33 protein-coding genes and 1 pseudogene (1 of these 34 only partly in view) are annotated in these 40607 nt (G+C 70.3%); 20 read left to right on the top strand and 14 right to left on the bottom strand.

Features of this window, described 5'->3' with window-relative positions:
- Positions 1 to 383: IS1595 family transposase (locus GHC57_RS01220; RefSeq protein ID WP_153340258.1), on the top strand; the 383-nt coding region annotated here is incomplete at its 5' end.
- A 476-nt stretch (positions 384 to 859) separates the two neighbouring features.
- On the opposite strand, the gene hutG is transcribed toward GHC57_RS01220, so the two are convergent.
- From hutG to hutI, 3 genes and pseudogenes are all read right to left on the bottom strand, one after another.
- On the bottom strand, positions 860 to 1678 hold the full coding sequence (gene hutG / locus GHC57_RS01215) for an N-formylglutamate deformylase (protein WP_153340256.1): 819 nt from the start codon (positions 1676 to 1678) through the stop codon (positions 860 to 862).
- Positions 1675 to 3234: a histidine ammonia-lyase gene (hutH, locus tag GHC57_RS01210; RefSeq protein WP_153340254.1), complete on the bottom strand. Its 1560-nt coding sequence runs from the start codon at positions 3232 to 3234 to the stop codon at positions 1675 to 1677. Before hutH ends, hutG begins: the two co-directional genes overlap by 4 nt.
- Positions 3221 to 4457 (bottom strand): annotated as a pseudogene (gene hutI, locus GHC57_RS01205) (imidazolonepropionase); the annotation flags it as partial. The pseudogene hutI and the gene hutH, both read right to left, overlap by 14 nt.
- Before the next feature lie 160 nt (positions 4458 to 4617).
- Here hutI and GHC57_RS01200 point away from each other — a divergent pair.
- Together GHC57_RS01200 and GHC57_RS01195 are read left to right on the top strand one after the other, a co-directional pair.
- Positions 4618 to 5994: a formimidoylglutamate deiminase gene (locus GHC57_RS01200; protein ID WP_153340250.1), complete on the top strand. Its 1377-nt coding sequence runs from the start codon at positions 4618 to 4620 to the stop codon at positions 5992 to 5994.
- 13 nt (positions 5995 to 6007) lie between these two features.
- Positions 6008 to 6730 (top strand): histidine utilization transcriptional repressor HutC, encoded by a 723-nt coding sequence (locus GHC57_RS01195; RefSeq protein WP_246152060.1) that lies wholly within the window; start codon positions 6008 to 6010, stop codon positions 6728 to 6730.
- A 22-nt stretch (positions 6731 to 6752) separates the two neighbouring features.
- Here GHC57_RS01195 and doeB read toward each other — a convergent pair whose 3' ends face one another.
- The 5 genes from doeB to GHC57_RS01170 form a co-directional block, all read right to left on the bottom strand.
- Positions 6753 to 7808 carry a N(2)-acetyl-L-2,4-diaminobutanoate deacetylase DoeB gene (gene doeB / locus GHC57_RS01190; protein ID WP_153340242.1) on the bottom strand — a complete coding sequence of 352 codons (1056 nt, stop codon included), beginning with the start codon at positions 7806 to 7808 and terminating at the stop codon, positions 6753 to 6755.
- 49 nt (positions 7809 to 7857) lie between these two features.
- Positions 7858 to 9042 carry an ectoine hydrolase DoeA gene (gene doeA / locus GHC57_RS01185; protein WP_153340241.1) on the bottom strand — a complete coding sequence of 395 codons (1185 nt, stop codon included), beginning with the start codon at positions 9040 to 9042 and terminating at the stop codon, positions 7858 to 7860.
- Positions 9043 to 9052: 10 nt separating this feature from the next.
- Complete coding sequence (gene eutC, locus GHC57_RS01180; RefSeq protein ID WP_170294601.1) at positions 9053 to 10048, bottom strand: ectoine utilization protein EutC; 996 nt, start codon at positions 10046 to 10048, stop codon at positions 9053 to 9055.
- A 113-nt stretch (positions 10049 to 10161) separates the two neighbouring features.
- Complete coding sequence (gene eutB / locus GHC57_RS01175) at positions 10162 to 11148, bottom strand: hydroxyectoine utilization dehydratase EutB (protein WP_153340237.1); 987 nt, start codon at positions 11146 to 11148, stop codon at positions 10162 to 10164.
- Complete coding sequence (locus GHC57_RS01170; protein WP_153340235.1) at positions 11148 to 11948, bottom strand: aspartate racemase/maleate isomerase family protein; 801 nt, start codon at positions 11946 to 11948, stop codon at positions 11148 to 11150. Before GHC57_RS01170 ends, eutB begins: the two co-directional genes overlap by 1 nt.
- 612 nt (positions 11949 to 12560) lie before the next feature.
- Between GHC57_RS01170 and dctP the strand changes: the two genes are divergently transcribed.
- The 4 genes from dctP (at position 12561) to GHC57_RS01150 (ending at position 16168) form a co-directional block, all read left to right on the top strand.
- Entirely contained in the window at positions 12561 to 13592 is a 1032-nt protein-coding gene (gene dctP, locus GHC57_RS01165) for a TRAP transporter substrate-binding protein DctP (RefSeq protein ID WP_153340233.1), read from the top strand.
- Between the two features lie 140 nt (positions 13593 to 13732).
- A complete protein-coding gene (locus tag GHC57_RS01160; protein ID WP_153340231.1) occupies positions 13733 to 14341 on the top strand; it encodes a TRAP transporter small permease in 609 nt (202 codons plus the stop codon).
- A gap of 12 nt (positions 14342 to 14353) precedes the next feature.
- Positions 14354 to 15634: a TRAP transporter large permease gene (locus tag GHC57_RS01155; RefSeq protein ID WP_153340229.1), complete on the top strand. Its 1281-nt coding sequence runs from the start codon at positions 14354 to 14356 to the stop codon at positions 15632 to 15634.
- A 90-nt stretch (positions 15635 to 15724) separates the two neighbouring features.
- Positions 15725 to 16168, top strand: coding sequence for a universal stress protein (locus GHC57_RS01150; protein ID WP_153340227.1), 444 nt, complete (start codon positions 15725 to 15727; stop codon positions 16166 to 16168).
- 295 nt (positions 16169 to 16463) lie between these two features.
- Here GHC57_RS01150 and GHC57_RS01145 read toward each other — a convergent pair whose 3' ends face one another.
- Together GHC57_RS01145 and GHC57_RS01140 are read right to left on the bottom strand one after the other, a co-directional pair.
- Complete coding sequence (locus tag GHC57_RS01145; RefSeq protein WP_153340226.1) at positions 16464 to 17840, bottom strand: aspartate aminotransferase family protein; 1377 nt, start codon at positions 17838 to 17840, stop codon at positions 16464 to 16466.
- 80 nt (positions 17841 to 17920) lie between these two features.
- On the bottom strand, positions 17921 to 19405 hold the full coding sequence (locus GHC57_RS01140; protein WP_153340224.1) for an NAD-dependent succinate-semialdehyde dehydrogenase: 1485 nt from the start codon (positions 19403 to 19405) through the stop codon (positions 17921 to 17923).
- Positions 19406 to 19839: 434 nt separating this feature from the next.
- Here GHC57_RS01140 and GHC57_RS01135 point away from each other — a divergent pair, with 434 nt between their 5' ends.
- Complete coding sequence (locus tag GHC57_RS01135) at positions 19840 to 20367, top strand: REP-associated tyrosine transposase (protein WP_153340222.1); 528 nt, start codon at positions 19840 to 19842, stop codon at positions 20365 to 20367.
- Positions 20368 to 20432: 65 nt separating this feature from the next.
- Here the strand turns inward: GHC57_RS01135 and GHC57_RS01130 are convergent, their stop codons facing one another.
- The gene (locus tag GHC57_RS01130) at positions 20433 to 20924 is read right to left on the bottom strand and encodes an Lrp/AsnC family transcriptional regulator (protein ID WP_153340220.1); all 492 of its coding nucleotides are present in this window, start codon (positions 20922 to 20924) and stop codon (positions 20433 to 20435) included.
- 245 nt (positions 20925 to 21169) lie between these two features.
- Between GHC57_RS01130 and GHC57_RS20370 the strand changes: the two genes are divergently transcribed.
- From GHC57_RS20370 to GHC57_RS01085, 9 genes are all read left to right on the top strand, one after another.
- Entirely contained in the window at positions 21170 to 22240 is a 1071-nt protein-coding gene (locus GHC57_RS20370) for a YSC84-related protein (RefSeq protein WP_153340218.1), read from the top strand.
- A 49-nt stretch (positions 22241 to 22289) separates the two neighbouring features.
- Positions 22290 to 23735 (top strand): cobyric acid synthase, encoded by a 1446-nt coding sequence (locus tag GHC57_RS01120; protein ID WP_153340324.1) that lies wholly within the window; start codon positions 22290 to 22292, stop codon positions 23733 to 23735.
- Between the two features lie 75 nt (positions 23736 to 23810).
- On the top strand, positions 23811 to 24821 hold the full coding sequence (locus tag GHC57_RS01115; RefSeq protein WP_153340216.1) for a hypothetical protein: 1011 nt from the start codon (positions 23811 to 23813) through the stop codon (positions 24819 to 24821).
- Between the two features lie 537 nt (positions 24822 to 25358).
- On the top strand, positions 25359 to 28463 hold the full coding sequence (locus tag GHC57_RS01110; protein WP_170294600.1) for an EAL domain-containing protein: 3105 nt from the start codon (positions 25359 to 25361) through the stop codon (positions 28461 to 28463).
- A gap of 56 nt (positions 28464 to 28519) precedes the next feature.
- Entirely contained in the window at positions 28520 to 29785 is a 1266-nt protein-coding gene (locus GHC57_RS01105) for a motility associated factor glycosyltransferase family protein (RefSeq protein ID WP_153340212.1), read from the top strand.
- A 93-nt stretch (positions 29786 to 29878) separates the two neighbouring features.
- On the top strand, positions 29879 to 30532 hold the full coding sequence (locus GHC57_RS01100; protein WP_153340210.1) for a glutathione S-transferase family protein: 654 nt from the start codon (positions 29879 to 29881) through the stop codon (positions 30530 to 30532).
- Positions 30533 to 30724: 192 nt separating this feature from the next.
- A complete protein-coding gene (locus GHC57_RS01095) occupies positions 30725 to 33100 on the top strand; it encodes a methyl-accepting chemotaxis protein (protein ID WP_170294599.1) in 2376 nt (791 codons plus the stop codon).
- 128 nt (positions 33101 to 33228) lie between these two features.
- Entirely contained in the window at positions 33229 to 35031 is a 1803-nt protein-coding gene (gene lepA / locus GHC57_RS01090) for a translation elongation factor 4 (protein WP_153340206.1), read from the top strand.
- A gap of 298 nt (positions 35032 to 35329) precedes the next feature.
- Entirely contained in the window at positions 35330 to 35644 is a 315-nt protein-coding gene (locus GHC57_RS01085) for a nucleotidyltransferase family protein (RefSeq protein ID WP_153340205.1), read from the top strand.
- A 78-nt stretch (positions 35645 to 35722) separates the two neighbouring features.
- On the opposite strand, the gene GHC57_RS01080 is transcribed toward GHC57_RS01085, so the two are convergent.
- A complete protein-coding gene (locus GHC57_RS01080) occupies positions 35723 to 36070 on the bottom strand; it encodes a phasin family protein (protein WP_153340203.1) in 348 nt (115 codons plus the stop codon).
- A 294-nt stretch (positions 36071 to 36364) separates the two neighbouring features.
- Here GHC57_RS01080 and GHC57_RS01075 point away from each other — a divergent pair, with 294 nt between their 5' ends.
- Positions 36365 to 36904, top strand: coding sequence for a hypothetical protein (locus GHC57_RS01075; RefSeq protein ID WP_246152038.1), 540 nt, complete (start codon positions 36365 to 36367; stop codon positions 36902 to 36904).
- Positions 36905 to 36938: 34 nt separating this feature from the next.
- Here GHC57_RS01075 and GHC57_RS01070 read toward each other — a convergent pair whose 3' ends face one another.
- Positions 36939 to 37406: a DUF488 domain-containing protein gene (locus tag GHC57_RS01070; RefSeq protein WP_153340200.1), complete on the bottom strand. Its 468-nt coding sequence runs from the start codon at positions 37404 to 37406 to the stop codon at positions 36939 to 36941.
- Positions 37403 to 39310: an adenylate/guanylate cyclase domain-containing protein gene (locus tag GHC57_RS01065; RefSeq protein WP_153340198.1), complete on the bottom strand. Its 1908-nt coding sequence runs from the start codon at positions 39308 to 39310 to the stop codon at positions 37403 to 37405. The genes GHC57_RS01070 and GHC57_RS01065 overlap by 4 nt, the downstream gene beginning before the upstream one ends.
- Positions 39311 to 39601: 291 nt before the next feature.
- Here GHC57_RS01065 and GHC57_RS01060 point away from each other — a divergent pair, with 291 nt between their 5' ends.
- On the top strand, positions 39602 to 40375 hold the full coding sequence (locus GHC57_RS01060) for an MBL fold metallo-hydrolase (RefSeq protein WP_153340196.1): 774 nt from the start codon (positions 39602 to 39604) through the stop codon (positions 40373 to 40375).
- A protein-coding gene (locus GHC57_RS01055) for a class I SAM-dependent methyltransferase (RefSeq protein ID WP_153340194.1) crosses the window boundary here: on the top strand, positions 40375 to 40607 show its 5' end (the start). The gene runs 388 nt beyond the window's last position; the window shows 233 of its 621 coding nt (coding positions 1–233); the start codon lies at positions 40375 to 40377; its stop codon lies beyond the right edge, outside the window. The genes GHC57_RS01060 and GHC57_RS01055 overlap by 1 nt, the downstream gene beginning before the upstream one ends.

Below are 40607 nucleotides of genomic sequence, written 5' to 3'. Positions count from 1 at the left end.
GCGCCATCCCCGACTTCTCCGGCAAGACGCTGGCGGCTGTCGTGAAAGACACCCTCGGACCCGGTTCCACCATGAAGACCGACGGATGGACCGGCTACGCTGCGTCCGCCGATATCGCTCACGATCCCCACGTGATCGGCTCCATGGCTGCCCATATCGTGCTTCCCTGGATTCACCGCGTCTTCTCCAACCTGAAGGCTTGGGCGCTTGGCGTCTACCACGGCCTGCGGCGCAAACATCTGCAAGCCTACCTCGATGAGTTCGTCTTCCGCTTCAACCGCCGCCAAACCCGGCACGCAGCCTTTCGATCCCTCCTGGGCATCGCCACCACCAAAGGCCCAATCTCCTACGATATGTTGATCGCGCCGGAAGCAAAGGGATAAGCCTTTCCCGTAAAACTTACACAGAGTCACTCAAATACACCCGAAGAATATTCTGACTCAAATTATTCTGACTCAATACGTGTGACGTCATTGCGAGGAGCGGAGCGACGAAGCAATCCAGGGCGAATACAGCATTCCGGAGCCCTGGATTGCTTCGCCCCGCCCATTTCGCGACGCGAAAAAGGCGGGGCTCGCAATGACGGTGTTGACATCCACCCGCCGGGCGGGAGTTGGACTCCCGCCCGGAGCGTTTTCATGCGCCCGCAGGACAGAACCAGTCCGGACGGGGGTACAACCCCCGTCCGGCGGGGGGCGCCCCGCCGATCGCCGCCCGGACTCCCTCCCCACGCCGGGCGGGAGTTGCACTCCCGCCCGGACCGTTTTCATGCGCCCGCAGCACAGAACCATTCCGGACGGGGGTACAACCCCCGTCCGGCGGGAGTCTTCGTTCGAGAGCGCTCCCTGCCTGGTCCGCATCATGTCCCCCGCGCCAGCACCCGCGCCGTATCGCGCGCCGCCAGCAACACCCGCCTGAGGTGCCGGCGCAGGCGGTCGGCCCGCTCCGGGCGGTAGGTCCAGGGCGGCGCCTCGTCCATGTAGGCCGCCTGGGCCAGCTCCATCTGCACGGCATGCACGCCCTCGTCCGGGCGGCCGTAGTGCCGCGTGGTCCAGCCGCCCTTGAAGCGCCCGTCCCGCACCATGGTGAACCCGTCCGGGATGGCCGCCCGGACGGCGGTTTCCACCGCCTCGGCCACCCGGCGGGCGCAGCTCGTCCCGCCGTTGGTGCCGATGTTGAAGTCCGGCAGCAGACCCGCGAACAGAAACGGCAGCCGACACCGGATGGAATGGGCGTCGTACAGCACCGCCACGCCGTGGCGCGCCCGCGCGCGCGCCAGCGCGTCCGCCAGGGCCTCGTGATAGGGCCGGTGCCACGCCTCCAGACGCCGAGCCTGCTCCGCCCCGTCGGGGGCGGCGCCGTCGCGGTGGATCGGCCGGCCCTCGAAGTCCGTGGTCGGGCACAGCCCGGTCGTGTTCTGCCCGGGATAGAGGCTTTCCCCGTCCGGCGGCCGGTTGCAGTCGATGACGTAGCGGTGGGCGACGGCCTCCACCACGGTCACATCGGGCAGCAGGTCGGCATAGAGCCGGGGCACATGCCAGTCCGTGTCGGCCAGCGCGCGGCCGTGCTCATTGAGGCCGTCCAGGAGGTCCGGCGGCACATAGGTGCCGGCGTGCGGCACCCCCAGCACCAGGGGACCGTCCCCGGGGGTGACGCGGACGGGCTCGGGCGGGGTCATGGCGCGGGCTCCTCGGAAGACAGGGCGGGGAAGGCAACGCCGGCGGCATCCAGCACCGCACCCGCGCGCACCATCCGTTCGGCGCAACCCAGATCGGGCGCCATGGCGCGGTCGGCGTCCAGGGCCGCCACCTCCTGGCGCACCCGGCGGGCGACCGCCGCCAGCGGCGCCGATGTGGCGAGGGGCGCGCGCAGTTCGATCCCCTGCACGGCGCACAGAACCTCGATCGCCAGGATCCGGCCCAGGTTGTCCGTCATGCGCGCCAGCCGCCGCGCGGCGTGGGCGGCCATGGAGACATGATCCTCCTGGTTGGCGCTGGTCGGCGTGGAATCGATGGAGGCCGGCGCGGCCAACTGCTTGTTCTCGCTCATCAGGGCGGCCGTGGTGACCTCGGCGATCATGAACCCCGAATTCAGACCCGGGCGCGGCGTCAGGAACGCCGGCAGCCCGTTGTTCAGCGCCGGGTCCACCATCAGGGCGACGCGCCGCTGGGCCAGGGCGCCGATCTCGGCCAGGGCCAGCGCCATGGTATCCGCCGCGAAGGCCACCGGCTCGGCGTGAAAGTTGCCGCCGGACAGCACGCGGCCCGACTCCGTCAGCACCAGCGGATTGTCGGTGGCCGCGTTGGCCTCGATCTCCAACGTGCGCGCGGCGTTCCGCAACAGGTCGATGGCGGCCCCCATCACGGGCGGCTGGCAGCGGATGCAATAGGGATCCTGAACCCGGGTGTCGTCCTCGCGGTGACTCTCGCGGATGGTCGAGCCGCCGATCAGCGCCCGCAGGCAGCGGGCGGCCTCGATCTGGCCGGCATGGCCGCGCAGGGCGTGAATGCCCGGGTCCAGCGGATCGTCCGAGCCCATCACCGCGTCGGTGGACAGCGCCCCGGCCAACAGCGCCGTGGCCATCAGCCGCCAGCCGTCGAACAGGGCCGCCAGCGCCCAGGCGGTCGAGAACTGGGTGCCGTTGATGAGCGCCAGGCCCTCCTTGGGACCCAGGGTGATGGGCGACAGCCCGGCCCTCTCCAGCGCCACCCGGCCCGGCAGGGTCTCGCCGCCGATGCGGGCCGCGCCCTCGCCGATCATGACGGCGGCCATGTGCGACAGCGGCGCCAGATCGCCGGAGGCGCCCACCGAGCCCTGTTCCGGCACCACGGGCACCACACCGGCGGCCAACATGCCATCGATCAGGGCGGGCACCTCGGGTCGGGTGCCGGAGGCCCCTCGCCCCAGCCCCAGCAGCTTCAGGGCCATCATCAACCGCACGATGGCGTCCGGCGTGTCCGCCCCCATGCCGCAGCAGTGCGACAGGATCAGGTTGCGTTGCAGGGTCTCGGTGTCCTCCGCCGGAATGACGACGGAGGCCAGCTTGCCGAACCCGGTGTTGACCCCGTAGACCGGCCGCCCATCGGCCACGGCGCGCGCCACGACGGCGGCCGATGCTTCGATCCCCGCCCGGCTGGCGGGGTCCAGGGTCGCCGGCCGCGCGGGGTCGCGGTACAGCGCCTCCAGCGTGTCCAGGCCGGTGGTGCCCGGGGTGAGGATCAGGGGCGCGGTCATGCCTCGGCCCCCGCGAAGAACCGGCGGCGCAGCGGGTTGGCCCCGATGCGGTAACTGAGCGCGGCCGGATCGGTCACGTCCCACAGCGCGAGGTCCGCCCGCCGCCCCGGCGCGATCACGCCCGCGTCGTCCAGGCCCAGCGCGGCGGCGGCATGACGGGTCGTGCCGGACAGGGCCTCCGCCGGGGTCAGGCGGAACAGCGTGCAGGCCATGTTCATGGCCAGCAGCAGCGAGTCCAGCGGCGACGTGCCCGGGTTGCAGTCCGTGGCCACCGCCATGGGCACACCCGCCGCCCGCAGCGCCTCAACCGGCGGCAGGCGGGTCTCGCGCAGGGTGTAGAAGGCGCCGGGCAGCATCACCGCGACCGTGCCCGCCTTGGCCATGGCGGCGATGCCCGCGTCGTCCAGCCACTCCAGATGATCGGCGGACAGCCCGCCGGACCGGGCCACCAGCGCCGCCCCGCCCTGGTCGGAGAGCTGTTCGGCATGCAGCTTCACCGGCAAACCCAGGTCCCGGGCCAGATCGAACAGGCGCGCCACCTGATCCGGGGAAAAGGCGATGGTCTCGCAGAAGGCATCGACGGCATCCACCAGCCCTTCGGCGTCGGCCTGCCGCAGCCCCTCCAGGCAGACATCCTCCAGATAGGCGTCGGCCCGGCCCTCGTATTCCGGCGGCAGGGCGTGGGCGGCAAGCCACGTCGTCCGCACCCGCACCGGCCGCACCTGAGCCAGACGCCGCGCCGCGCGCAGCATGGTCAGTTCGGAGTCGATGGTCAGGCCGTAGCCCGACTTGATCTCCAGCGTGGCGACCCCTTCGGAAAGCAGGCGGTCCACGCGGGGCAGCGCCTCGGCGACCAGCGCCGCTTCGTCCAGGGCGCGGGTCGCGCGCACGGTGGAGAGAATGCCGCCGCCCGCGCGCGCGATGTCCTCGTAGCGCGCGCCCTCCAGGCGCATCGCGAACTCGCGCGCCCGATCGCCGCCGTGCACGATGTGGGTATGGCAGTCGATGAGGGCGGGGGTGAGCAGGGCGCGCTTGGCGTCTTCGGCCGGCAGGTCGCGATGAACAGGGGACAGGTCGTCCCGGAGGCCCACCCAGGCAATGCGGCCATCCACCACCGCGACCGTATCGGCGTCGGTCGCGATGCCCGCCGCGTCCGCCGGCCGGGCCGGGTCCTGCGCGGCGATGCGGGCGGAGTCGATGCGATAGGACCGATCGTTGGCCATGACGCGGGGGCCCTCCCTCTGCCGGCCGCCACCCGCGCCGCAACGAGACAAGGCGGGATGGGTGGGGCTGGACAATATGCTTATACATATTACGCTGCTGTCAAGAGAGGCGCGGGGCGCGGACTCCAGCCACCCCCTCACCCCATGCGGAGGTGCCGCCATGAACTCCACCCTGTCGGCCCCGCTCGCCCGGCTGCCCGGCGGCTGGGCCACAGACGTGCGCGTGACCCTGGGCGCGGACGGCCGGATCGAGACCGTCGAGACCGGCGCGCCGCCCCGATCGGGCGACACGCCCCTGACGGGGCAGGCCCTGCTGCCCGCGCCGTCGAACCTGCACAGCCACGCCTTCCAACGCGCCATGGCCGGACGGGCAGAGCGGCGCGGCCCCGGGGCCGACAGCTTCTGGACGTGGCGGGAGCAGATGTACCGCTTCCTGGCCGTGCTCGACCCGGACGCCGTGGAGGCCATCGCCGCGCTGGCCCAGATGGAGATGCTGGAGGCCGGCTACGGCGCGGTGGCCGAGTTCCACTATCTGCACCATCAGCCCGGCGGACACCCCTACGCCGATCCGGCGGAACTGGCGCGCCGGGTGATGGCGGCGGCGGAGACGACCGGGATCGGCCTCACTCTGCTGCCCGTGCTGTACAGCCGCGCGGGGCTCGACGGGCGACCGCTGGAGGACGGCCAGCGCCGCTTCGGGCATGATCTCGACGGGTTCCTGGACCTGCTGGCGTCGCTTGATACGGCGATGGCGGCGGCCCCGGCGGACTGGCGTCTGGGGGCAGCGCCGCACAGCCTGCGCGCGGTGGCCGTGGACGATCTGGTCCGGCTCACCGAGGCGCGGCCGGACGGCCCCCTGCACATCCATGTCGCCGAGCAGGTGCGCGAGGTCGAGGACGTCACCGAAGCGCTGGGCGCGCCGCCGGTCACGATCCTTCTGGAGCGCGTCGGACTCGGCCCGCGCTGGTGCGCCGTCCACGCCACCCACATGACACCCGTGGAGACGGCGGCGCTGGCCGCCACCGGCGCCGTCGCCGGCCTGTGCCCCATCACCGAAGCCAACCTGGGCGATGGCCTGTTCCCGGCCGATGCGTTCCTGAAGGCGGGCGGCCGCATCGGGGTGGGGACCGACTCCAACATCCGCATCGCCCTGTGGGAGGAACTGCGGACCCTGGAATACGGCCAGCGCCTGCGCGACCGGGCGCGCACCGTGCTGGCCGAGCGCGGCGGATCCACCGGGGCGCGCCTGTTCGGGGCCGTGCTGGCGGGTGGCGCCCAGGCCCTGGACCGCATGAGCGGGGCCGTGGCGCCCGGGCACTGGGCGGACTTGTTGGCCGTGGACCTGGACCATCCGGCGCTGATCGGCCTGGAGCCGGAGACGCTGCTGGACGGGCTGCTGGTGGCCGGCGATGCCGCCCAGGTGCGCGCGGTCTGGTCGGCGGGCCGCGCCGTGGTCCGCGACGGCCGCCACATCGCCCGCGACGCCATCGTGGAGCGCTACCGCGCCACGATGGCGCGCCTGCGGGAAGCGGTGTGAGCGCGTGCCCATCATGATCAAGCACCGCGCCATTCGCGACGCCCTGCTGGGCCGCATCGTCTCGGGCGAGTGGGCGCCGGGCCGGGTGATCCCCGGCGAGGTGGACCTGGCCCGCGAGTTCGGGTGCACCCGGGCCACCGTGGCGCGGGCGCTGCGCGAACTGGTGGCGGCCGGGCTGGTGGAGCGACGCCGACGCGGCGGCACCCGGGTGCTGGGCCGCTCGGGCCGGGACGCCGTGGTGACCATCCCGATTGTCCGCGAGGAGATCGAGGCCGCCGGCCATGCCTACGGGTATGAACGCCTGACGGTCCGGGAGGCGGACCCGCCCGAGCCGATCCGTCAGGCGTTCGGCCTGCGCCCGGGCGCGGCGGCGGTCCATGTCGCCTGCCTGCACCGCGCCGACGGCCGCCCGGCCCAGGTCGAGGATCGCTGGATCAACGCCGCCGCCGTGCCGGCGGTGCGGACCCAGGACTTCCGCACCGTCAGTCCCAACGAATGGCTGGTGCGGGCCGTGCCCTACACCCGGGCGCGCCATGAGTTCCGCGCCGAACGCCCCACCGACCGGCTGCGCGGGCTGCTCGATCTGGCCCCCGACGAGTGGGTGTTCGTGGTCGAGCGCCGCACGTGGCGCGAGGATGCCGGCATCACGGTCGCCCACCTGTACAACCCGGCCGACCGCTTCCGGATCACCACCCGGGACCCGGTGGCGTTCGGTGTGGACCCGGGCGCCGGATAGTCAGGGCGCCCGCCGGGCGCCGCTACTGCCCGGCGCCGGTGCCCTCCGGGCGGAAGTGGCCGGGCGGGTTGCCCTCGCCGATCGCGCCCAGCACGGCCAGACAGTCGCCGGTCTTGGCCACCCCCGGGAAGTGCCGCCCGATCAGCATGCCGTCCAGCCGCGCGCGGTAGTCGCGGGGCGCAACGCCCGTGCGGTCCATGGGCCACAGCCGCGCCAGCAGGTCGCCCTCGCGCACCGTCTCGCCCAGGTCCACGCACATTTCCAGCATGCCGTCCACATCGGCGAAGGTGAAGCAGTCCATGGACGGCATGTCCAGGCTGAGCGACGGCTGCATGACCGGCGTGCCGTCCAGCACCCCGGCATGGATCAGCACGTTGCGCACCCCCTTGCGGGCGATGCGGGTGCTGTAGGCCGTCGAGGTGCCGCCGCCCCGCAACTCGGTGCTGACGAAGGTCTTGCCGGCCTCCTCCGCCGCCGTGTCGAACAGGCCGGCGTTGTCGATCTCCAGCATCTTGGCGGTATAGGGCGCGTTGAAGGCCTCGGCGGCGGCCTGACAGCGCGCCTCCTGCGTCTTGTCCGGCAACACGTGCGAGGCCGCGAACGGCACGAAGTCCAGGGTCGAGCCGCCGGCGTGGATATCCAGGATCAGATCGCTCATGGGCAGCAGATAGCGCTGGATGTAGTCCGCGATCTTCTGCGTCACCGTGCCGTCCGGCGCGCCCGGGAACATGCGGTTCAGGTTGCCGTCGTCGATGGGCGACGTCCGACGCCCGGCGCGGAACGCCGGGTAGTTCATGAACGGCACCAGAATGATGCGCCCGCTGACCTGCGACAGGTCGATGTGCAGGGCCAGATCCAGCAGGGCCAGCGGCCCCTCGTACTCGTCGCCGTGGTTGGACCCCGTCAGCAGCACCGACGGGCCGACCCCGTTCTTGATGCTGCACACGGGGATCATGATGTTGCCCCAGGCGCTGTCGTCGCGACTGTAGGGCAGGCGAAGGAACCCGTGCTGGATCCCATCGGCGTCGAAATCGACGGTCGGGTCGATGGAGGTCGGTTTCTCGTACATCAGCGACATCGCAAGGCACTCCCGGGCCGGACAGACAAGACCCTTACCGGCCCGGATATCACGGCTTCACCACGAGTTCACGCGGCGTGTTGCACAGGATCTCCGGAGCGCCGTCGCGGATCACCAGGCTTTCGGTGATCTCCAGGCCCCAGGTGTCCATCCACAACCCGGTCATGAAGTGGAAGGTCATGTTGGGTTCCAGCTCCGTGCGGTCGCCGGGACGCAGGCTCATGGTGCGCTCGCCCCAGTCCGGCGGGTAGCTGACTCCGATGGGATAGCCGGTGCGGCTGTCCTTGACAATGCCGTGCGTGCGCAGCACGGCGAAGAAGGCGTTGGCCACGTCCTCGCAGGTGTTGCCGGCGCGCGCGGCCTCCAGGCCGGCGGCCATGCCCTCCTGAAGGGCCTTCTCGGCATCCAGGAAATGCTGCGGCGGCTTGCCCAGGTAGACCGTGCGGCACAGCGGCACGTGATAGCGCTGATAGCACCCGGCGATCTCGTAGAACGTGCCCTCGTCGGCGCGCATGGGCTTGTCGGTCCAGGTCAGGTGGGCGGCCGAGGCCTCCACGCCCGAGGCGACCATGGGCACGATGGCGGCATAGTCGCCGCCGAAGTCGGGCGTGCCGGCGATGGCGGTGCGCTGGATCTCGGCCACCAGATCGTTCTTGCGCATACCGGGCTCGACGATCTCGCGAATACGGGCATGCATGGCATCGACGATGGCGGCGGCCCGGCGCATGCACGTCAACTCGGCCTCGGACTTCACCGCGCGCTGCCAGTTCACCAGCGCGGTGGCGTCGTGGAGGCGGGCGTCGGGCAGGTCGGCCGCCAGCACCGCATGCGCCTTGGCGGTGTAGTAGTAGTTCTCCATCTCCACGCCGATGCGCCGACTGCCCCAGCCCTGCTCGCGCACGATGCGGGCCAGATCCTGCATGGCGTGACGCTCGGTGGACATCACGTAGTGGTCCACATAGGGGATGATCCGGTCGTCCGGCAGCCAGGTGGTCAGACGGGCCCCGTTGGCGTCCATGCCCCGGCCCCACCAGATCGGATCGTCGTCGATGGGCACCAGCAGCCCCTGGTGGACATAGAAGGACCAACCGTCATAGCCCGTCAGCCAGTTCATGTTGGACGGATCGACGATCACCAGCAGGTCCAGACCGGCGGCCTGCATGGCCGTCTTGGTCTTGGCCAACCGCCGGGCGTAGTCCTCGCGCGTGAAACGGAGTTCGGTCTCATGAGTCATTCTGGGGTTCCTAGGACTCGAAGGCGCTGCCGGCGCCGGCCTCGACCGCGCGGGCCAGGGCCAGGGTGGCGATCGCCGTGTCCTGGACGCCGGTTCCCGTCAGGTCCGCAATGGTGATCCGGTCCGGATCGGAGCGGCCGGGCGCATCGCCCCGCACCACCTGCCCCAACTCCGGAAACCGCGCATCCTCGGCCACCAGCCCGGCCGCAATGGCGTGGTGCAACTCGCCCAGGCGGCGGGTCTGCGCCAGGCTGTCGGCGACGTACATGACGTCGGGTCGGGCGATGGCCGCCGGATCCAGTTCGGTCTTGTGCTCGGCGTCGGAGCCCATGGCCGTGACATGCTGGCCGGGCCGCAGCCAGTCGGCCTTGAGCAGGGGTTCGGTGCTGGGCGTGGTCAGCAGGATCACGTCCGCGCCATCGACCGCGCTTTCGGCACCGGGCGCCGTCGTGACCGGAAAGCCGAGCCGCACCGACAGTTCGGCCGCACACAGGGCGGCCTTGTCGGCGTCGCGCGCCCAGAGGGTGGCGCTCTCCAGCGGGCGCACCAGGGCCAGGGCCTCCAGTTGCAGGCGGGCCTGCACGCCGGCGCCGATGACCGCCGCCCGGGTCGCGTCGGCCCGCGCCAGCCGGCGGGCCGCGACCGCGCCGGCGGCGGCCGTGCGGACATCGGTCAGATAGCCGTTGTCCAGCAGCACGGCCTCCAGCAGGCCGGTCTTCGCGCTGAACAGGGTCATCAGGCCGTTGACGCTGGGCAGGCCCAGGGACGGATTGTTGAAGAACCCCGGGCTGATCTTGATGGCGAAGCTGTCGATGCCGGGCACATAGGCGGTCTTGACATCCACCTCGCCGTTGGCGTCGTGGATGTCGAGCCGCAGGATCGGCGGCATGACGACCCCGCCCCCGGCCAGGGCCGCGAACGCCTGCTCGACGCAGGCCACGGCGTCCAGGTCCAGCGGTACGGCGGTGCGCAGATCGGCTTCGGTCACGATGCGGACGGTGGGCACGGCGGAGTCCTCGTTTCTAACGGTCTGTGGGACCGGGTCCGTTTTCTGGACCGGGTTCCGAATCATGAAAGACCAGTCCGGGCGGCGGGTTGCGCCTCTGGCGCGAACCCGCCCTACGAATCGCCATACGCATGCGCGCGCCCGCCCGAAACAATCCGATGATGAAGCGTCATGTCGATGTTGCGCCCGCTGAGCAGCACGACGGTCGGCCCGGTCGGCCGCACCGTGTCCGCCAGCAGGGCGCCCAGGCCGACGGCGCCCGAACCCTCGACGATCTCGATCTCCCGCCAGTAGGCGTGGCGGATGCCCGCCGCGATCTCGTCTTCGGTCAGGGTCACGGTCTGGTCCACCAGATCGCGCACCATGGCGAAGGTATGGGCGTTGCGAAGCCCGATGCCGCCCCCCAGCGAGTCCGCCAGCGTCGCCAGCTCCTGCACGAACACCGGCTTTCCGGCGCGCAGGCTTTCCACCATGGCCGCGCCGCGTTCCATGCTCACACCGACCACCCGCGCCGACGGCCGCGCGGTCTTCACGGCCAGCGCGATCCCGGCGATCAGCCCGCCGCCCGACAGCGGCACCAGCACGGTGTCCAGGTCCGGCAGGTCGGCGAGCATCTCCAGCCCCAGGGTCCCCTGGCCGGCGATGATGTCCGGATGGTCGAAGGGCGGCAGCATGGTCAGGCCCTCGTCCGCAACCAGCCGGTCCACCTCGTCCTGCGCCTCGTCCTGGCTGGCGCCGACGATGCGGACCTCGGCGCCCAGGGCCTCGATGCCCTCCACCTTGTTGGCGGGCACCAGCGAGGACATGCAGATGATGCACCGCACCCCGGCCTCTTTCGCCGCGTGCGCCAGCCCGCGCCCGTGATTGCCGGTGGAGACGCCGACGATGCCCTTGGCCTTCTGGTCGTCCGACAGCGCCAGCACGGCGTTGGTGGCCCCGCGCACCTTGAAGCTGCCCGTCACCTGATGGTGCTCCAGCTTCAGGTGGACCGGCACCCCGCAGCGCGCGGACAGCGACAGCGAGGGCGCGAGCGGCGTGTGGCGCAGGCGCCCCGCCAGACGCTCGCGCGCGGCCACGATGTCCGCGTGGGTGATGGGCATCAGGCCGCCCCTCGGGCGTCGTCGCTTGGCAGCGGGCAGGTGGACAGGCGCCCGGACTGCGGCACCGGGGCGTCCACCCCGCACAGCCGGAGCGTCATCCACCCGGCGGCCTGGTTGCTGGTCACCACGGGGCGACCGATGGCGGCCTCGATGGCGGGTACGGCCTCGGCCGACGGCACGGCGGTGCAGGAGATGAACAGCGCCTCGGCATCGGGATGGGTGGCGGCCACGGCCTCGCGCAACAGCACGTCGCGGCGCACCCGCGCCATGTCGCGGTCGTCGGCGATGGCCCAGCAGGTCATGCCCTGGAGGGCGTAGCCCAGGCTTTCAAAACGCTCCGCCACCGGCTGGGTGATCTCCGGCACATAAGGCGTGAGGATGGACAGGCGGCGGATTCCCAGCGCGGTCAGCGCCGCATGCGCGGCGACCAGCGGATTGATGACCCGCGCCGTCGGCTTGACCGCGCGCACGGCCGCCTCGACCCCGGCGTCGCCGATCACCGCCGACGCCGACGTGCAGCCGAAATGCACCACGTCCAGGGGCGTGTCCGGAATCAGCCGGGCGGCCACATCCGTCAGGCGGGATTCCAGCGCGGCCAGGCCGCCCCGGGTGATCGGGTTGTCGAAGGCGATGCGGTTCGCGAACACGCCCAGTCCGGTGCCGTGGGTCATGCGGGCGAAGTCGCGTTCCATGGTCAGGTCCGTTTCCAGGACCACCAGGCCGACTCGCCGCCCCTCGCCGGCCGGATGAAACGCGGCGGAGGCCCCCGGCGGGCCCAGATCCGACACTCGAACGTCCATGCTGCGCCTGCCTCCCCGCTGAACCGAAGAGTCCCGACGCAGGCGCCGGGACTCCCTGACAATCCGCATCTTGAGGCTCGGACTCGAGTCCGTTCAACTGCCGACACACGGCAATCCTGCTGAAGATGGCTTCGGCAAGAGAAAGGTTTCCCGTAAAACCCCTCCATTATAGGCATATTTCCTGCTAAATTTAATGGGGTCGGCCCCGGTTCTCCAACGCTTCTCCTGCCCATCAGGCCCGGACGACGCACCCGGAGCACCGGGCCGGCCGCGCGCCCGCCGGCAAAACGTCCTGGTCTGACAGTCGGTTAAGCGCGCCTGAGGGCGGACCCGGCGGCCGTCAGCCCGCGCCGGGCCGCGCCGCCACCGCCGACCGGGGCCGCAATCTCGGCCCGCCCCCGGCGCACCCGTTGCGCCACCCCCTCGCCGTCCGAGCCGGTGTTGACGGGTGCGCCTATCTGCGTTGCGATACTGTCATGCCATCCACACCGAGGTCCGACCCCATTCCGTCGCGCATCGTCCGCCGCCCATCGTTCCTCGCGGAACGGGGCGGCCCGGGCGCGCCGACCATGGGGTCCGCGGCCTGAGTCTCGCACAGGGAGAAGACCAACCATGACCCATCGTTTCCGCACGCTGTTCGGCGCCGCCGCCGCGTCCGCCATCGCGCTGACCGCCGCCACCGCCGCCCAGGCCGAGACCTGGAAGTATTCGCTGGAAGAGGCCATCGACGAGGTCCAGGGCGTCTACGCGACCAAGTTCAAGGAGCACATCGAGGCCAACTCGGACCACGAGATCCAGATCTTCCCGTTCGGCACGCTGGGCGAGTCCAACGACACCACCGAGCTGGCCCAGATGGGCGCCATTCAGTTCGCCACCGCCTCGCCGGGCTTCACCGGCAGCCTGATCCCCGAACTGCAGGTCTTCCTGCTGCCCTACGTGCTGCCGGAAGATCAGGCGGTGCTGGAGGACTTCTACAAGACCTCTGACACCATCAACGAGATGCTGGCCGCCAAGTACGAGGACAAGAGCCTGCACCTGGTGGACATGTATCCCGAGGGTGAGGTGGTCATGACCACCAAGGAGCCGGTGACCGAGCCCGCCGACCTGGACGGCGTGAAGTTCCGCGTCATGACCTCGCCGATGCTGATCGAGACCTATGACGCCTTCGGCGCGACCCCGACGCCGCTGCCCTGGGGCGAGGTCTACGGCGCCCTGCAGACCAACATCATTCAGGGCCAGGAAAACCCGATGTTCTTCGTCGAATCGACGAAGATGTACGAGGTGACCGACCACATCACCTACGCCGGCCACAACACCTTCACCACCGCCGTGGTGGCCAACAAGACCTTCTTCGACGGTCTGTCGGACGAGGATCAGGCCCTGGTCGCCGAGGCCGCCGACGTGGCCTTTGACCACATCATGGACTACCAGAAGGGTCTGACCGAGCGCTCCGAGGAGAAGATCCTGGAAGCCAAGCCCTCCATGGAAGTCACCGTCCTGACCGACGAGCAGCGCGAGCCGTTCCGCGAAGCCGCCCAGCAGGTCCGCGAGGCGTTCGTGGAAGAGGTCGGCGGCGACGCCCAGGCCGTCCTGGACGGCTTCGAGGCGGACATCACGGCGTCCAAGGAGCGGGTCGGCAACTAGCGCGCCCCGCCCCTGAACGCCACCCGATGATGGGACCCGGTCCGCCCCGCGCGGACCGGGTCCTTTCGGCAGACACGACACACGGCGGCCGTCGGCACCCGTGACGACGACGGGGCCGCCCAACGGGGGGAGCGGGCTGCATGAGCGAGTCCGACGCACCGCAGGGGTCCGGGCCCGGATCCGGATCGCCGAAATCCGAATTCTCCGGCGCCCTCAAACCGCTGGCCTGGATCGACGGCACCATCGCCCGGTTGGAGGCCGTGGTGCTGGCCCTCGGGGTCATCATCATGGCTTCGTTCTCGGTCGCCAACGTGATCGGCCGCTTCATCATCGGCGAAAGCCTGTTCTTCGTCGAGGAACTGAACCAGTTCCTGATCGTGCTCATCACCTTCGTCGGCCTGGGGTACGCCGCCCGCATGGGGCGGCACATCCGCATGTCCGCGCTGTACGACGCCCTGCCCGATGGCGCGCGCAAGGTGTTGATGATCATCATCTGTCTGGTCACGGCCTCGGCCATGTTCGTGCTGGCCTGGTACGCCTACGCCTATGTGGTCTCGGTGTACGAGAGCGGGCGCATCGCGCCGTCCCTGCGCATCCCGGTCTACCTGACCTTCGTCTGGGTCCCGATCGGCTTCGTCATCACCGGCATCCAGTACCTTCTGACCGCCGTGGCGAACCTGACCAAGCCCGACGTGTACATCTCGGCGTCCGTGGTGGACACCTACGACGAAACCGAAACCAAGGTCTGACGGAGGCACGCCATGCTCGCCGAGGTGATGATTTCCGTCATGGTCGTCCTGCTTCTGCTGGGCTTCCCCATGATGATCCCGCTGATCGCGGGCAGTTTCGTGGCCTTCTTCATCTTCATGCCGATCCCGCCGGACATCATGATCCAGCAGATGCTGGGCGGCATCCGGCCGGCCGCGCTGGTCGCCGTGCCCATGTTCATCCTGGCGGCGGACATCATCACCAAGGGGCACTCGGCGGACCGCCTGATCGACATGGTGATGCGCTACGTCGGCCATGTGCGCGGCGGCCTGGGGGTGACGGCGGCGACCAGTTGCGCCCTGTTCGGCGCCGTCTCGGGCTCGACGCAGGCCACCGTGGTCGCCATCGGCAGCCCGCTGCGTCCGCGCATGCTGGAGGGCGGCTACAAGGACAGCTTCACGCTGGCGCTGATCGTCAACGCGTCCGACATCGCCATGCTGATCCCGCCGTCCATCGCCATGATCATCTACGGCGTGATCTCGGGCACCTCCATCGCCGAGCTGTTCGTGGCCGGCGTCGGGCCGGGTCTGCTGATCCTGTCGCTGTTCTCGGCCTACTGCGTGTTCTACGCGTGGCGGCACAACATCCCGACCGAGCCCAAGGCCTCGTGGAAGGACCGCCTGACCGCCACCCGCGAGGCCGCCTGGCCGCTGGGCTTTCCGGTGATCGTGGTCGGCGGCATCTACGGCGGCATCTTCAGCCCGACCGAGGCCGCGTCGGTCTGCGTGGCCTACGCCTTCGTGCTGGAGTTCATCATCTTCCGATCGCTGAAGTGGCCGGACCTGTTCGAGATCGCCAAGTCCACGGGCCTCATCACCGCCGTGGTGTTCATCCTGGTGGGGGCCGGCAACGCGTTCTCGTGGGCGATCTCGTTCAACCAGATCCCGCAGGAGATCCTGGGCGGCCTGGGCCTGGACGAGGCCAGCGCCATCATGGTGCTGGTGGCGATCTCCATCGCCTTCTTCGTCGGCTGCATGTTCGTGGACCCGATCGTGGTCATCCTGGTTCTCGTGCCGATCTTCGCGCCCATCGTGGAAAGCGCCGGCATCGACCCGGTGCTGGTGGGCGTCATCATCACCCTTCAGGTGGCCATCGGATCGGCCACACCGCCCTTCGGGTGCGACATCTTCACCGCCATCGCCATCTTCAAACGACCCTACATGGACGTGATCCGGGGCACCCCGCCCTTTGTGCTGATCCTGCTGGGGGTCAGCATCGCCCTCATCATGTTCCCCCAGATCGCCCTGTTCCTGCCCCAACTGGCCTTTGGCTGACGCTGGCCGCGCCGACGCGCCGCCCTGCGGGCCCGCCCCGGGGGCGCGGCTGCGGCAGAGGCGGCGCGACAACGGAAGGACGCCCGACCCATGTTCGATACCATTCTCGTGCCGGTGGACGGCTCGCCCTCGTCATTCAGGGCGCTGGATTTCGCCATCGACCTGTCGCTGCGCTTCGAGAACGCCTGCCTGAAGCTGCTGTGCATCTACCGCCATCACAGCCCCATGGAAAGCACCCTGTCCATGGTGCGGCCGCTGCATCCCTCCACGCCGGACGACGCCCTGAAGCAGTACGCCAAGGACATCGTGGCCGAGTGCAAGCAACGCGCCGAAGCCGCCGGCGTGCAGCGGGTCGAGGGCTACGCCAAGCGCGGCCAGCCGTCCCGGGCCATCGTCGGCTTCTGCAAGGAGCACGGCTGCGACGTGATCGTGATGGGCGCGCGCGGCTCCGGCGACCTGGAGGACTTCCTGCTGGGCTCGGTCTCGCACAAGGTCTCCGGCCTGTCGCCGGTGACCTGCATCCTGGTGAAGTAGAGAGCCGCGCGAAACCGCGCCGGCAGGATTTCCCCGCCCGAGATCCTTCGGCCGCTTCGCGGCGTCAGGATGACGTTGCCTCTTCAGCCACGTAGGGTGGATTCGCCCCGCAACGCGGGGCAATCCACCAAGGGCGGCACCATGGGCGGCGGGTTGCGCCTGCGGCGCGAACCCGCCCTACGGGGTCCGGTTCATTCGACGTAGGGTGGATTCGCCCCGCGACGCGGGGCAATCCACCAAGGGCAGCACATCCGGCGGCGGGTTGCGCGTTCGGCGCGAACCCGCCCTACGGACCTCACCCTTGGCCCAGCACCTCTTCCACGGCGGTGCGCACGGCCTCGATGATGGTGTCCGCCTCGGCCCGGGTCAGGCACAGCGGCGGCGCGATGCCGATGATGTCGCCCTGCGGCATGGCGCGGGCAATCACACCCTGCTTGAGCATCGCACCCACCACGTTGGCTCCGATCTTCTTGGCCGGATCGAAGAACGCCGGCCCGGCCCGGTCCTCGACCAGTTCCACGGCGCACAGCAGGCCTTCGCCGCGCACCTCGCCGACGTTCGGATGCTTGCCGACCGCCGCCTGAAGGCCCTGCTTCAGGTAGCCGCCCACGGTGCCCGCGTTGCCCACCAGACCCAGGTCGTCGATCAGGTCCAGGTTGGCGATGCCGGCGGCCGCGCCGATGGGATGGGCGGAGTAGGTCCAGCCGTGGCCGAACGGCCCCAGCTCGTCGGTGCCCTGCATCAGCACGTCGTAGACCTTTTCGGACACGATCGAGCCGGACAGCGGCGCATAGGCCGAGGTCAGGCCCTTGGCGATGGTGATGATGTCCGGCTTCATGCCGTAGTGGTCCGACCCGAACATGGAGCCGAGGCGACCGAAGCCGGTCACCACCTCGTCGGCGATCAGCAGCACGTCGTACTTGTCCAGCACGGCCTGGATGGCGTCCCAATAGCCCTCCGGCGGCGGCACCAGCCCGCCCGTGCCCAGCGCGGGCTCGCCGATGAAGGCGGCCACCGTCTCGGGCCCTTCGGCCAGGATCATCGCTTCCAGCTTTTCGGCGCACCAGGCGGAGAACTGGGCCTCGCTCATGCCGCGATCAGGCCGGTGGTAGAAGTACGGGGCCTCGGTGTGCTTGATGTACGGCAACGGCAGGTCGAACTGCTTGTGGAACATGTGCAGCCCGGTCAGCGAGCCGGTCATCAGCCCGGAGCCGTGATAGCCGCGCCAGCGCGAGATGATCTTCTTCTTCTCCGGGCGACCCAGCGTGTTGTTGTAGTACCAGACCAGCTTGATGTTGGTCTCGTTGGCGTCCGACCCGCTCATGCCGTAGTAGACCCGGCTCATGCCCTTGGGCGCGCGGTCCAGGATCATCTTGGACAGCGTGATCGAGGCTTCGGTGCCGTGCCCCACATAGGCGTGATAGTACGCCAGCTTGCCGGCCTGCTCGGCGATGGCGTCGGAGATTTCGCTACGGCCGTAACCGGCGTTGACGCAATACAGCCCGGCGAAGCCGTCCAGCAGCGAGTTGCCGTCGCGGTCCTCGATGAACACGCCCTTGCCGCCCTCGATGATCCGGTTCGCCGCCTCGCCGCGCGCGAACTGGGCCAGATGCGTGGAGGGGTGCATGAAATACGCCCGGTCCCAGGCGGACAACTGGTCATTGGTGAGCATTGTTTGATCTTCCTTTTCGTCAAGCCGCAACCCGGACGGGGCGCCCCCGTCCGGCGATGGGATTCAGGTCTGGTGTCGCCTCACGCCCAGTCGCGGCAGACGTACTTGACCTCGGTATAAGCCTCCATGCCCAGGCGGGCGCCTTCGCGGCCGATGCCGGACTGCTTGTAGCCGCCGAAGGGGATGGGCGCCCCGGTCACCTTGGTCCGGTTGACCGCCACCATGCCATAGCGCAGGGCGCGGCTGGCGCGATAGATGCGGCGCGGGTCGTTGGTGTGCAGATAGGCGACCAGACCGGCCTCGCTGGCGTTGGCGCGGGTGATGGCCTCCTCTTCCGTATCGAAGGGGGCCAGCGCGGCCACGGGGCCGAAGGTCTCCTCCTGCCAGATCAGCGCATCCGGCGGCACGTCGGCCAGCACGGTGGGCTCGAAGAACAGCGGCCCGGCGGCGTGGCGCTTGCCGCCGCACAGCAGGCGCGCGCCCTTCTCCAGCGCATCGGCGACGTGCTCTTCCTGTTTCTTCACCGCGCCCTCGTTCATCAGGGGGCCGATGTCCGGATCATCCAGGCCCGGCCCGACGGTCAGCGCCGCCGTGGCCTTGGTGAAGGCCTCGCAATAGGCGTCGTAGATGGGTCGCTCGATGAACAGCCGGTTGGCCGCAAGGCAGTCCTGGCCCGAGGTGGCGAACTTGGCCTTGATGCCCTCGGCCACGGCCTCGTCGAAGGTGGCGTCGGCGAACACCAGCAGGGGGGCATGACCGCCCAGCTCCATCACCATGCGCTTCACGGTGTCGGCGGACTGGCGGTAGAGCAGCTTGCCGACCTCGGTCGAGCCGGTGAACGACAGCGCCCGCACGCGCGGTTCCGCCATCCAGGGCGGCACCACCTCGGACGAGCGGCCGGTGACCACGTTGAACACGCCCGCCGGCACGCCGGCGCGGTGCGCCAACGCGGCCAGGGCGAGGGCGGAGAACGGCGTTTCCCGCGACGGATGCACCACCACCGGGCAACCGGCGGCCATGGCGGCGGCGGCCTTGCGGGTGATCATGGCGCAGGGGAAGTTCCACGGGGTGACCAGGGCGGCCACGCCGACGGGCTCGCGCCAGACCTCGACCTCGGCATCCGGCAGGTGGCTGGTCACGCCCTCGATGTTGGGGCGTTTGGCCTCCTCGGCGTAGAACTCGATGAACGAGGCGGCATAGTCGATCTCGCCCCGGCTTTCGGACAGCGGCTTGCCCTGTTCCAGCGTCATGATGAGGGCCAGATCCTCGCGCGCCCCCGCCATCAGCTCGTACCAGCGGCGCAGGATGCGCGAGCGCTCCCAGCCCAGGGTGTGGGACCAGTCCCAGAACGAACGGTGCGCCGCATTGACCGCCTCGGCGCTTTCCTCGCCGGTCAGCGCGGGCACGCTGGCGACGGTGGAGCCGTCGGCCGGGTTGGTGACCGGCACGACGCGGCCGGAGGCGCTGTCGCACCACTGGCCGCCCACATAGGCGTGGGTGCGGAACAGACCGGGATCGGACAGGGACACGGGCGGCGTGTCCGCGCCGTCGGTGGGACGCAGCATGAGAGTCTCCCTGGTAAAGGTCGGGGTCGTGTCGATGTGTCCAGAGTACGGGACGCGGCGGTGAAAGTGGTTCTTATGTGTGCCGGACCGGGAGAGGAATTGCCTGATCCACGCGGCCTGGGCAGGCAGATTGCCTGGGATCAGGGTGTGCGTCCAAGCCGCGTAGGGCGGAGCCGCCCCGCAACGCGGGGCAACCCGCCGGGGGCGGAACCGTTGGCGGCGGGTTGCGCCTGCGGCGCGAACCCGCCCTCCAGGGTCACGATCAACCCGCGTAGGGCGGATTCGACCCCGCCCGTTTCCCGAAAGGGAAACGCGGCGGGGGCAATCCGCCACGTGCGGTCCCGAATACGGCGGACCGGAGACCAGACATTCCAAATGATTGCAGCAGCACCACGCGATCCCCTATAAGGGTCGCGTCCTGCTCGAGGCTCACCATGCCAAACTACCGCCGCAACAGGGTTCCGGGTGCCAGCTACTTCTTCACGGTCGCATTGCTTGAGCGACGGAAATCCCTGCTCGTCGATCACATCGACGTGCTTCGCCAATGCGTGCAACAGGTTCGGACGCAGCGCCCCTTTTACATCGACGCCTGGGTCGTGCTCCCCGACCACATGCATTGCATCTGGACGCTCCCCGGCGGTGACGCGGACTACGCAACACGCTGGCGCCTGATCAAACTCCTGTTCAGCAAGGCCTTGCCCGCGACCGAAACCCTGTCATCGACCCGACAGCGCCGCAGCGAACGGGGACTCTGGCAGCGTCGCTATTGGGAACACACGATCCGGTCCGACAGCGATTTCGCGCGGCACGTCGATTACGTTCACTTCAACCCCGTCCGGCACGGCCACGCCACGTGGGTCAAGGACTGGCCTTACTCGACCTTTCACAGGTTTGTCGGGAACGGCGTTCTCGATCCGGACTGGGCCGGAGATGTCGGGAACCTACCGACGGCACCTGAGTAGGACGGCACCGCAGGCGGCGGGTTGCGCCTTCGGCGCGAACCCGCCCTACAGGTCAGGAATCCCCCTCACCCGCTCCCGCCGATCCGCGTCACCGGCGGCGGGGTGTGTTTGACCGGCTTGGTCACCACATAGGTGAAGTAGCGCCGGATCCCCAGCCCCGACCCCAGGAATCGATCCATGAACGCCTGATAGCTTTCCAGGTCGCGGGCCATGACCCGCATGACGTAGTCGATCCCGCCACCCAGGCTGTCGCACTCGTAGATCTCCGGATGGGCCTGCACGGCGGCCTCGAAGCGGGCGAATTCCTCCGGCAGATGACTTTCCAGCTCCACCGTCACCACCACCTGCGTCAGCGGCCCGAACGCCTTCAGGGAGACGCGGGCCTCGTAGCCCTCGATGATGCCCGCGTCCTCCAGATGGCGCAGCCGCTCCCAGCAGGGTGTGGACGACAGGTTGACCCGCCGCGCCAGTTCGGATTTCGACAGACGGCCCTCGCGCTGCAGGATCTCGATGATCCGAAGGTCGCGCTCGTCCAGTTTCACGCCGTTGGTTTTCATTCTCGTGCGGTATTCAGTGAGCCGGGGCGGCGGGGCCGCCGACCCTGGCGCGGGCGCCCCGTGCGCCCTCCGGTTTTGCCGGAGTATATGGGAGCCGCGAGGCCCGCGCGACACCAACGGCGGGTCGGGGATGTCGCGCCCGACCGTCTCCATATTGCTGCCATTCTGATGGGATGTCTTGACGATGGGGTGAGACTGTCAGACCACAGGGGTCCCCCCCGACCGCGAACAGAGGAGAGCCGCCCGTGGGCCGTGTCCGCCAGTCCCGATTTTCCCGTCCCCGCCGCCGCGACGGCCGCCGCGCCGCGCTGCTGGCGACCGTCGGCCTGCTGATGGCGCTGCCGCCCGCGCCGGTCCTGGCCCAGTCGGGCGAGACCGGCCAGCCGGTGCCGCTGATCGGGCCGTCCAATGGCACGCTGGACCCCAGCCTGGGTGAACTGGACCAGCCGCCCCTTCCCATCGAGCCCACCGCCGGCCCGCGCACGGGCGCAACCACGGGCTCCACCGGGGCCAACCCGCCGCTGAGCCCGCCCCGGGTGATCGACGGCGGCCCGGGGACGCGCCCGCATCTGGCCGCGCCCGACGCCCCGACGGCGCCGAGCGCGCCGGGTCTGGCCGCGCCCGCCCCGAGCGCCACGGCGGGCACGGCCACCCTCACCCGGGGCAGCGACGACCCGGCGCGCGCCGAGGCCCTGGCCCGCGCCATGGGCACGGCCTCCGACGCGGCGGCCACGGTCACCGAGCTGCGCGCCGACAGCGGCTTCCAGGCCGACATGAACGACTTCCTGGCCCGCGCCCGGGCGGTCATGGTGATCCCCAGCTTCTTCCGCGCCGGGTTCGTCGTGGGCGGCGCTTACGGCTCGGCCGTGCTGACGGTGCGCGACGAGACCGGGGCGTTCTCGGAGCCGGCGTTCTACCGCATGGCGGCGGGCAGCGTGGGCCTGCAGATCGGCGCCCAGGATGCCCGCATCATCCTGCTGGTGATGACGGACGCCGGCCTTCAGGCCATCCTGAAGGACCAGTTCAAGCTGGAGGCCGGCGCCAACGTGACCTTCGGCCTGTACGGCGGTGGGGTCTCGACCGGCAGCACCACCGACGTGAACCAGGACATTCTCGCGTTCTCGCACAGCCGGGGCATCTTCGGCGGCGGCGCCCTGGAAGGCGCGGTGATCGAGCCGCGCCACGACTGGAACGCGGCCTATTACGACACCCCGGGCATCCTGCCGCGCACCATCCTGTTCGAGACCCCGGTGGCCAATCCCGTCTCGCGGCCGCTGATCCAGGCCCTGCAGGCGCCCGTGGGCGGTGGTGGCTGAGTCGGACACCCTCGCGGCCCTGCGGGGGGCGCGCCCGGGCCGCATGGTCATGCTGCAGGGGACGGGCTCGGACGTGGGCAAGTCCCTGCTGGTGGCGGGCCTGTGCCGCTGGCTGACCCGCCAGGGCCTGACCGTGCGCCCCTTCAAGCCGCAGAACATGTCCAACAACGCCGCCGTGACGGTGGAGGGCGGCGAGATCGGCCGCGCCCAGGCGCTGCAGGCGCGCGCCTGCGGCGCGCCGCCCTCGATCCACATGAACCCGGTGCTGCTGAAGCCGCAGACCGACGTGGGCAGCCAGGTGGTCGTGCAGGGACAGGTTTGGGGCAATGCCGGAGCGCGCGACTATGCGCGCCTCAAGCCCGACCTGATGCCCGCCGTCCTGGACAGTGCCGCCCGCCTGCGCGCCGCGGCCGACGTGGTGGTGGTCGAGGGCGCGGGCAGCGCCAGCGAGGTGAACCTGCGCGCGGGCGACATCGCCAACATGGGCTTCGCGCTGGAGACCGGCGCGCCCGTCGTGCTGGTGGCCGACATCGACCGGGGCGGGGTGATCGCGTCGCTGGTCGGCACCTGGGCGCTGCTGCCACCGGCGGAACGGGCGCTGCTGAGGGGCTACGTCATCAACAAGTTCCGGGGCGATCCCAGCCTGTTCGACCCCGCGGTGGCCATGATCGCGGACCGGACGGACGGCCTGCCCTGCCTGGGCGTGGTGCCCTGGTTCCACCGCGCCCGCGACCTGCCGGCGGAAGACGCGGTGGCCCTGGAGAGCCCGGCCGCCGCCCGCCCCGACGGTCTTTCCCGCGCGCCGCTCAAGGTCGGTGTGCCCCGCCTGTCGCGCATCGCCAACTTCGACGACATGGACCCGCTCGCGGCCGAGCCGGACGTGGCGCTGTCCTTCATCCAGCCGGGCCAGCCGCTGCCCGGCGATCTGGACCTGGTGGTGCTGCCGGGCTCCAAGGCCACGCTGGCGGATCTGGCCTTTTTCCGCGCCCAGGGATGGGACGTGGACCTGCTCGCCCACTGGCGCCGGGGCGGCGCGGTGCTGGGAATCTGCGCCGGCTATCAGATGCTCGGCCGCGTGGTGGCCGACCCGGACGGCATCGAGGGCCCGCCCGGCGCGGCGGAGGGTCTGGGGCTGCTGGACGTGGAGACCGTCATCGGCCCGACCAAGACGCTGCGGGACGGGCCGCTGGGCTACGAGATGCACATGGGGGTGACCAGCGGGCCGGATGCGGGTCGGCCCTGGCCGGGCGCACTTGCGGCGCTTGAGGGGCTGGCGGCCAAGGGCGCGGCCCGCGCGGACGGGCGGGTGCTGGGCTGCTACCTCCATGCGCTGCTGCACCGGGACGCCACACGCGCCGCCCTGCTGGCGGGACTGCGGCCCGGGCGCGAGGTCGGCCCCGCGTTCGAAGCCCGGGTGGAGGCCGCCCTTGACGCGCTGGCGGACCATGTGACCGCGCATGTGGACCCGCTCGCTGTGCTCGGCCTCGACGGCTGACGGCCCCACACACACCCTGGACGACCGGCGGCGACGGCCGCACACTCCCCGTGAGGCGAGCCCGGGAGACCCGACATGGCAGCGAGCACCGACGAGACCGCAGGCAGGGGCCGGACCGGCCTGCTGGGCCGCCTGCTGGGCGGACGCGGCCGGACGGGGGACGCCCCGCCCGCGCCCCGCGCCGAAACCACCGCGTCGGCCCGCGCCTGGGCCAACCTGCTGGACGGCCTGCGGGACGCGGGGCTGACCGTCTCGACGCCGCCGCCGGCCGTGCGTGACCTGAGCGCCCTCCCGGACGAGTCCGCCGTCCGTGCCGATCCCCTGGCGGTGGCGGCGGGCGTGTGCCTGCAGCATGCCGTGATGGTGCTGCTGCCCGTGGCCAGCGCGGTGGCGCCGACCGCCGCGCCCCGGTCCGGCCCCTGGCGGATCGGAGAGGCCGCCGGGTCCGACCTGCCCAACCCGCTGCCCGTGCTCGATCAGGTGATGGCGGCCGTTCGAGAGCGGGCCGACGGCGTGCCGGTGCAGGGGCTGGCGGTGGCGCTGGCGACCGATGCCTGGACGGTGCGACTGCCGGGCCGGGTGGCTCGCCCGGCGGACGTGCTGGCGCTGCTGGCGGACGCGGGCGGCGGGGGCGACACCCTGCCGGCGGTCGCGGCGGCCTGGGCGGCGCTCACCGGATCGCAGGCGGAGGCGGAGGCGGAGCCGGAGCCGGACACGGACACGGACACGGTCATCGTTGCCGCCGCCCTGCCCCCCGTGGCGGACCCTGCGGAGCCCGATACCGAACCGGATGTCACCGCCGCGCCGGGCCACGACACCGATCCGGACCCCGTTCCCGAACCCGTTCCCCACTCAGCGCCGGTCCCCGCGTCATCGCCACCGCCATCCCCCCAGCCGCCACGGGCGGCCCCGCCGCTGTGGGGAGCCACCCCGGCCCCGCCCGACACCGTCGCGCCTCGGGAGACCGCGGAGGCCACGGAGACACCGGAGCGCCGCGCCCCGCCGCGCCGCACCCGACCCTTCCGCCGCGCCGAGGCCCTGCGACTCGCCGATGAGTTGTCGGACCCCGATTCCGGAACGCCGTGAGGCGCGCCCTCGGGCCCAGATGTGGGAAGGGTCCCGTTCGGAGCCATGCACGAGCACGAGCACGGCCATGCCCTGGGGACACGTCGGCACGACCCGTCACCGAAGGGACCGGCCCGCCCCTCTCTTGCCGCCGCCCGGGACCCATCCGACAAAAAGCGCGCGCCGGGTGCGTCTTGATTGATTTGCGTCTTTAGACGCGAAAGGGCGCAGGGCCCGGACCGTGTAGAGGCGCGCGGTGAACATCCTGGCGCGCAACAACCCGACACGTCCGCGACCTGCGGGCGTCCGAGGCGGACCCGGCACGACAGTCGTGCCGCCGATGCGGCGGGGGCTCCGGGGCACGGTCAGGGGCGGTCCGGACACATCCTGTGGCGCATGTCACTGGACTTCGGCGGTCGGGCGCGGCACTCTGACGGGATCAAAGGGGGCTGTTCCACGCCACATGGTTTTGTGCCCGAGCGCCCGCGCCTTGAAAACCGCGCGGCTCCGCCCGGACGGGCTCTCAACACCCCGGCGACGGGAGAGAAAGCGAACACCGTGCGACTCCTTCTGGTCGAGGACAACCCGACGTACGCGGCCCTCGTCACGGCTCTGCTGGACGAGGACAGCGAAACGCGGTTCGAGACCGTCATGGCCAACAGCCTGGAAGCCGCCCGCAGCCGCCTGACCGCGGAACGGTTCGACGCGGTCATCCTTGATCTCACGCTGCCCGATTCCATTGGCCTGGAAACGCTGGACTCCATCCTGACGTCCGCCCCCGCCATGCCGGTGATCGTGCTGACGGGCACCGACGACGACCAGACCGCGTTGTCCGCCGTCCGCCGGGGCGCCCAGGACTACCTGTCGAAGGACGGCCTGTCCCCGGAAAGCCTGCGCCGCGCGATCCACTATGCCTGCTTGCGCAAGGAAACCATCGGCGCCCTGGCCACGGAAGGGGCGTTCCTGGAAGCCCTGGTGAACACCGTCGGCGACGGCCTCGCGGCGCTGGAATGCGTTCGCGACAGCGACGGCGGACGGGTGATCGACTTCCGCTGCCTGCTGGTCAACCCCGCCTTCACGGCGCTGGTCGGCCGCAAGGGCGGCGAGATCGCGGACCTGGGCCTGCGGGCGCTGGTGGCGGAGTGGGGTTGGCCCGAACTCGTCGATACCCTCGCCCAGGTGGCGCGAAGCCGCACGCCGCTGACCCTGGAACAGCGGCTACGGACCAACGGGGGGCAGGACCGTTGGGTGCGGATGAGCGCCAGCGGCCTGGGCGACGGGGTCGCCCTGACCCTGACCGATGTTACCGAGCGCCACGTGCAACAGCAGCGGGTGGCGCGCGCCCTAGAGCAGGCGGAGGCCGCCGACGCCGCCAAGACGCAGGTCCTCCAGGCCATCAGCCACGAACTGCGCACGCCGCTCAACAGCATCATCGGCTTCGCCGAGGTCATCCAGGCCGGCGTGTTCGGCCCGCTGGAAAACGCGCAGTACCGCACGTACATCGACGACATCGTGCGCTCCGGCAACGGCATGCTGGAGATCATCAACGATCAGCTCGACCTGCGCCGGATGCAGGATATCGCCCGCGCCGACAAGACCTATCGCCACCTGATCGACCTGGCGCCGGACCTGATCTGCGTGGTTCGGGACAACCTGATCGAACTGATGAACGACGCCGGCGCCGCCATCCTGGGCGTGTGGCCGTCCAACAGCCTGATCGGGCGCGACATCCGCCTGTACATGCACGAGGACAGCCGCGCCGTCCTGGACGATGCCGAGACCACCCTGATCGGCCGCCCCGCGCGCGTGCCCGCCCGGATGCTGGACATGCGCGGGCGCGTGATCGACGTGGAGATGGCGGCCATCCCCTATGACCCGGACGGTCCGGGGGTCAGCTACATGCTGGTCGCGCGCGACGTCAGCGAGCGCCTGCGCGCCACCGAACAACTGGTGCAGCGCGAACAGCGGCTGTCGCGCATCATGGATACGATGGTGGACGCCCTCATCATCATCGACACCGACGGCACCATCGAGACGTTCAACGCCGCCGCCGAGGCCGTGTTCGAGTACACGGCCGAGGAGGTGGTCGGCAAGCCGGTCTCCATCCTGATGCCGGAGGAGATGGGCGGCCAGCACCAGGACCACGTCCGCCGCTATCTGGGCACCGGCAAGAGCCGGGTGATCGGCACCGGCCGCGAGGTGGAAGCCCGGCGCAAGGACGGCACCACCTTCCCGGCCGAGCTGGCCATCTCGGAAATGGCGGTCGGCGGACGGACCCTGTTCATCGGGGTGATGCGGGACATCACCGAACGCAAGATCGCCGAACAGCGCCTGCTGTTCCTGGCCACGCGCAATCCGCTGACCGGCCTGCCCAACCGGGCGCTGTTCCGCGACCGCCTGGAAGCCGCCATCGCCCGCGCCGACAGCCGGGGCACCATGCTGGGCATCCTGTTCGTGGACCTGGACCACTTCAAGAACATCAACGACACCCTCGGCCACCCGGCCGGCGACCGCGTGTTGCAGATGGCCGGGCGGCGCCTGCAGAGCCATGTCCGGCCGGGCGACACGGTCTCGCACCAGAGCGGCGACGAATTCACGGTCATCCTGGAGAACCTGGAGTCCGAGGACGGTGTGGCGGAGATCGCCCACCGCATGCTGCAGGACCTGTCCCGCCCGTTCGAGGTGGACGGCCGCGAGATTTATACCTCCGGCTCCATCGGCGTGGTCATCTATCCGCGCACCCGGGGTGGCATTTCCAACCTGCTGCGCAACGTGGACACGGCCGTCAACTTCGCCAAGAAGAAAGGCCGCAACAACTTCCAGTTCTACACCAACCGGCTGTCCGACGACATGGTGCGCCGCCTGCAGCTTGAAACCGGCCTGCGGCGGGCGCTGGAGCGCGGGGAGCTGGCCGTCCACTATCAGCCCAAGGTGGACCTGACGACCCGCACCGTGGTGGGGGCCGAGGCGCTGCTGCGATGGCAGTCGCCCGACATCGGGTCAATCTCGCCGTTCGAGTTCATCCCCGTGGCCGAGGAAACCGGGCTGATCGTGCCCATCGGGGAATGGGTGCTGCGCGATGTCTGCCGGCAGATCCGCGCCTGGTTGGATCAGGGCCTGCAGCCGGTGCGGGTGGGCGTCAACCTCTCGGCCCGCCAGTTCCGCGACCAGAAGCTGGCCGAGACCATCAAGGGCATTCTCAGCGAGTCCAGGATTCAACCCGACCTGCTGGATCTGGAGCTGACCGAGAGCATGCTGGTCGAGAACCCGAACGAGGCGGTGGAAGCCCTCTGGTCGCTCAAGAAGATCGGCATCACCCTGTCGATCGACGACTTCGGCACCGGCTATTCGTCGCTGTCCTACCTCAAGCGGTTCCCCATCGACGCCCTGAAGATCGACCGCTCCTTCGTCAAGGACATCCCCGACAGCGAGGATGACATGGCGATCACGCAGGCCATCATCCGCATGGCCAGCGCGCTGGGCCTGTACCTGGTGGCCGAAGGTGTCGAGACCGAGCCGCAGATCCAGTTCCTGTGGGAGAACGGCTGTCAGGTCGGCCAGGGCTACCTGTTCAGCAAGCCGGTGGATCAGGACGCCATGACCGCCATCCTGGCCGAGGGGACCATTCCCCGGCGCGCCCCGGCCGCCGCCGTCGCCCGGTGAGAGGCGCACCAGCCGTCGTCCTGCCCGTCCAGCCGGGCCAGACCGATGCCGCCCTCGTGACCCTGGCCCACCTGCTGGACGCCGACCCCGCCGGGCGCGACCTCGCCGTGCTGGTGGCTCTGCGCGGCCCGCCGGACCGGCGCCTGCGGGAGTCCCTGGCGCCCTGGCACCCGCGCATCCGGGTGCGCCACCTCGTGGACCCGGCCAAGTGCGACGCCGACGGACCACCCCCGGACCCCGACCGCGCGACCCTGCTGTTGCGGCCGGGCGTGGCGCCGCCCCGGGATCTGCTCGCGCGGCTGGCGGCCCTCGCCCCCGCCCCCACGGCGCCGATGGCCCTCGGCTGTCGGCCCATCCCCGACGATGCGCCGCGCCGCCCCGGCCTGTTCGGGACCGTGCTGCGCCCCCTCGACTGTGCCGCCGCATGCGCCGGACCAGACGCGGGCCCGGCGGGCGGAGCCCTGATCCCGGCCGGGCTTCGGCACGACTTTGGGCACGACGACGGCTGGCCCCGGCGCGACCCGGACGCCCTGCCCCGCCTGCCCGGCCTGGGCCTGGCGGGACGCCCCGCACCCACCCCGGCCCCGCCGCCAAGCGCGCGCCTGGACGATCTGGTGGACCTGCACGCCGGACGCCCCGCCGTGATCGTCGGCAACGGCCCATCCCTGACGGCGGCGGCGCTGGCGGCCCTCGCCCGGCCCGGCGTGGTCACGTTCGCCTTCAACGGCGCCTGGCGCCTGCACCGGGCGGGACGCCTGACGCCCACGTGGCACGTGGTCGAAGACCGCCGCGTCATCACCGAGGAGGCGGCCGCCCTCGCCGCCCTCGACTGGTGCCCCCTGATCCTGCCCGCCGACCACGCCGGTCTGTTGCCGCCCGACGGGGACGGTCTTCGCCTGCCCCTGCCCGTGGACTGGTCGTGGTACGACCCCCGCGATCGGCGCCCCGCCCCGGGGTTCGCCTCCACCGGCCTCGGGCCGCTGCATGCCGGGCAGACGGTGGCCTATCTCGCGCTGCAGCTCGCCTTCCTGATGGGCTGCGACCCGGTGACGGCGGTGGGACTCGACCTGGATTACCGCCTGCCGCCCTCGGCCCGCATCACCGGCCCGGTGGTCACCTCGGGCGGCCCCGACCCCAACCATGCGGCCCCGGCGTATTTCGGGCCGGGACGCACGTGGCACCTGCCCAAGCCGGACCGCATGCGGGCCGCCGTCCGCCACGCCGCCCGGGTCTATGCCGCGCACGGGCGACGGCTCGACCTGCGGAGCGCACCCAGCGCCAGCTTCGGCCCTGGCCCCAAAAGATGTGCGGGCAGCGGCTGACGACATGCGATAGACTGGCCCCGTTCATCGGTCCGCTCCGCCGGGGCCCCCGGCGCGCGTGCACGCGGACGGTCACCAACTGGAGCCTCTCCCATGTCCGAGTTGACCCTGGTCATCGGCAACAAAGCCTATTCGTCGTGGTCCCTGCGCCCCTGGCTGGCGATGCGGGTGGCGGGGATTCCCTTCCGAGAGGAGGTCATCGCCCTTGACCAGCCCGAGACGCACGGCCGCATTCTGCGCCACTCGCCCGCCGGTCTGGTGCCCGTGCTGCACGACGGGACGCTGACCCTGTGGGAGTCCCTGTCGATCCTGGAATACATCGCCGAGCGCCATCCCGAGGCCGGCCTGTGGCCGGACAGCCGGGCCTCCCGCGCGTTCGCCCGCACGGTCGCCTGCGAGATGCACGCCGGCTTCGCCGCCCTGCGCGAGGCCATGCCCATGAACGTGCGCGAAACCCTGGACCCCGGGCCGATCCCGGCGGCCGTCCAGCGCGACATCGACCGCATCTGCGCGCTGTGGCAGGACTGCCGGTCCCACCACCGGGCCGGCGGGCCGTTCCTGTTCGGGCGGTTCACCAACGTGGACGCCATGTTCGCGCCGGTGGCCACGCGCTTCCGCACCTACGGCGTGCCCCTGGACGACATTTCGGCCCGGTACGTCCAGGCGATCTATGATCTGCCGGCCATGGGCGAATGGATCGCCGACGCGCATCAAGAGCCCTGGGTTGTGGAGCGCTATCGCAAATAACGGAAACAGACCCCGCAGCACGGCCCACACGTCATAGCCGATCCGGCGTATTGACGGACTGGCAACAATATCCTTACAACATGGAGGTGTTCCTCGAAATTCTGTTGCGGGGCGCGCCGGTTCCAGGTCCGGACTCGGGAATCGGTCCCACCGTCGTCGCCCCTTCGGGCCTGAACACTTAAGAGCATGCACATGATACGGTTGTCTTTGGCCCACAAGATCGGGGCGATCGTCGGCGTCCTGGGCCTCGGCCTGATCGCCGAGGCGTCCCTCAACGGGTACCAGGCCTGGCAGGCCCTGCAGGCCCAGCGCCACGTGGAAACCACCAACCAGGCGGCCCAGGCCCTGATCGACGCGGCCGAGAGCCTGGCGTGGGAGCGCGGCGCCTCGGCCCGGGTGATCCGCCAACCCGATGGCCCGGTCGAGGACAGCATCGAACGGGCGCGAGCCGCCCGGGCGGAGGCCATGGCGCACCTGCAGGCGGGCCTTGAGACGCTCGAACGTCTGGATCACGAGACCCTGCACGACGACATGGACGCGGTCACCGCGCGCCTGGAGCCGATCGCCCTGCACCGCGCGGAATTGGACCGGGTGTTCGAGACCCGATCCATCGATTCCTTCAGCGCGCTGGACGACGAGTGGGTCCCCGCCATGAACGCCCTGACCATGGCGGTCGCCGACCTGACCCTGGCGCTGGAGGGCCTGCTGCCGGAGATCGTGTCGCCCCGACTGCTGAGCCTGTACGAGTTGCGCACCGACATGTGGCGGGTCTCCGAATACGCGGACCGGCAAAAGATCCTGCTGGCCCGCGTGATCGGGGAAAAGGGCCTGCTGACGCGAGACCTTCAGGCCACGAATTTCGGGTTCGATGGCGTCATGGACAACGCCTGGACCTCGGCCCTGCGCCGCAGCGAACGCCTGTCCGGCGACCTGGCCGCCGCCGTGGACACCGCCCGGGCCGTGTTCACCGGCGCCTACGCGGACACCCGCGGCTCGGTCTACGCGGCCGCGTCGAGCTTCGGCGCCTACCCGGTCGAGGCGGCGGAGTGGATCGCCGTCGCCAACGAGACCATCGCCGCCGTGCAGACCGCCGGCGCCGCCATCGCGGCCGGCGCGGACCAGGAGATTACGGCCGAGATCGACGCGGCCCTGGGCAAGCTCTGGTTCGACCTGGGCATGGTCGCCTTCGCGGTCGTGGTCCTGGCCGGGGCCGCCGTGTTCGCGCATGTGGCCGTCGCCCGGCCGCTGATCCGGACCACCGGCGAGATGCACGCGCTGGCGGAAGGCGACATGGACATCGCCATCAGCGGGCAGGAGCGCCGGGACGAGATCGGCCTGCTCGCCAAGGCCCTGCTCCACTTCCAGGCCGGCGCGCGTGAACGCCAGGCGATGCGGGCCGAGCAGGCGGCGACCGAAGAGCGCAACGCGGCCGCCCGGCGCGAGGCCCTGCAGAAGATGGCCGACACCATCGATACCTCCAGTCGCGAGGCGCTGGCGGCGGTCGGCCGTCTGGCGGAAAGCCTGACCCAGGACGCCGAGAACCTGAAGGCGTCGTCGGACCGCGTGTCGGACAACGCCACCACGGTGGCGGGCGCAACCCAACAAGCCCTGGCCAACGCCCAGACCGTCGCCTCGGCGGCGGAGCAACTGGCGGCCTCGATCCAGGAGATCGGCCGGCAGGTGGCCGAATCCACCGCCATCGCCAACACCACGGTGGAGCGGGCGCGCGAAACCCAATCCGTGGTGGCGCAGCTCAGCGAGGTCGGCGACAGCATCGGCGAGGTGGTCGGGCTGATCGGCGAGATCGCGGACCAGACCAACCTGCTCGCCCTGAACGCCACCATCGAGGCCGCGCGCGCCGGCGATGCCGGCAAGGGCTTCGCCGTGGTCGCGAGCGAGGTGAAGTCGCTGGCCCAGCAGACGGCCTCGTCCACCGCCGACATCCAGAAGCGGGTGGCGCAGATCCAGGCGGTCTCGCGGCAGGCGGCCGAGGCCATCAACGGTGTCGGCTCCACCATCGAGCAGATGAACGCCATCACCCAGACGGTGTCGGCGGCGGTGGAACAGCAGATGGGCGCGACTCACGAGATCGCCCAGAACGTCCAGGAAAGCACCGACGCGACCCGCGAGGTGGCGCGCCTGATCGGCACCGTCGCCGACGAGGCCAACAGCGCCAAGGCCTCGGCCGATACGGTCGAGGACACCTCCCGCACCCTCAACGAGGCCGTGCTGGAGTTCGGCACCACCGTCACGCGGCTGGTGCGCACATCCACGGCGGACACCGACCGACGCCGGCACGAGCGCTTCGAACTGGCCGTGCATGTGGCGACCGATGCCGGGGGGCGCGGGGAAAACGCCGTGCTGCTCGACATCTCCCGCAGCGGGGCGCGGCTGCAGTCGCTGGCGGGCGCCCAGGTCGGCGGGCACCTGACCATCGACGTGCCCTCGACCCCCTACCGCTGGCCCGGCCGCATCGTGGACGTCTCACCCAAGGGCGTGCACATCGAATTCGACGAAGAGCACGAGATCAACGTCCCGGCCCTGCAGCGCCTGAGCAGCATCGCCTGATCCCGCGTTGAACCGGGTTGGACGCGGCTTCGCCCTTCAGCGGGGCGAAGGGGTGATGTGGCGCGTGTTGAACCGGGACCGGATTGCCCCTATACCAGCGGGCATCCAGACACCCGACGGGGACCTTCATGACCGACCTGTCCCATATCCGCAACTTCGCCATCATCGCGCACATCGATCACGGCAAGTCCACACTGGCCGACCGCATGATCCAGATGTGCGGTGGGCTGGACGACCGCGAGATGAAGGAACAGGTGCTCGACAGCATGGACATCGAGCGCGAGCGCGGCATCACCATCAAGGCGCAGACCGTGCGCCTGACCTGGCAGGCGGCCGACGGCCAGACCTATGCCATCAACCTGATGGACACGCCGGGGCACGTGGACTTCTCGTACGAGGTCTCGCGCTCGCTGGCCGCCTGCGAGGGCGCGCTTCTGGTCGTTGACGCCTCGCAGGGAGTGGAGGCGCAGACGCTCGCCAACGTCTATCTGGCGCTGGAGAACGACCTGGAGATCGTGCCCGTCCTCAACAAGATCGACCTTCCGGCCGCCGAACCCGAGCGCATCAAGGAGCAGATCGAGGACGTCATCGGCATCGACGCCTCGGACGCGCTGATGATCTCCGCCAAGACCGGCCAGGGTGTGCCGGAGGTGCTGGAAGCCCTGGTCAAGCGCCTGCCGCCGCCGCAGGGCGAGGTGGACAACCCGCCCAAGGCCCTGCTGGTGGACAGTTGGTACGACCCCTATCTGGGTGTCATCACGCTGGTGCGGGTGATCGACGGCACCTTCCGCAAGGGCATGAAGATGCGCATGATGCGCACCGAGGCCGTGCACCCGATCGACAAGGTGGGCATGTTCACGCCCAAGCTGGTGGAGACCGAAAGCCTGTCGGCCGGCGAAATGGGCTTCATCATGGCCGGCATCAAGTCGGTGGCCGACACCCAGGTGGGCGACACGCTCACCGACGACCGCAAGCCGTGCGAAACCCCGCTGCCGGGCTTCCGCCCGTCGGTGCCGGTGGTCTGGTGCGGGCTGTTCCCGGTCGATACCTCGGACTTCGAGACCCTGCGCGACAGCCTGGCCAAGCTGCGGCTGAACGACGCCAGTTTCGAGTTCCAGATGGAAACCTCGGCGGCGCTGGGATTCGGCTTCCGCTGCGGCTTCCTGGGTCTGCTGCACATGGAGATCATCCAGGAGCGCCTGACCCGCGAGTTCGACCTGGACCTGATTACGACCGCCCCCAGCGTGGTCTATAAAATGCACCTGACCAACGGCGAGTATCTGGAACTGCACAACCCGGCCGACATGCCGGACCCGGTGCTGATCGACAGCATCGAGGAACCCTGGGTCAAGGCCACCATCATCGTCCCCGACGAGTACCTGGGCCCGGTCCTGAAGCTGTGCACGGAACGGCGCGGCATCCAGTTGGACCTGACCTATGCGGGGGCGCGGGCCATGGCGGTCTACAAGCTGCCGCTGAACGAAATCGTGTTCGATTTCTACGACCGGCTGAAGTCCATCTCGCGGGGCTACGCCAGCTTCGACTACGACATGGACGAGTATACCGAGTCCGATCTCGTGAAGGTGTCGATCCTGGTCAACAACGAGCCGGTGGACGCGCTGGCGTTCGTCGCCCACCGCACCCAGGCCGATTTCCGGGGCCGCCAGATCTGCGAGCGACTGAAGGACCTGATCCCGCGCCACATGTTCAAGATCCCGCTCCAGGCCGCCATCGGCGGGCGGGTGATCGCGCGCGAGACGATCTCGGCCATGCGCAAGGACGTGACCGCCAAGTGCTACGGCGGCGACGTCAGCCGGAAACGCAAGCTGCTGGAGAAGCAGAAAGAGGGCAAGAAGAAGATGCGCCAGTTCGGCAAGGTGGAAATCCCGCAGTCCGCCTTCATCGAAGCCCTCCGCATGAAGGAGGGGTGAGGTCCAGGGAAACCGGCTCAGGTCAACATGAGGGCGCTTTCCGCGCCGTCAGAGCAGGCCTCTCGAGATCCCTCGTCTCGCTTCGCTCGCTCGGGATGACGACCCAGTCCTATAGAATGTCATCCTGAAGCCGCGAAGCGGCTGAAGGATCTGGAGCGCGGGTCTCCGACCCTTTGCAAAGGTCTGAAGGAGCGATCCTGTCAACCTGACCCTGTTGCCCTGGGGTGAGGCCAACAGCCACACCCTATGCTGGGCTTGGACGTCGAACTCCAGTCTTTCATCGGAAGACGCGGACCCCATGACCGCCGAAATCGCCGAGAAACGCGAGGCCCTTGCCGCGCTGTGCCGGCGATATGGCGTGGCTTGCCTTGAGGTGTTCGGGTCAGCCGGGCGGGGCGGACCCGATTGGGATCCGGTCCGCAGCGACATCGATTTCCTGGTGGCATTCAAGGACGGCGCTGTCCCGACCCTCACCGAGTATTTCGCCTTGCAGACGGCGTTGAGTCAGGTTCTGGAGCGCCCGGTCGACCTCGTCATGCCAGACGCGGTGAGAAACCCTTATTTGCGCGCCTCGATCGAACAGACGCGGGCCCCCGTTTTTGCCCGCCCCTGACGCAAAAAGCCCCGCGCCGGGAGGCGCGGGGCTTTCGGGGGTCATGGCGCGCCGCGATGCGGCGCCGGCCGGCGCCGGTCAGGCGCGGGCGAAGCCTTCGAGCACGGCCTTGGTCTGGACCTGCATCGGCTCCATGGCGCTCTTCAGGACACCGTTGGACAGCTCGACCATCTTCTTGGACTGGGCAACCGCGGCGTCCCAGTTGTCCTTCACCAGCTTGGTCTGCACGTTGGTGAAGTCGGCCGGGGTCTTGCAGGCACCGAGCTGCTTGCTGGCGGCCACGGCGCCGTCCATGGACTTGGACGAGAAGGCGACGGCCTCCTTGCTGATGTCCTCGAAGCCCTTGGCCAGGACCTGGGTGGCGCTGGTGGCGGCCTCGATGGTGTCCTTGTTCAGCTTGATGAGATCTTCGTAGGTGCGGATCATGGCTTGGCCTTCCTTGATATCGGTGGTCGGTGAGAACAGTCGGTCTGCCCGCTCCGACGGGCGTTCTCGCGATACGTGGGCCGGGCAGCCTGCCGCCGATGGGCCCCATCGGGGTTTATGCTGCACTGCGGTATGACCCTCAATTTACGCTGTTTCGGCTCCGTGTCAACGGGGAAATTGTGCACTGCACAAAAATCGGCGCCAGGCGCACGCATACCCCGGCCTTTCTATCGGCGCGATCATGATGCTAGTCTGTGACGGTGGGTTCGCGGCAGAAGGGCGGGGGCGCAGCGGATGTCGGAGCACGGTGCCTCAAACCTGGACGACCCGGCCGCCGGATCCGGCGCGGGGGACGACCCGGCCGGGTTCGAGGCCCTGCGTGCCCGGGTCCAGGGCACGAACATCAGCCCCGACACCCTGCTCGCGACGGATTATCTCAACCATTTCAACGAGATCATCATGATGCTCGACATGGTCCCGGACATGCCGGACCTGGTCGAGGAGTGCGCGGAGTGGCAGCCCAAGACCTATTCCGCCCATTTCGCGGGCAGCACGTTCCGCGACAAGGATCTGGCCATCGAGGCCTATGAGCACTGCCCGCCGGCCTACCGCGAACCGTTCGACGCCACCATTGCCCAGATGGACGCGCTGGCTCTGTCCACCGTGGCCGCCATGCAGGACTCGGTGGCCAACGGCGACACCGAGGCGGTCGCCCTCCAGGCCAGCACCGCCAGTCGCGCACTGCAGCGCCTGATGGACATGGCCAGCGCCATCATCCACGGCGCCAGCACCACCATGGATCAGAGCGAGATCGACGCCATTCTGGGGCGGTGACTCCCGAGGGCGACTCCCGAGGGCGACTCCCCGGCTACCCATCCCCGAACAGATCGCCCTGGCGCGGATCACCGCGGGGCACGACGAGATGCCGAACCGCCGCGCCGGTGCGCGCGGCCAGAGCCGCCGCCACCGCGCTGCGATGGCACTGCATCGGATCCCGCTCCAGGCACAGCAGCGCCACCGGGCCGCCGTCCTCGGCCATCAGCGCCGCCGCCGACTCCAGAGCCGCCCGCCCTTCGGGTCCCGCCAGATGCGCGGCCATGCCGGGACCGCCGGTGGGGTCGGTCTTGGCGGGATTGCCCAACCCGGCCAGATGCACATACCGCAGCCCGGCCTTGGCCGCCGCCCCGGCCAGCGCGGTCTTGGTGAACGCGGCCCGGCGCGACCAGGGCACGGCGCGCACATCGATCACCGTTCGCACACCCTCGGTCCGCAGCGTCCCGAACACGGCCTCCGGCGTGCTGCCTTGGTAGCCGATGGTGACAACCGCGCCGGTCATCCCGCCCCCTGGGCATGACCGCCCTCCGCCGGGGTGAACACATGCTCGGCCTCCGCGCGGCCGCGCACCGTCTGCGGCCCGAGCGACAGGAACGGGATGTCCGGCGAAAGCGCGGCCGTGCGGGCCGAGACCAGGATGCGCGTGCCCGTGGCCTTGTTCATGAACTCCAGGCGCGCCGCCAGATTCACGGCGTCCCCGTGCACGGTGTAGGTCAGCCGGTCGCGGGCCCCGACGGCGCCGGCCAGCACCATGCCCGTGCCGATGCCGATCCGGCAGGCCAGCGCGTGCCCCTCCACCGGCGCGGCATCCAGGCGCGCCACCATGGCCTGGGCGGCGGCGACGGCCGCGCCGGCGTGGTCCGGGTGGCGGGCCGGCAGATTGAACACGACCAGCATGGCGTCGCCCTGGAACTGGGTGACGACACCGCCATGCCGCTCCAGGATGTCCACCATCTCCGAGAAATAGGCGTTCAGCACCCGCACCATGGGCTCGGGCCCCAGGTCATGGGTCAGTGCGGTGAACGACACCAGATCGGCGAACAGAACGGTGGCCTCGGTCTCGTCCGGGCGGGCCTCGCCCCGGTCGGTCAGCAGACGCCGCGCCACCGCCTCCGGCACGTACTTGCCGAACAGGTTGCGGATCCGCTCGCGCTCGCGCAGGCCCTCGATCATGCCCCGGATGGCCTCGTTGCCCTCGCGGTACTCCCGGATCCGGGAGCGGCCGTCGGCGACACTGACGCTGAGGTCACCGGCGGCGACCGAACGCGCCAGGTGGGCGAAGCGCAGCACCGGCCGCCCGATCCAGCGCGCCACCAGCAGGGCGACCAGCACCGAGGCCCCCAGAACCGCCAGACCGGCGAAGAACACGGTTTGCAGACGGATGAAGGCCGTCGCCCCCTCGGTCGTCGTGAAGTGGGTGCCCAACAGCATGGGCTCGGGCGTCACCCCCTCCACCCGGCGCAGGGTGTGAACCACATCCACGTCGGCCAGATGGATCCCCTGCGCCCACCCGGGCTCCAGATCGATGGGACCGCGCAGGTCCATGGGCTCGGCCGTCCACAGCGGGGCCAGATAGGGGTCGGGAAAGCTGGCGAGCGCCGGAAGCGGCTGGGCCGGCCCCTCGCCCCGGCCCAGCCCCCCGCCGTCCCCCGGATCGGAGATGGTGTTCGGGATCGGGTCCGACACCGTTCCGGTGTCCGGGGCGCGCGCGGACAGGCTCGCCGACCCGTCCATGAGCGGATGCGCCAGCACCTGATCGCGGCCGTACAGGATGTAGGGGGTCAGCCCCTCGTCCGACAGCAGCCCGGGCAGGGAGGGCGCGATGGGGTCGAGCCCGATCATGGCCAGCAGCACCGCCACGGGCGCGCCGTCCCGCATCAGCGGCGCGCGGATGTTGAATGCCGCCTGCCCGGTGCGGCCCCGCCAGACCGGATGGCCCCACGCCACGGCGGCATCGCCCCGCCGGGCCCGGTCCAGCACGCCGCTGACCAGCGCGCTGACGGCCGGACGGTGGCGCCAGTCCACGGCCGTCACGGTGCCGTCCCGCCCGTATCGGCGGCCGGTGTGATCCGGAAAGATGACGGCCAGGCTCTCCAGCCGGGGCGTCCCGGCCATCAGGCCGCGCACATACGGGTCCAGCGCCGCCGCATCGGTCAGGTCGAGCGCATCGGCCTCCACCATCGCCTGGGCGCTGCGGGCCGCCGACTCCAGCGGCCGGAGTTGGCCGCGCAGCCACACGGTCATGCCGTGTAGTACCGTGGCCGAGCGCTGCAGCATGAGGTCCTGGATCGACTCCCGGCTGGACAGCAGGCCGAGGGCCAGCATGGACCCGGAGGAGGTCAGGACCAGCCCAACAACGCCCACCAGCAGGACGGAACGGAGAGACACGGTGGCGCGGTCGAACATCGGACGGGCTCGCAGGGGAAAGGGACGTCAGGGTCCTGTCACGGGACCGCCAAAACATACCACACCAGCGGCGGGCGCGTGTGACTCCCCCGCCTCGGGCGCCCTTCGGGCGGCCGTCCGGAAACGAATGGCATCGCGCAGCGGCGCCAGGGCCGGCCACGGGCTTCGACGGTCATCGTCAGATGCCGTTGATATAAGGTGTTCAGGGCCGGGAAACGTCCCTATTCTGGGCGGGCCCGCGCGGACCCACATCAGCCAGACGGGCGGCAGGACGCCAGACGGACCAGACGGATGCGACTGCAGTTTCTCGGCACCGGCGCGGCCTTCACCCTCGCCGACGACAATTTCCAGAGCAACGCGGTGCTGGAGGCGGACGACGGCCGCAGGCTCCTCATCGATTGCGGGTCCGATGTCCGCTGGGCGCTGAAGGCCGCCGGGCTGTCCCGCCAGGACATCGACGCGGTCTACATCAGTCACCTGCACGGCGACCATATCGGCGGCATGGAGTGGTTCGGCTTCACCAGCTACTTCTGTCCCGGCACCGCCCGTCCCGACCTGTTTCTCTGCGACGCCCTGGCGGAGCCCCTGTGGCATTCCGCGCTCAAGGCCGGGATGGAGGCGCTGGACTTCGGCCGCGCCCGCCTCGACCATTATTTCAGCGTGCACCCGCTGCCGCCGGACGGCCGCTTCCGGTTCGGCGGGGCCGCGCTCGACCTGGTGCCCGTGCTGCACATCCGCGCCGGGGACGGGGAAATGTGGTCCTACGGCCTGTCCATCGGGACGGCGGCGGGGCCGGTGCTGTTCACCTCGGACTGCCTCAGCCAGCCGGAGCGCCTGATGCCGTGGTACCGCGCGGCGCGGCTGATCTTCCACGACTGCGATACGGGCCCGCGGCCCGGCGGGGCCCACGCCCACTACAGCGAGCTCTCGACCCTGCCGGCCGACATCAAGGCGCGCATGTGGCTCTATCACCACAAGGACGGCCCCCTGCCCGACGCCCGGGCGGCCGGCTTCCTGGGCTTTGTCCGGCCGCGCCAGACCTTCGACCTGGGACCCGCCGCCTGATGCCGCCACCCGAAGTGCACCTGAAGCTGACTGTGCCCGCGCCGTGGATCACCCGGTTCGCCGCGCTCATCCGGCCCGGCGGCGCGGTGCTGGACGTGGCCTGCGGCGGGGGCCGCCATGCGCGCTGGCTGGTGGCGCGCGGCTTTGCGCTCACCCTGGTGGACCGGGATACGGACGCCGTGGCCGATCTGGCCGACCGGGCCGAGATCGTGACCGCCGACCTGGAGGACGG

This window comes from Roseospira navarrensis (genome assembly GCF_009601025.1).
Classification (GTDB): domain Bacteria; phylum Pseudomonadota; class Alphaproteobacteria; order Rhodospirillales; family Rhodospirillaceae; genus Rhodospira; species Rhodospira navarrensis.
Note: the sequence above shows the minus strand (reverse complement) of the source record. Positions and strands in the feature narration are given on the sequence as shown.

Bases quoted from the DNA above. Each gene is read 5' to 3' on its own strand.
- hutG (WP_153340256.1), bottom strand. From the start codon at position 1,678: ATGACCCCGCCCGAGCCCGTCCGCGTCACCCCCGGGGACGGTCCCCTG.
- hutH (WP_153340254.1), bottom strand. From the start codon at position 3,234: ATGACCGCGCCCCTGATCCTCACCCCGGGCACCACCGGCCTGGACACG.
- GHC57_RS01200 (WP_153340250.1), top strand. From the start codon at position 4,618: ATGAACTCCACCCTGTCGGCCCCGCTCGCCCGGCTGCCCGGCGGCTGG.
- GHC57_RS01195 (WP_246152060.1), top strand. From the start codon at position 6,008: ATGATCAAGCACCGCGCCATTCGCGACGCCCTGCTGGGCCGCATCGTC.
- doeB (WP_153340242.1), bottom strand. From the start codon at position 7,808: ATGTCGCTGATGTACGAGAAACCGACCTCCATCGACCCGACCGTCGAT.
- doeA (WP_153340241.1), bottom strand. From the start codon at position 9,042: ATGACTCATGAGACCGAACTCCGTTTCACGCGCGAGGACTACGCCCGG.
- eutB (WP_153340237.1), bottom strand. From the start codon at position 11,148: ATGCCCATCACCCACGCGGACATCGTGGCCGCGCGCGAGCGTCTGGCG.
- GHC57_RS01170 (WP_153340235.1), bottom strand. From the start codon at position 11,948: ATGGACGTTCGAGTGTCGGATCTGGGCCCGCCGGGGGCCTCCGCCGCG.
- dctP (WP_153340233.1), top strand. From the start codon at position 12,561: ATGACCCATCGTTTCCGCACGCTGTTCGGCGCCGCCGCCGCGTCCGCC.
- GHC57_RS01160 (WP_153340231.1), top strand. From the start codon at position 13,733: ATGAGCGAGTCCGACGCACCGCAGGGGTCCGGGCCCGGATCCGGATCG.
- GHC57_RS01155 (WP_153340229.1), top strand. From the start codon at position 14,354: ATGCTCGCCGAGGTGATGATTTCCGTCATGGTCGTCCTGCTTCTGCTG.
- GHC57_RS01150 (WP_153340227.1), top strand. From the start codon at position 15,725: ATGTTCGATACCATTCTCGTGCCGGTGGACGGCTCGCCCTCGTCATTC.
- GHC57_RS01145 (WP_153340226.1), bottom strand. From the start codon at position 17,840: ATGCTCACCAATGACCAGTTGTCCGCCTGGGACCGGGCGTATTTCATG.
- GHC57_RS01140 (WP_153340224.1), bottom strand. From the start codon at position 19,405: ATGCTGCGTCCCACCGACGGCGCGGACACGCCGCCCGTGTCCCTGTCC.
- GHC57_RS01135 (WP_153340222.1), top strand. From the start codon at position 19,840: ATGCCAAACTACCGCCGCAACAGGGTTCCGGGTGCCAGCTACTTCTTC.
- GHC57_RS01130 (WP_153340220.1), bottom strand. From the start codon at position 20,924: ATGAAAACCAACGGCGTGAAACTGGACGAGCGCGACCTTCGGATCATC.
- GHC57_RS01120 (WP_153340324.1), top strand. From the start codon at position 22,290: ATGCTGCAGGGGACGGGCTCGGACGTGGGCAAGTCCCTGCTGGTGGCG.
- GHC57_RS01115 (WP_153340216.1), top strand. From the start codon at position 23,811: ATGGCAGCGAGCACCGACGAGACCGCAGGCAGGGGCCGGACCGGCCTG.
- GHC57_RS01100 (WP_153340210.1), top strand. From the start codon at position 29,879: ATGTCCGAGTTGACCCTGGTCATCGGCAACAAAGCCTATTCGTCGTGG.
- GHC57_RS01095 (WP_170294599.1), top strand. From the start codon at position 30,725: ATGATACGGTTGTCTTTGGCCCACAAGATCGGGGCGATCGTCGGCGTC.
- lepA (WP_153340206.1), top strand. From the start codon at position 33,229: ATGACCGACCTGTCCCATATCCGCAACTTCGCCATCATCGCGCACATC.
- GHC57_RS01085 (WP_153340205.1), top strand. From the start codon at position 35,330: ATGACCGCCGAAATCGCCGAGAAACGCGAGGCCCTTGCCGCGCTGTGC.
- GHC57_RS01080 (WP_153340203.1), bottom strand. From the start codon at position 36,070: ATGATCCGCACCTACGAAGATCTCATCAAGCTGAACAAGGACACCATC.
- GHC57_RS01075 (WP_246152038.1), top strand. From the start codon at position 36,365: ATGTCGGAGCACGGTGCCTCAAACCTGGACGACCCGGCCGCCGGATCC.
- GHC57_RS01070 (WP_153340200.1), bottom strand. From the start codon at position 37,406: ATGACCGGCGCGGTTGTCACCATCGGCTACCAAGGCAGCACGCCGGAG.
- GHC57_RS01065 (WP_153340198.1), bottom strand. From the start codon at position 39,310: ATGTTCGACCGCGCCACCGTGTCTCTCCGTTCCGTCCTGCTGGTGGGC.
- GHC57_RS01060 (WP_153340196.1), top strand. From the start codon at position 39,602: ATGCGACTGCAGTTTCTCGGCACCGGCGCGGCCTTCACCCTCGCCGAC.